This window comes from Pseudomonas sp. NIBRBAC000502773, from assembly GCF_006517195.1.
Lineage (GTDB): Bacteria > Pseudomonadota > Gammaproteobacteria > Pseudomonadales > Pseudomonadaceae > Aquipseudomonas > Aquipseudomonas marginalis.
The window spans coordinates 3175667-3233337 of the sequence record NZ_CP041189.1 but is presented as its reverse complement, the minus strand read 5'-3'; the positions used below and the strand labels follow the sequence as shown (position 1 = coordinate 3233337).

Here is a 57671-nt window from a genome sequence, read left to right as displayed (position 1 = left end):
AAGCCCAGCAGGGCTTTTTCCGCGAACTGCTGCTGACTCAGCGCCATGAACTGCAAGCGCGCATCGAGGGCGAATTCCTGGTGCTGCGCGAGCAGGAGCCCAACAGCGACCCGGCCGATGTGGGCAGCGCCGAAGAACAGCGCCAGTGGCAACTGCGCTTGCTGGAGCGGGAAAAGAAGCTGCTCGACAAAATCGACGACGCCCTCGAGCTGCTGGCCCGCGGCGAATACGGCTGGTGCCGCGAAACCGGTGAGCCCATCGGCCTGCAACGCCTGCTGCTGCGCCCCACCGCCACCCTGTGTATCGAAGCCAAAGAACGTCAAGAGCTGCGCGAACGCCATAAACGGGCGATTTGACCGGCCAACCCTGATGAGGATCACCTGATGCCCAATCGTCTCCCCGTTACCGTGTTGTCCGGCTTTCTCGGCGCCGGTAAAAGCACGCTGCTCAACTACGTCCTGCGCAACCGCGAAAACCTGCGCGTGGCGGTGATCGTCAACGACATGAGCGAAATCAACATCGACGGCAGCGAGGTGCAGCGCGACGTTACCCTCAACCGTTCCGAAGAAAAACTGGTGGAGATGAGCAACGGCTGTATCTGCTGCACCTTGCGTGAAGACTTGCTCGAAGAAGTCGGAAAACTCGCCAAGGAAGGTCGCTTCGATTACCTGTTGATCGAATCCACCGGTATCTCCGAGCCGTTGCCGGTGGCTGAAACCTTTACCTTCCGTGATGAAAACGAACAAAGCCTGGCCGATATCGCGCGCCTGGACACCATGGTCACCGTGGTCGACGGCATGAACTTCCTGCTCGACTACCAGGCCGCCGAAAGCCTCGCCTCACGGGGCGAAACCCTCGGTGAGGAAGACGAACGCTCGATCACCGACCTGTTGATCGAGCAGATCGAATTCGCCGACGTGATCCTGATCAGCAAGATCGACCTGATCAGCCGCTGTGAGCGCGAAGAACTGATGGCCATCCTTGAACGCCTCAACGCCCAGGCGGAAATCATCCCGATGGTCATGGGCGAGGTGCCGCTGCACAAGATCCTCAACACGGGCCGCTTCGACTTCGAACGTGCCGCGCAGGCGCCGGGCTGGTTGCAGGAGTTGCGGGGTGAACATGTACCGGAAACTGAAGAGTACGGCATCGCCTCCACGGCCTACCGCGCACGTCGTCCCTTCCACCCGCAACGCTTCTTCGACTTTATCGACCGGCCTTGGGTCAACGGCAAATTGCTGCGTTCCAAGGGCTTTTTCTGGCTGGCCAGCAAGCATCAGGATGCGGGCAGCTGGTCCCAGGCCGGTGGCTTGATGCGCCATGGCTTTGCCGGACGCTGGTGGCGCTTTGTGCCAAAAAGCCAATGGCCCCAGGACGAAGAAAGCGTCGCCGCCATCATGGGCAACTGGCAGCTCAGTACTGGCGACTGCCGTCAGGAACTGGTGTTTATCGGACAAAATATCGACTTCGCGCGGATGCGTGCCGAGTTGGACGCGTGCTTGCTCACCGATGAAGAACTGGCCCTGGGTGTCGAAGGTTGGCGCCTGCTGGCTGATCCGTTTGGTCCCTGGTATGAAGAGGCCGCCTGATGCTGGCACCGCTTATCCCCTTGCGCCCGATGGTTCGCCAGACCCGTGGTGAAACCCCGCTGGCGCTGTCCGATATTCTCGAAGACGGCGTGAACCTGGCGCTGTGGCAGCGCCAATTGCCGTTGCATATTGCCGAGTTCGGCGCCTTGCTGGTGGCGCTCAATGAGCCGTTGGCCGAGTCCTTGGTGATCGAACTCAACAGCGAAGACGCCGAGCCGAACCTGTGCGGTCTGGCATCCAGTTGCCGCGATCTTGAAGGCTACGAAGGTTTTATCGCCGATGTGTCGTGGCTGGTCAGCGCCTTTGCGTGCCTGCTCGGCGCCAAGCGCATTGGTGTGCGCCTGCGGCTGCTGGATAAAGCCATGTGCCCGCGTTTTCACGTTGACCATGTGCCGGTGCGGCTGATCACCACCTACGCCGGCATCGGCAGCCAGTGGTTGCGCGAAGGGAGGATGGACCGCCGCAAGCTCAGCCAACCGGAAGCCGAACCGAGCGAGCGCATCGAACAGATCCAGTGCGGTGAAGTGGCCCTGCTCAAAGGCACCAAATGGCACGGCAACGAAAACCACGGCCTCATCCATCGCTCCCCGGCGCTGAAAGCGGATGAGCGCCGATTGATTCTGACGCTGGATTGGCTCGCGTAACCGCGTAGGATCAAACCCTCTACACGGTCCGAACGATGGCACCCATGCTGCAGAACATTCCCACCCACGTGATTGCCGGGCCTTTGGGCGCCGGCAAGACCAGCCTGATCAGGCACCTGCTTGCCCAACGCCCGGCCAATGAGCGCTGGGCGGTGTTGATCAACGAGTTCGGCCAGATCGGCCTGGACGCTGCACTGCTGAGCCTGGATGACGATGGCATTGCCCTGGGTGAAGTTGCCGGTGGCTGCCTCTGTTGTGTGAATGGCGCACCGTTTCAGGTAGGCCTGGGCCGGCTGCTGCGTAAGGCCAAGCCGGATCGGTTGTTTATCGAACCCTCGGGCCTGGGCCATCCTGCACAGTTGCTCAAGCAGTTGCGCGAAGCGCCGTGGCAGCAGGTGCTGGCGGTTCAGCCCTGTGTATTGGTGCTGGACGCCCAGGCGCTGGCGGCGGGCAAACCCTTGCCGCCGGCGCAGCAGGAAGCGTTGGCCAGTGCCGGGCTGTTGGTGCTGAACAAGGATGAGAGGCTGGATGCTGCGCAACGGGAAGCCGTCGAAGGACAGCTACCCGATCGCAACATTTATTGGACGCAGCAGGCATACGTGCCACTCGGCAGCCTGCCAGGCTTGAATGCGCAGGCTGAAGCGGCTGTGGATAACTTCGTGGTGCCCAAGGGGCTGGCTCAATTGCCGGCTATCTGGAGTGATCCGAGCGTGCCGATCTGCCTGAGCCAGGCCCAGGAGGGCGGTTGGAGTATCGGTTGGCGTTGGCACCCGAGCCAGCAATTCGATTCCGAGCGTCTGCACCTGTGGCTGACAGCGCTTGAGTGGCGCCGCGCCAAACTGGTTATCCACAGCCGTGATGGGTGGATCTCGGCCAACGCTGTGGATAACAGCCCGTTCGCCTGGCAACCCAGCGAATGGCGTCGCGACTCACGTATCGAATTGATCTTCAGTGCACCCCAGGACGCAGCCGCGTTGCAGGCCGCACTGGCCGCCTGCCGTTACTGACGGTTCTTGGTGGCGTGGTCCTGGCGCCATTGGCTCAGCTCGATCACATTGGCGCTGGGCAGTGCTTCCTTGACCTCGAACGGGTAGGGCGCCAGTTCGATCTGCGCGCTGTGGGCGCCGAATTGCGTGATGGTTCCGCTGTGACGGGTCTCGCCCGTGACGGTGAACTCGAAATTGTAGATACGCGCCAGACGTCGCCGACCGTTGGCATCCTTCACAAAACCGATGCGCTTCAACGCCACGGCGCCGTCGAGCAATTCGATATCGAGCTTGGCGCAATGCTGCTTGACCCGCGCCAACGCCCGCTCTCGCAGGCCGTGGTTGTGCCATACCCAGGCGGCGCCGGTCGCCAGCAGCATCAACACGAAGATGTTTCCCAGGGTCAGCATGCGAAAAACTCCAACAAAGTGAGAGCAGCTTAACTGTGTCGTCGGTCTGTCGTACAGGCTGCGTTTAGTCGCATACTGCGCGGCCAGAATTTCAATGGCTTTACGGAAATCTCCTGCATGAAACGCACACCTCATCTGCTTGCGATCCAGTCTCATGTGGTCTTTGGCCACGCCGGAAACAGCGCCGCCGTGTTCCCCATGCAGCGGGTCGGGGTGAACGTCTGGCCGCTGAACACGGTGCAGTTCTCCAACCATACCCAGTATGGTCAGTGGGCGGGCGAAGTGCTGGCGCCGCAGCAGATTCCTGCGTTGGTGGAAGGCATTGCCGCCATCGGCGAGCTGGGCAACTGCGATGCGATCCTGTCTGGCTACCTGGGCAGTGCGGATCAGGGCCGCGCGATTCTTACCGGTGTGGCGCGCATCAAGGCCATCAACCCCAAGGCCCTGTACCTGTGCGACCCGGTGATGGGCCATCCGGAAAAGGGCTGCATCGTGCCGCAGGACGTCAGCGATTTCCTGCTGGATGAAGCGGCGGCCATGGCCGACTTCCTGTGCCCCAACCAACTGGAACTGGACAGCTTTGCCGGGCGCAAGCCGCAATCGCTGTTCGACTGCCTGGGCATGGCCAAGGCATTGCTGGCCCGTGGCCCGAAGGCGGTGCTGGTCAAGCACCTGGATTACCCGGGCAAGTTGCCGGATGGTTTCGAGATGCTGCTGGTAACTGCCGAAGGCAGCTGGCACCTGCGTCGGCCGCTGCTGGCGTTCCCGCGCCAGCCGGTGGGCGTGGGCGACCTGACGTCGGGGTTGTTCCTGGCGCGGGTGTTGTTGGGCGACAGCCTGTTGGCGGCTTTTGAGTTCACGGCCGCGGCGGTGCACGAAGTGCTGCTGGAAACCCAGGCCTGCGCCAGTTACGAGCTGGAACTGGTCCGCGCCCAGGACCGCATCGCCCATCCTCGCGTACGTTTCGAGGCGACGCCGATCAGCCTGTAAGTACACAGAACCCAATGTGGGTGGGGGGCAAACCTCCCCCATTTTTTGGTTGGACTTACAGCGCGTCAGCCTTGATTTCCTGGTAGCGCTTCTCAAGCTCCTGGCGGATCTGTCGGCGCTGCTGGGCCTGCACGAACCGGCGCTTGTCTTCACTGTTATGGGGCTGCAGCGGTGGCACGGCAGCGGGTTTACGCTGGTCGTCCACGGCCACCATGGTGAAGAAGCAGCTGTTGGTATGACGCACCGAGCGCTCGCGGATGTTCTCGGTCACCACCTTGATGCCCACTTCCATCGACGTATTGCCGGTGTAGTTGACCGATGCAAGGAATGTCACCAGCTCGCCGACATGGATCGGTTCGCGAAAAATCACCTGATCCACCGACAGCGTCACCACATAGCGACCGGCATAACGGCTCGCGCAGGCGTAGGCCACTTCGTCGAGGTACTTGAGCAAGGTGCCGCCGTGGACATTGCCTGAGAAGTTGGCCATGTCAGGGGTCATCAATACCGTCATCGACAGCTGGGCGTTTCCGGGTTCCATAGCACACTCACGGGTTGTAGGCATTGGTTGGGGGGCACCTCTGCGGGTGCTGGGATCTTTGCAGCGCCATCCCTTACGGGACGCCGGTGGGCGGCTTGCCGTCACGCGTTCACCGATCTGTTTCCATATATTGCACCGGCTTTCCGGCGGAAGTCGCGGTGTTAACCTTCAAAAGCCCATCTCAGGGCATTTCTTACGATCAAGGCAGACTTTTCCTTCCGCACTTTGCGATTTTTCAAAGGCGCGTGCGGAAGTGGGAAAAGCGCCAGTACCCTCAAGGAGCCCCTCGCCATGCACGCCATCAGCTTTATCCAGGACTTGGCCGTGATCATGCTGGTGGCAGGGGTGGTCACCGTCCTGTTTCACCGCCTCAAGCAACCCGTAGTGCTGGGGTACATCGTCGCCGGCTTCATCATTGGCCCGCACACCCCGCCGTTCGGCCTGATCCACGACGAAGACACCATCAAGACCCTCGCCGAGCTGGGGGTGATCTTCCTGATGTTCTGCCTGGGCCTGGAGTTCAGCCTGCGCAAGCTGTTCAAGGTGGGGGCCACGGCGTTTATCGCGGCCTTCCTGGAAATCATCCTGATGATCTGGATCGGCTACGAGATTGGCCGCTGGTTCGACTGGAACACCATGGACTCGCTGTTCCTCGGCGCGATCCTGGCGATTTCCTCCACCACCATCATCGTGAAGGCACTCAATGACCTGAAGATGAAAAACCAGCGCTTCGCCCAACTTATTTTTGGCGTGCTGATTGTGGAAGACATCCTCGGCATCGGCATCATCGCCTTGCTCTCGAGCATCGCCGTCAGCGGTACGGTGAGTTCCGGCGAGGTGTTCTCCACGGTCGGCAAGCTCTCGCTGTTCATGATTGTCGCGTTGGTCATCGGTATTTTGCTGGTGCCGCGCCTGTTGGCCTACGTGGCCAAATTCGAAAGCAACGAAATGCTGCTGATCACCGTACTGGGCCTGTGTTTCGGTTTCTGCCTGCTGGTGGTCAAGCTGGAGTACAGCATGGTGCTGGGGGCGTTTCTGATCGGCGCGATCATGGCCGAATCCCGGCAATTGGTTAAGATCGAGCGCCTGATCGAGCCGGTTCGCGACATGTTCAGCGCGATCTTCTTCGTGGCGATCGGCTTGATGATCGACCCGCAGATCCTCCTTCAATACGCCTGGCCGATCGCGGTGATCACCGTGGCCGTGGTGCTGGGCAAGATGCTGTCCTGCGGCCTGGGTGCCTTTATCGCCGGCAATGACGGCCGTACCTCACTGCGCGTAGGCATGGGGCTGTCACAAATTGGCGAATTTTCCTTCATTATCGCCGCGCTGGGCATGACCTTGCAGGTGACCAGCGACTTCCTGTATCCGGTAGCGGTGGCGGTTTCGGCGATTACGACGCTGCTCACGCCGTACCTGATTCGTGGCGCCGACCCCTTGTCATTGAAGATCGCTGCGGTGATGCCCAAGCGCCTGAGCCGGGTGTTCGGCATGTACGGCGAATGGTTGCGCAGTATTCAGCCGCAAGGCGAGGGAGCCATGCTGGCGTCGATGATCCGCAAGATCATCCTGCAGGTGGGCGTGAACCTGGCGCTGGTGATCGCGATTTTCTTCGCTGGAAGCTTTTTCGCGGTGCGCATTGGTGGGTATCTGGAAGGTTGGATCAGTGATCCAAGCTGGCAGAAGGCGTTGATCTGGGGTGGGGCATTGCTGTTGTCGCTGCCGTTCCTGATTGCGGCGTACCGCAAGCTCAAGGCGCTGTCGATGTTGCTGGCGGAGATGAGTGTGAAGCCGGAAATGGCCGGGCGGCATACCCAGCGTGTGCGACGGGTGATTGCGGAGCTGATCCCGATTTTGTCGCTGCTGGTGATCTTTGTGCTATTGGCAGCCTTGTCGGCCAGTATTCTGCCGACCAACAAGTTGCTGGTGCTGATTGCCGTGGTCACGGCGGCGGTGGCGGCCGTGCTCTGGCGATGGTTCATCCGTGTGCATACGCGGATGCAGGTCGCCTTGCTGGAGACGCTGGATAACCATAAGGATACGCCGGAGCACTAGTGGGGGCCGCTACGCGGCCCGGCGCGGGACAAGCCCGCTCACCACCGCAAGCCCGTTCGCCACGGGGGTCAGGTCTCAGCTTTCCAGCCAGACGTCCCGCGCCCAGTGCCATACCGACTCCCAGGTCTCTTCGGTGACGAGTTCTTCTTCGCCGGACCACAGCACCACGGTGCCGTCTTCTTCGACGCAGTAGTAATCGTCACCGTCCTGGCAGATCGGGATCATGCTGCGGTCAACACCGGCATCCCAGGCGTTGGCAGCCACGTCCGGCAGGTAGGTGTGGGATTGCGGGTCGGTGACGGTCACCGGCTCCAGGCTGCCGTACACCACATCGCTGACGGTCAGCAGGAATTCACGAAAGACAAACGGGATGTCGATGAACAGCTGTTCCTCGATTTCCACCAGTTGATCTTCGTCAGGCAACTCCAGAGGAACCGGAACCGGTTCATTGGCTTCACGCAATTGTTCGATGATTTCTTCCACGGCCGGGATCCTCTTGCTGATGGCGCGGTTTATAGGGGCGTTTTATACAGTAGCTCGCTATAAGTGCAACCGTGAAATAGAAAACCCCGGACAGGTCCGGGGTTTTGTTACGGCTTGCTCAAGCGCGTGGGTATCAGCCGTTCTGGCGGATACCGGCGACCAGCCATGGCTGGTTGTCGCCTTGGGCACGTTCCATGTTCCAGCTTTCGCTGAACACTTCACCCTGGTCGAAACGCGAAGTCTTCGACACGCCACTGAAGGTCAACGTTGCGATGGTCTTGTCGGCGCGATCATCCACACCTTCCAGTTGCACGTGCAGGTCGTCGATATAGGTCGACTGGAAGCCGTCGCCCAGGTCGGCGCGTTCGCGCTTGAGGAACTCCAGCAGTTGCGGGGTCACGAACTCGGAGATCTTGTCCATTTCGTTGGCGTCCCAGTGCTGCTGCAGGGACTGGAAGTGGCTGCGGGCCGCTTCGACGAAACGCTCTTCGTTGAACCACGCCGGTGCGTTGATCACCGGGCGGGCTGCGGCAGGCGCTGCCGAACCACCGAAGATCGAACCCATGGCTGGCTTCTGCTCGAACACCTCACGCTGCATCGGCGCGCCGGCCGGAGCCATTTGCTCCTGCTGCTTGCGGCGACGGGCGGCGATGAAACGGAAGACCAGGAAGGCGATGACCGCCATGATCAGGATGTCGAAGATCTGCATGCCCTGGAAGCCGCCGCCCATGAACATGGAAGCGAGCAGGCCACCGGCCGCGATACCGGCCAGAGGGCCCAACCAGCGCGAAGCACCGCCGGCCTTGGCAGCGGCGCCGGCAGCACCGGCTGCGCCTGCGGTAGCGGCAGCACCGCCGGCACCGGCGGATGGAGCCATTTGGCTGGTCTGGTGAGTCGGCGCCGCGCCCGAGCTTTTGCCGCCACCGAAGCGTTTGGCGTTGGCGTCGAGGCTCATCGTCAGGCCGATGCACAACGCCATGGCGATGCTAAGAAAACGTTTCATAAAGGGAATTCCCATTTGTGGATTGCACGCGCGCCATGTTGCACAGGTGTAGTGACAGTGGCTAGCGACATAATGTTTCGGGCTTTTGCGTAAGACCGAAACAGAATGGTCTGTAGGACGTATTACAGATATTGGCCCGCGCTCGTTAAAAACAAGGGCGGGCCAATAACCTTCATGTAGGCAATGTTTCAGACAGCTTCGAGCTTCGCGTAGCCCATCATCAGCCATTTGCTGCCTTCGGCGAAGTTCACCTGTACCCGTGCCTGGGCACCGGCGCCTTCGAAGTTGAGGATCACGCCTTCGCCGAAGATCGCATGCCTGACCTGCTGGCCCAGGCTGAATGGCGTTTCCGGAATCTCGGAACCGGCGAACATGCTGCTGGAGTTCTGCTGCTGGCCCCCGCCGAACGGACGGCTGACGCTGTTGGACAGGCGCACCTCCTGGATCAGTCCCTTCGGCACTTCACGTACGAAGCGCGACACCTTGTTGTAGGTTTCGCTGCCGTATAGGCGTCGGGTCTCGGCGTAGGTCATCACCAGGTTCTGCATGGCGCGGGTGATGCCCACATAGGCCAGGCGGCGTTCCTCTTCAAGGCGGCCGGGCTCTTCCAGGCTCATCTTGTGGGGGAACAGGCCTTCTTCCATGCCCACCAGGAACACATACGGAAACTCCAGGCCCTTAGCGCTGTGCAAGGTCATCAACTGGATGCTGTCTTCATGCTCATCGGCCTGGGTGTCACCGGCTTCCAGGGACGCATGGCCGAGGAAGGCGGCGAGCGGGGTCAGCTCTTCGTCTTCCTCGGTGTTTTCGAACGCGCGGGCGGCGCTGACCAGTTCCTCGAGGTTTTCTACCCGGGCCTGGCCTTTCTCGCCTTTTTCCGCTTCGTGATAAGCAATCAGCCCGGATTGCTCGATCACCGTCTGGGTCATCAGGTGCAGGGGCATTTCCGAACACTTGGCCGCGAGGTTCTCGATCAACTCGACAAACACCCCCAGCGCCCCGGCAGCACGGCCGGTCAGGCCTTTATTGGCGATCAGCAGGCGCATGGACTCCCACATCGACACATCGGCATGGCGCGCGTGGTCGCGAATCGCCTCGACGGTTTTCTCGCCGATGCCACGGGCCGGGATATTGATCACCCGCTCCAGTGCCGCGTCGTTGCCACGGCCTTCGAGCAAACGCAGGTAAGCCATGGCGTTCTTGATTTCCGCACGCTCGAAGAAGCGCTGGCCGCCATAAATGCGGTACGGGATGCGCTCGCGCAGCAAGGCTTCTTCCAGCACCCGCGATTGGGCATTGGAACGGTACAGAATCGCGATATCGCTACGGGCAAGGCCGGTTTTCAGCGCGCTTTCGATGGTTTCCACCACGTAGCGCGCTTCATCGTGCTCGTTGAACGCGGCATACAGGTTGATCGCCTCGCCTTCGCCGCCGTCGGTCCACAGCTCTTTGCCCAGGCGCCCGGTGTTGTTGGCGATCAAGGCGTTGGCGGCCTTGAGGATGCCGGCGGTGGAGCGGTAGTTCTGCTCCAGGCGGATGGTGACCGCGTCCGGGAAGTCCTCGGAATACTGGTAGATGTTCTCAATTTTCGCGCCACGCCAGCCGTAGATCGACTGGTCGTCGTCGCCCACCACCATCAGGCTGTCGCCGCCCTTGGCCAGCAGGCGCAACCAGGCGTACTGCACGGCGTTGGTGTCCTGGAACTCGTCCACCAGAATGTGACGGAAGCGTTTCTGGTAATGGGCCAGCAAACCCGGATTGTCGCGCCACAGGTCGAGGGCGCGCAGCAGCAGCTCGGAGAAGTCGATGACGCCGGCGCGGGCGCAGGCCGCCTCGTAGGCTTCATAAATGCTGCGCATGGTGGCCAGGAACAAATCGCCGCTGGCCTGGATGTGCTGCGGGCGCAGGCCTTCGTCTTTCTGGCCGTTGATAAACCACTGGGCCTGGCGTGCCGGCCAGCGCTGCTCGTCGAGACCCAGCTCGCGGATCACGCGCTTGACCAGGCGTTGCTGGTCATCGCTGTCGAGGATCTGGAAGGTCTGGGCCAGGCCCGCTTCCTGCCAGTGTGCCCGCAACAGACGGTGCGCCAGGCCGTGGAAGGTGCCCACCCACATGCCGGCCGGGCTGATGCCCATCAACTGCTCAATGCGATGGCGCATCTCGGCAGCGGCCTTGTTGGTGAAGGTCACCGACAGGATGGAATGCGGGGACGCGTTCTCGACCTGGATCAACCAGGCGATACGGTGCACCAGCACTCGGGTTTTACCGGAGCCAGCACCGGCCAGGACCAACTGACGGCCAACGGGGGCCGCTACGGCCTGGCGTTGGGCATCGTTGAGGGAGTTCAGCAAAAGAGAGAGATCATCGCGCATCGACGCATTCTATGGGCCTAAGGGGGCTCGGGCAAATCCCAATGCCGGGTGGTCGATGCAAAACCTCCCGCGTGATCTCGCAGGGGCAAACATTCCGGCAAGGCTGATGACCGGTAAGTCATGGGCCACAGCCCGCGCAGTGCCTCGCCCGAGGGGTCTGGCACCAAGGTTTGCGGCTGATCACAGGATGATTTTTATGATCTGGAGCAGTTTGGCCGAAGCGCTTGCTTGTGTATGCTCCGTCGACGTTTCGGGCTCACCATTATAAGAACACTGCCTATGACTCTCAGTACCGACCTGCTTGGCCCATCGGCGGCGCCCGCGCAGGTTATCCGTAAACATTACGCCACCGAGATGGCGGTCGAGCGCACACGCCTGCTCTATCAGGGCTCGTTGCTGCCCACCTTATTAATGCTGGTCAACGGCCTTGTCTGCGCCTGGCTGCTGTGGAACCCCAAGCAATACCTGCTCGACAGCATCTGGCTGGTGTGGCTGCTGGCCCTGGTGGCCATGCGCGTGATCCAGGTGGCGGCCTTTGATTCGGCCATGCCCAGCCGCCAGGCCCAACCGATCTGGCGGCGCATGTTCATGCTTGGCTCGGCGGTCAGTGGCCTGACCCTGGCCACCGCTGCCATTGCCCTGGTGCCGGTGGACAGCTTTATCCAACAGGCCTGGGTGTTCGGCCTGATCGGGGCCGCGACGCTGTCAGCCAGTGTCGCCTACGCCGTGAGCCTGCCGGCGTTCCTGTCTTTTGCCTTGCCGTGCCTGGTGCCGGCCATTGCCTATCTGTTCTGGAATGGGGCGCCGCAGCAACAGGGTTGGGGTGTGCTCGGCCTGATCCTGCTGGCCTCCCTGAGCGTGGTGGCGTGGCAGGTCAACCGCCTGATCCAGCGCGGGCTGTTGCGGCGCTTCCAGAACCAGGCATTGATCGAGCATCTGCAGCAGGCACAGCAGCGCAGCGAGCAACTGAATCAGGATCTGGTGCGCGAAGTCGAGCAGCGGCGTCAGGTCGAGCAGGAGTTGCGTGAGGCGCAAATCGGCCTGCAGGACCGCGTGGCGCAACGCAGCCAGGAACTGGACGCCGCCAGCCTGGCCCTGAATAAAAGCGAGGCGCGCCTGGCCATGGCCCTGCAAGCCAGTGAGCTGGGCCTGTGGGACTGGAACCTGCAAACCGATGAGGTTCACCACACCCAGCTCAAAGAGCTGTTCGGCCTCGAGCCCGAGTACGTCACGGCCATGCTCGGCCACCTCAAGCCGCGCCTGCATCCCGACGACCTGCCGCTGCTCAAGCGGGCACTGGTGGAGCACCTCAAGGGGCGCACTGAGGATTACCAGGTGGAATACCGCGTGCGCCATGGGGATGGCCACTGGGTGTGGATCGAAGACCGCGGTCGCGCCGTGGAGCGTGCACCCAGTGGGCGAGTGATTCGAATGCTCGGCACCCGCCGCGACATCAGCGCCGGCAAAGCCCTGGAAGAGCAGCAGCGGTTGGCCTCGACCGTATTCGAGGCAGCCAGCGAAGGCATCGTGATCCTTGACCCGGACTACGCGCTGATCGCGGTCAACCAGGCTTTCAGTCGCGTCACCGGCTTTGACATTGATGACATGCTCGGCCGCAACGTCGTGGAGCTGCCCAGCAGCCGCGATGCCCGGCGCCACTTCCCGGTCATCCGCCAAGCCTTGCTCAACCATGGCACCTGGCAGGGTGAGCTGGTGGAAACACGCAAGAACGGCGAGTTGTACCCGCAGTGGCTGCAACTGAATGTGGTGCGTGATGTTCGGGGAAAGATCAGCCATATCGTGGGCTTCTTCGCCGATCTGTCAGCGCGGCGCGAATCCGAGGAGCGCATGCGCTACCTCACCCACTACGATGAGTTGACCGGCCTGGCCAACCGCTCGCTGTTCCGCGAACGGCTGCGCGAGGCCCATCAGCGTGTACGCCAGGGCGGGCGAAGCCTGGCGTTGCTGCATATCAACCTCGACCGCTTCAAGTTGCTCAATGACAGCCTGGGCCATGAAGTGGCCGACCAGTTGCTGCAAAAGATGGCCCGTCGCTTGATCAATGCCTTGCCCGAGGCCGACACCATCGCGCGTTTGTCCGGCGATGAATTCGCCGTGCTGTTCGACGCCTACGGCAACCTGTCGAGCCTGGCACGGGTGGCCACGCGGCTGCTGGCCAAGCTGCGGGTGCCGGTGACGGTAGAAGGGCATGAGTTGGTGGTGAGTGCGTCGATGGGCATCAGCCTGTTGCCGGATAACGCGCGGGAAATTTCTGCGCTGGTCAGTCAATCGAACATGGCCATGCAGCACGCCAAGCACCTGGGCGGCAATAACTTCCAGTTCTACACCGACAGCCTGCAAGCCAGCACCCTGGAGCGTTTGCAGCTGGAAAACCATCTGCGCAAAGCCATCGATGAGCGCCAGCTCACGGTGTTCTACCAACCGAAACTGTGCCTGGCCACCGGCAAGCTTGACGCTGCCGAAGCGCTGATCCGCTGGGAGCACCCGCAATGGGGCATGGTGCCGCCAGGCGACTTTATCGGCCTGGCCGAAGAAACGGGCCTGATCGTACCGCTGGGCGAATTCGTGCTGCGCCAGGCGTGCTGGCAGGCCTGTGAGTGGCAGCGCCAGGGGCTGGCACCGATCCGCGTGTCGGTGAATCTCTCGGTGCACCAGTTGCGCCAGGGCAAGCTGGTCAGCCTGGTGCGCCAGGTATTGGAAGAGACCGGCCTGGACCCGCAATACCTCGAACTGGAACTGACCGAGAGCCAGTTGCTCGACAGTGTTGAACACATCATTGCGACCTTCCAGCAACTGCGCGACCTGGGCGTGAAGCTGGCGATCGACGACTTTGGCACCGGCTATTCATCCCTCAGTTACCTCAAGCGTATCCCAGTGGACTACGTGAAGATCGACCAGACCTTTATCCGCGGCCTCGGTCAGGGGCGGGAAGACGCCGCCATTACCCGAGCGATCATTGCGATGGCTCACGGTCTGGCGCTCAAGGTGGTGGCCGAAGGTGTGGAAGATCAGCAGCAGCTGGATTTCCTGCGTACAGAACGATGCGATGAGGTGCAGGGCTACCTGATCAGTCGGCCGATGGAGGCCGAAGGGCTGGCAGATTTGTTACGCAACAATGCAGATTTTCCCTGAAGACAGTCCGCACGCCCATATGGCTACAAGGCAGCTGCCCGCTGATTCAAAGGGCATCAGGGCGATTTAGTGATGCATCGGGCGGGCAAAACGGCAATTCTTGTAGTATAACTACAAGCTTGCTACATCCCTGGCCCTGCCAATAACAAGAGTCCTGCCCTTTGAACCTGTTGCAACATATCGCCCAGTCGCGCCACCTGTTACGCAAATCGGAACTCAAGGTTGCCGATCACGTGCTGCTTGACCCTGCGGCCGTGATGCACAGTTCCATGGCCGACCTTGCCCACAGCGTGGGCATCAGCGAGCCGACCATCGTGCGTTTCTGCCGCGCCATCGGTTGCTCCGGGTTCCAGGACTTGAAGCTCAAGCTGGCCCAGAGCCTGGCCGCCGGCGCGAGCTTCGGCCAGTTTGCGATCCACGAAGACGATTCCGTCGCCGACTACAGCCTGAAAATCTTCGACACCACCCTGCACACGCTGATGGAGGTGCGCGAGAAGCTTGACCCGGTGGAGTTGCAAAAGGCAGTGACCGCCATGTCCCAGGCCCAGCGCGTCGAGTTCTACGGGTTCGGTGCTTCCGGTGCCGTGGCGGCCGATGCCCAGCACAAGTTCTTCCGCCTGCTGCTCACCGCCGCGGCCTACAGCGACCCGCACATGCAGGCGATGTCGGCGGTGACCTTGAAGCCGACCGACGTGGCGATCTGCATTTCCCAGTCGGGCCGCTCCAAAGACCTGCTGATCACGGCCAACCTGGTGCGTGAAAGCGGCGCGACACTGATTACCTTGTGCCCGAGCCAGACGCCGTTGGCGGAGCTGTCCACGGTCAACCTGGCGATCGATGTGCACGAAGACACCGAGATCTACACCCCGCTGACGTCGCGTATCGCGCACCTGGTGGTGATCGACGTGCTGGCCATGGGCGTGGCCATGGCGCGGGGCCCGAGCCTGGTCAACCACCTCAAGAGCGTGAAGCGCAGCTTGCGCAGCCTGCGGTTGTCGCCCAAGTCCGTCAAAGCCCTCGACGACTGATCCAGGGCCATACACGCTCAAAATGTGGGAGGGGGCTTGCTCCCGATAGCGGTGGGTCAGTCAAAGAGAAATCGGCTGATGTACCGTAATCGGGAGCAAGCCCCTTCCCACATTTGGTTTGTCTACCTATCCGGAAGATTCATCGTCCTGTAACCCCGGCGCCGTTAAACCGTCATCGCTACAACCCATCCTGTACTCCCCGTACTCGCATTGGGAGACTCCAAATGGCCCGGCCCTACGAAGACAGCAACAGCTCCGTCAAGACCCGTCGTCAACAGGAAGACCAGCGCCGCATGGCGTTCCGTCGCGCAATCGAAGACCGCTGCGACCAGCGCCAGCTGCAGCAGAGCATCAGTGACTACCCGGAACTCCACTGGCAGGCACCCGCGGCTGCCCAGCGAAACGTTCAGCCAACGCGCTGATCTGCACCCGTTCGCTGCGGATAAAGCCCAGGAACGCATGGGCCACCGGTGACAGGCGCTTGGCCTTGGCCTGTACCAGGCACCAGCTGCGGTACAGCGGCAGTTCTTCCACCGGCAGCTCCTTGAGCCCGCCGGTGGCCAGTTCCATATTGACCGCATGGCGCGTCAGCAAGGCCACGCCCAGCCCGGCGCATACGCATTCACGTTGCGCCTCGGCCGAGGCCACTTCCACCGTCTGGGTGAAGTGCACGCGTTTCTCCTTGAAATACTCCTCGCAGGCCAGTCGCGTGCCGGAGCCCGGTTCGCGCAGCAATAGCGTGTAGGGTTCCAGGTCCTGCAAACGCAACGGCCCTTGCAGGCTCAAAGGATGATCGGGTGGCGCCACGGCCACGATCGGGTTGTTGAGGAACGGCAGGAATTCCAGGCCCATGTCCTGGGGCACCATGGACATGATCACCAGGTCGTCACGGTTGTCGGAGAGGCGGCGGATCACCTGGGCGCGGTTGACCACCGTCAAGTGCAGTTGCACCTCGGGATGCTGGCGTTTGAACGCCGCAAACAGGTGCGGCACGAAGTACTTGGCGCTGGATTCAATCGCGAGCTTCAGCTGGCCCTGCAACGAACCCTGCATGTCCGACAACTGCATATCGAGGTTTTCCAGGCGCCCGAAAATATCCCGGCTGGCCCGTTGCAGGGCTTCGGCCGCCTCCGTCATGTAGAGCTTTTTGCCGACATAATCGAACAGCGGCTGGCCGACCAGCTCTTCCAGCTGGCGAATTTGCAGGCTCACGGCCGGTTGGGTGAGAGACATTTCCTCGGCCGCGCGGCTGTAGGAACGCAAATCGCACACCTCATTGAAGATCTGCAATTGACGCAATGTCATACGCATCAATGACTTACGCATTAATCAAATCCTCTCGCTCCAGGTCGACCGGCCAACTATAAGTCTTTACTTATGAGCGACCCAATAATTATTGATTTTTGTTAATCCCTCCACGGGCTTAGTGTGTGGCTGCGACTGGCTTGAAACATTTAGTCACGCGCCGACCCGGCTCCAGCGGGTCGAAGAACGCAGCAATCGGCTCAAGGGAATTTCCAAGTGATAAAAAAGATCCTGATCGCCAACCGTGGTGAAATTGCCGTACGAATCGTGCGTGCCTGCGCCGAGATGGGCATTCGCTCGGTCGCGGTTTACTCGGACGCCGACCGCCATGCGTTGCACGTCAAGCGTGCCGACGAAGCCCACAGCATTGGTGCCGAGCCGCTGGCCGGCTACCTGAACCCGCGCAAGCTGGTGAACCTGGCGGTGGAAACCGGTTGCGATGCGCTGCACCCCGGCTACGGCTTCCTGTCGGAAAACGCCGAGTTGGCAGACATCTGCGCCGAACGTGGAATCAAATTCATCGGCCCTTCGGCTGAAGTGATTCGCCGCATGGGCGACAAGACCGAAGCCCGCCGCAGCATGATCAAGGCCGGTGTGCCGGTCACGCCCGGCACCGAAGGCAACGTCGCCGACATCACCGAGGCCCTCACCGAAGGCGACCGCATTGGTTACCCGGTGATGCTCAAGGCCACCTCCGGTGGTGGCGGTCGCGGTATCCGCCGTTGCAACAGCCGCGAAGAACTCGAACAAGCCTTCCCCCGCGTGATCTCCGAAGCTACCAAGGCGTTCGGTTCGGCGGAAGTGTTCCTGGAAAAATGCATCGTCAATCCCAAGCACATCGAGGCGCAGATCCTCGGTGACAGCTTCGGCAACGTGGTGCATCTGTTCGAGCGCGACTGTTCGATCCAGCGCCGTAACCAGAAGCTCATCGAAATCGCCCCGAGCCCGCAGCTCACCCCGGAACAGCGTGCCTACATCGGCGACCTTTCGGTGCGTGCGGCCAAGGCCGTGGGCTACGAGAACGCCGGCACCGTGGAGTTCCTGCTCGCCGAGGGCGAGGTGTACTTCATGGAGATGAACACCCGGGTGCAGGTGGAACACACCATCACCGAAGAAATCACCGGGATCGACATTGTCCGCGAGCAGATCCGCATCGCCTCGGGCCTGCCGTTGTCGGTGAAACAGGAAGACATCCAGCACCGTGGCTTTGCGTTGCAGTTCCGCATCAACGCCGAAGACCCGAAGAACAACTTCCTCCCAAGCTTCGGCAAGATCACCCGTTACTACGCGCCCGGCGGCCCCGGCGTGCGTACCGACACGGCGATCTACACCGGCTACACCATCCCGCCGTTCTACGACTCCATGTGCCTGAAGCTGGTGGTCTGGGCGTTGACCTGGGAAGAAGCCATGGACCGCGGCCTGCGTGCCCTGGACGACATGCGCCTGCAAGGCGTGAAGACCACGGCCGCCTATTACCAGGAAATCCTGCGTAACCCGGAATTCCGCAGCGGCCAGTTCAACACCAGTTTTGTGGAAAGCCACCCTGAGCTGACCAACTACTCGATCAAGCGCAAACCCGAAGAGCTGGCCCTGGCCATCGCCGCCGCCATCGCCGCCCACGCAGGCCTGTGAGGAACATTCCAATGACTAAAAAAATCTTCGTAACCGACACCATCCTGCGCGACGCCCACCAATCGTTGCTGGCGACCCGCATGCGCACCGACGACATGCTGCCGATCTGCGACAAGCTCGACAAAGTCGGCTACTGGTCCCTGGAAGTCTGGGGCGGCGCGACCTTCGACGCCTGCGTACGCTTCCTCAAGGAAGACCCGTGGGAGCGCCTGCGCAAACTGCGCGCCGCGTTGCCTAACACGCGCCTGCAAATGCTCCTGCGCGGCCAGAACCTGCTGGGCTACCGCCATTACAGCGACGATGTGGTCAAGGCCTTTGTAGCCAAGGCCGCGGTGAATGGCATCGATGTGTTCCGCATCTTCGACGCCATGAACGACGTGCGTAACCTACGTGTGGCCATCGAAGCGGTCAAAGCCGCCGGCAAGCATGCCCAGGGCACCATCGCCTACACCACCAGCCCGGTGCACACCGTCGAGGCCTTCGTGGCCCAGGCCAAGCAGCTGGAATCCATGGGGTGCGACTCGATCGCGATCAAGGACATGGCCGGTCTGCTGACGCCTTACGCCACCGGTGAACTGGTCAAGGCGCTGAAAGCCGAGCAGAGCCTGCCGATCTTTATCCACTCCCACGACACCGCCGGTTTAGCCGCGATGTGCCAACTCAAGGCGATCGAAAACGGGGCCGACCATATCGACACCGCGATCTCCAGCTTCGCCTGGGGCACCAGCCACCCGGGCACCGAGTCTATGGTCGCCGCCCTTAAAGGCAGCGAATTCGATACCGGTCTCGACCTGGAGCTGCTGCAAGAGATCGGCCTGTACTTCTATGCCGTGCGCAAGAAGTACCACCAGTTCGAAAGCGAATTCACCGCCGTCGACACCCGTGTGCAAGTCAACCAGGTGCCGGGTGGCATGATTTCCAACCTGGCCAACCAGTTGAAAGAGCAGGGCGCTCTGAACCGCATGAGCGAAGTGCTGGCTGAAATTCCACGGGTGCGTGAAGACCTCGGCTTCCCGCCGCTGGTGACCCCGACTTCGCAGATCGTCGGCACCCAGGCGTTCTTCAACGTGCTGGCCGGTGAGCGCTACAAGACCATCACCAACGAAGTGAAGTTGTACCTGCAAGGCGGCTACGGCAAGGCGCCGGGCACGGTGAACGAGAAGTTGCGTCGCCAGGCCATCGGCAGCGAAGATGTGATCGACGTGCGCCCAGCCGACCTGCTCAAGCCGGAGATGACCAAGCTGCGCGGCGAAATCGGCGCCTTGGCCAAGTCCGAAGAAGACGTGCTGACCTACGCCATGTTCCCGGACATCGGGCGCAAGTTCCTCGAAGAACGCGACGCCGGCACCCTGACACCTGAGGTACTGCTGCCTATCCCTGAAGCCGGCGGTGTGGCCCGTGCCGGTGGTGAAGGCGTGCCGACCGAGTTCGTCATCGACGTGCACGGCGAAAGCTACCGCGTGGACATCACCGGTGTCGGTGTGAAAGCCGAAGGCAAGCGCCATTTCTACCTGTCCATCGACGGCATGCCGGAAGAAGTGGTGTTCGAACCGCTCAACGAATTCGTCGGCGGTGGCAGCAGCAAGCGCAAGCAGGCCAGCGAGCCGGGGCATGTCAGCACGGCGATGCCGGGCAATATCGTCGATGTGCTGGTCAAGGAAGGCGACGTGGTCAAGGCCGGTCAGGCCGTGCTGATCACCGAAGCGATGAAAATGGAAACCGAAGTTCAGGCTGCGATTGCCGGCAAGGTGACCGCCGTTCATGTGGCCAAGGGCGACCGGGTGAACCCTGGCGAAATCCTGATTGAAATCGAAGGCTGATCCAGCCTTCGACACGACCGTTTAATCCTCGGGGGGCAGGTGCTCCCCTTTTTTTTGCCTGATGATCAGGCTACCTCATGGCTCAGAACGCTATCGCCCACTGGCCCATCACCCCTTGATTGCGGCTGTGGCTACCGAACTCGGCGGAATAGGTCAGGCCCACGCTGTGTGTGTCCGACAGCGCCATGTCCAGGCCGGTACGCAGCGCCAGGCTGTTACGGTCCAGTGAGGTGCCGCCGATGGTGAACGAGCTGTCGAAGTCCTCGCGTTTTTCCCAGGCGAAGGACTGGCGCACACGGCTGCCGACGTCGCCATACAGATGTTTCCAGCTGGTGCTCAGGTGCGGTTTGAGCGTCATTTGGTTGCCCAATGCAACGTCGCGGGTCACGCGTAGACCGAAGGTACTGCTGAGGTTTTGCTGGGTCTGTGCACCGACATCCAATGCGCTATAGCCACCTTTCTCCACAAAGCGATCGCGCTGATAACGTTGGAAACCCAGTGCGGCAAAGGGCTCGGCGCGTAAGCCACCGGTGTGGAACTGATAGCCCAGTTCGGCGAAAGCATTTTGGCTGCGCGCTGTGTACTTGCCCGTGAGGTGTTCGCGGTAATTGATGAAGTCGAAATCGACATTGCGTTGGTTTTGCCCGCTATGCCTGCTGTAGAGCGCGCCCAGGCGCAGTGCCAGCGGCCCGTCCTGGCGCACCGCATAAGCGCCCAGATGCCAGCTGTCCAGTTCGCCTTTGAAACGTTTGGCGCTCAGGTCACTGCCCGACTTTCCGCCCACTACGCCGAGCCGCCACGCGTTGTCGGCCGACCAGTCGGCGCCCAGCAGCAAGCCTTGGCTGCGTTGCTTCAAACCAACGCTTGCGTGTTGAGCATCCAGCGTGCCGGCGCCGCCCAAGGCTTGGAGCCATACACGGCTGCCCTCATCGGTGTCGTTATCCAGCTGACGTATTGCCGACAGCAGGCTGGCGTTCAATTGTTTCATGCTGTTTTGGGTGGCGCTGCCCAGGTTGGCGTTCTGGCTACCCGCCAATTGCTCCAGCACCGCACCCAATCGCCCTGGCTCCAGGCTGCCCAGGTACTCGCCGTATTGCTCAAGTCGGTATTTTTCCCACTCGTTCAGTTCGTCCGACGCCAGCAGGTCATCCACTGCGGCGTCGAGCACACGGGCGACGCTCAGGCCATTGCGGCTGGTGGCATGGTCAGCGAAGTAGAAGTCATCGGGCGCGGGCAGGGCCGGTTCATAAGGGCTTTTCTCGCTGTGCTCCGCGAGCGGATCGAACCATTCGCTGTCTGGCTCCATGTCGCCCCGTGCCTGTGCGTATTGAGCACAGGTGGCCCCCAGCGCGAGGGTGATGGCGAGTACGAGTTGTTTCTGAATGAGCGGCATGTAAACCCACCTCTTGATGTATGAGGCGGGGAATTTAGCGGGGCACTCGGGGGATAACTGTCAGGCCAGGCAGTGCTCGTTTGCGGGAGATGTCTCTAGCCTGATGTGGAAAAGAATGCCACAGGATTGGTGCACTAAGGTTGCGGTCGATTGTTACTTGACTGACCTCACCCTCGTTTTACATACCCTTTGCCAAAATGGCGTTCCATCCGCGCCTGGATCAGTTCCAGCCCGAGGGACATGACCCAATAGATGATTGCCGCGGTGCTCAGCATCTCAATGTAGCGATAGCTGGAGCGACCGTAGGATTGCGCCAGGAACATCACTTCCCACACGCCCATCACCGAGATCAGCGACGAGTCCTTGAGCATGGAGATGAACTGGTTGGTCGCCGGCGGGACGATGGTGCGCATGGCCTGGGGCAGGGTGACGTGCCAGAAGATCGCACTGTCGCGCATACCCAGAGCCAATGCGGCTTCCCGTTGCCCATGAGGGACGCCCAGGATGCCGGCGCGGAAGATCTCGCTCAGGTACGCGCCGTAGTTCAGCGACAGCGCGATGATCCCCGCGACGATGGCGCCCGGCACCAAGCCCAGCTGTGGCAGGCCCAGATAGATCAGCAGGATCTGGATCAGCAACGGCGTGCCACGGAAAAACGACGCGTAGAAGCTGGCGATACCAAAGGCCACGGCACTTTTGGACAGGCGCCCGAGCGCGGTGATAAAGCCCAGCACCGACGAGGCGGCAATCGCACACAGGCACAGGAACAGCGTCAGCGCTGCGCCTTGCAGGAAGCCATTGGGTGCCAGGTGCAGGCCGACCAGGTTGGGCAGCTTGTCGAGAATGATCGAGAACTTCAGGTCAAAGCTCAGGAAGAAACTGGCAAACAGGGCGAACAGCGCCGCCCAGGTCAGGTAAAGCCGCGTGCGAAAGCCCAGCAGGGCGCGCGCAGGTTTTGGGGGAACACTCATTGGCTGATATCGGCACCGATCCATTTTTGCGACAGTTTGCTCAGGGTGCCGTCCTGTTTCAACTGGGCAAACACCTCACGCACCTTGGCGTCCCACTGGGCGTCACCTTTTTCGATGGCCACCGAGTTGGGTTCGGCGTACAGCGCTGCGCCGGCGAGTTTGAAGCGTTTGTCCTGGTCCAGGCGCGGCTGGGCGGTGACCAGGTTGGTGAGGATTGCATCCAGGCGTACACCGGCGCCCAGGCCAAGGTCCTGGAAGGCGACGTTATCGGTGTCGTACGGGGCGATCTGCACGTTCTCGAACGGGTACTGCAACTGGGTGTCCTCGGCGCCTTCGATCACCAGGTTCTTGTTCAGGTAGCTCTCGTAGCTGGAGGCGCTGGTGAGGCCGACTTTCTTGCCGCTCAGGTCCTTGGCGCCGTGGATGCTGTCATCCTTGGCATTGACCACGATCACGGCAGGGGAGGCGTAATACTCCACCGGGAAGTCGAAGACTTCGGCGCGGGCCTTGCTCGGGGTCATGGAGCAAATGCAGATGTCATAGCGCCCGCTCCAGCGGCCGGCGGCGATCACGTCCCACGACGGCGTTTCCAGGCGCAGTTTCACACCGAGCTTTTGCGCGACAGCCTTGGCCACATCGACATCGAAGCCGTCGAGCTGGTTTTGCTCGTTGAGGAACGAGAACGGCGGGTAGCTTTCCATCAGCACGCCCACCAGTTCCTTTTTCTTCTCAACCCGGTCAAGGGTCGTGCCGCCAAAGGCTTGGGTGGAGGCAGCCAGTATCGTCAGGCCCAAGGCCAATAGCGGTTTAAGTTTCAAAATGGGCACCTGAATAAAAAAGAGTTGTTATGAACCGAATTGAACGTATTAAATAGTTATAAGAACGACTCTCATAGTGAGTTATTTTCATAAGCTTATGAGTAAAAAGCATATGGCCGCAGGGAACACAGTAATTCTGGATGGCGGCATGGGCCGTGAACTGCAACGCCGCGGTGCGCCGTTCCGGCAGCCGGAGTGGTCGGCGCTGGCATTGAGCGAAGCACCGCAAGCGGTGGAGGCGGTGCATGCGGCCTATATCGACAGTGGTGCCAATGTGATCACCAGCAACAGCTATGCGGTGGTGCCGTTCCATATCGGCGAGGCGCGCTTTGCTGCCGAAGGCCAGGCCCTGGCGGCGCTGGCGGGTGAATTGGCCAGACGGGCGGTGCAGGCTTCGGGCAAGGCCGTGCGTGTGGCCGGCTCGTTGCCGCCGCTGTTTGGTTCGTATCGGCCTGATCTTTTCGAGCCGCAGCGCGTGTCTGAGTTGCTGACGCCACTGGTGCAGGGCCTGGCACCCCATGTCGACCTGTGGCTGGCGGAGACCCAGAGCTCAATCGTTGAAGCGCGGGCGATTCATGCGGGCCTGCCGAAGGATGGCAAGCCGTTCTGGCTGTCGTTTACCTTGAAGGACGAAGACACCGACGAAGTACCGCGCCTGCGCTCCGGCGAACCGGTGGCGGACGCGGCCGAAGCCGCCGCGCAGTTGGGCGTGCAAGTGTTGCTGTTCAATTGCAGCCAGCCGGAAGTGATCGGCGCGGCGATCGATGCCGCACGCCAAACCTTCGAACGGTTGGGCGTGGCGATTCAGATCGGCGCCTATGCCAACGCCTTCCCGCCCCAGCCCAAGGAAGCCACGGCCAACGACGGCCTGGATCCCTTGCGCGAAGATCTCAACCCACCGGGCTACCTGCAGTGGGCCGCGGACTGGCAAAAGCGCGGTGCCAGCCACTTGGGCGGGTGCTGCGGGATCGGGCCGGAGCACATTGCGGTGCTGGCCCAGAAGCTGGACTAAGCCTTAAAGCGCCTGGCGGCGACACTCCGCCAGGCCCTTCAACTGCCCGGAACCTGCCTGGTTCGCCTCCGACAACCACGCCTCAAACCCCGCACCCACCGTCGGCCATTCCGAATCCAGGATCGAATACCACGCCGTATCGCGGTTCTGCCCCTTCACCACCATATGCTGGCGGAACACCCCCTCAAAACTGAACCCCAACCGCTCCGCCGCATATTTGGAGCGGGCGTTGCCGTTGTTGCACTTCCATTCCAGGCGGCGGTAACCCTGTTCGAACGCGTATTTGGCCAAGAGGTACACCGCCTCGGTGCTTTTGGGGGAGCGCTGCATCGGCGCGCCGAAGGTGACATGGCCGATTTCGATACGGCCCTGGGCCGGGACGATGGACATCAGGCTGAGGATGCCCTGCACCTGGCCGGACGCACGGTCGACCACGCTGAAGAAATACGGGTCGCTGTTCGCCGCATGGTTGTTCAACCACGCATCAAACGCGGCGCGTTCGGCGAACGGGCCGTAAGGCAGGTAATCCCATAACTTGGGGTCGGCGCCGGGGCCTTCGAGGGCTTGCCACAGCTGGTCGGCGTGGCGGGCCGGGTCGAGTTTTTCCAGGCGGATAAAGCGCCCTTCGAGCAGTTGCGCGGTAGGCGCCGGGACGCCTTTCCAGTCGGCGAGGGAAGTGGACATGCTGCGCTCCTTAAAGACCTTTGCGAAATTGAATGAAGCCAGGGCGTTCGGCGATGCGCTCGTAGAGCTGGATCGCGGTGGCATTGGTCTCGTGGGTCAGCCAGTGCACCTTGCAACAGCCGTCGGCCTTGGCAGTGGCGTAGACGAACTCGATCAGTTTACGGCCGACACCAGTGCCGCGCTGGGCCGGGTCCACCAGCAGGTCCTGCAGGTAGCAGGAGTTTTCGATGCTCCAGTTGGAGCGATGGTAGATGAAGTTGACCATGCCCACCGCCTTGCCATCCTGCCAGGCCAGCGCGGAGTGGGTCGGCTCACGGGGATCGATCAGGCGCTGCCAGGTGCTGTGGCTGACGGCGTCCGGCAGTTCGGTGTTGTAGAACGTCAAGTACGCCTGCCACAGCGGCAGCCAGGCGGCGTGGTCGGTTGCGGTGACCTGGCGGATCTCGATCTGGCTCATTCTGAAACTCCTTGGGGAATAAAGCGCGCGAGGGTCTGGTCGCGTATATCGGCGCTGGCGGCCAGGCCGTCGCGCACGCCGGCGATGTCCGCCGCGCTGCGGTTCTGGCTGAGTTTGCGTTTGCCGATCAGGCGCTCGATCGGCAGGCTGAAGCCGACAATGGCCTTGAGCATGCCGTCAATGTAATCAGCCGGGGCATCGCTGACCTTCCACGGCTGGGCGCGATTGCCCTCGTGGCGGTCAGTGAGGGCACTGACCACGCCGAGCAGGCGCTCGGCATCGGTAAACACCTCGGCCTTGCCATAGGCATGCACCGCGATGTAATTCCAGGTGGGCACCACTTTGCCGTGCTCAGCCTTGGCCGGGTAAAACCCTGGGCTGACATAGGCCTCGGCACCGGCGAAGATCACCAGGGCTTCGCTGCCGTCTTGCAGGTCCTGCCACTGCCGATTGGCCTTGGCCAGGTGCCCGTACAGCGTGCCGTTGGGGCCTTCATCCGGGTTGAGCAGCAGCGGCAAGTGGCTGGCCTGCAGGCCTTGCTCGCCAAAGGTGACCAACTGCGCCAGGCGTGTGTGCTGGATCAGTTGCTGTATTTCGGGCAAGTCGTCGAGGGCAAAGGCGCGTGGTGTGTACATGAATATTTTCCTTGGCGAATGCCTGCATCCTAGGCAGGCTAATGGTTCGTTGTAAGAGCCATCTTCGGCCAATTTCATAGGTCCAATATGATGTCGCCCATTTCGCCGCCGCTGTCCTTCAACCCTGCCGGTATCGAGCTGGATCGACGCCAAGGCCTGACGCGCCAGCTTTATGAAGCCCTGCGTCAGCGCGTGCTGGATGGACGCCTGGCCAGCGGTACGCGTCTACCCGCCAGCCGCGACTTGGCCGCTGCGTTGTTGATTTCCCGCAACAGCGTCGTGCGTGCCTACGATCAGTTGTACGCCGAGGGGTTTGTCGAAGGCCGTGTGGGTGATGGCACCTATGTCGCCCAGTTGCCCACGGCAAAAAAACTATCCACAAAAGTATCCACAGGCTTATCAACAAGCTTATCCCCAGCCTTATCCACAAAATGGCTGGATTTGCCGCACGATCTCGACGGCGAAGTTATCCACAGGCCGGCCTTGGGGCGCGTGCACAGTCACCATTTGCCACAGCCGCCGGCGGGGCCGCCCAAGGCATTTCGCGTGGGCGTGCCAGCCTTCGATCTATTCCCTTTCGAGGTCTGGGCCAAGCTCAACGGGGCGTTCTGGCGCAAGCCGGACCTGGCGCAGCTGTGCTATGGCGACCCGGCGGGTGACAGCCGCCTGCGCGGCTTGATCGCCGCTTACCTGCGCAGCTCACGGGGCATGCAATGTACGGCTGAGCAAATAGTGATCACCAGCGGTGCACAACAGGCAATCAGCCTTTGTGCACAGCTGCTGGTAGAGCCAGGTGACGGGGTGGCGGTGGAAAACCCAGGCTATCGGGCCGCCGGTCACGCGTTCGCCTTGGCCGGTGCCAACCTGCAGGGCGTGCCGGTGGACAGCGACGGCATCGATTGCCAGGTCCTGAATACCTTGGGTGATTGCCGCCTGGCCTATGTCACGCCCTCTCACCAATACCCGCTGGGCGTGGTGATGAGCCTGGCGCGGCGCCTGGAGTTGCTGGCCTGGGCCGAGCGCACCGGCGGTTGGATCGTGGAGGACGACTATGACGGCGAATACCGCTACAGCGGCGCCCCCCTGGCGCCCCTGGCCGCGCTCGACCGCAGCGGCCGCGTGCTGTACGTCGGCACCTTCGGCAAGGTCGCATTCCCGGCCTTGCGCCTGGGCTATCTGGTGTTGCCGCCAGGCCTGGTCGATGCCTTCTCACGGCGCCGTGCGGTGGATATGCGCCACTCGGAAGTCAGTACCCAGGCGGTGATGGCCGAGTTTATGGCGGCCGGGCACTTCCAGCGGCATATCCGCCGGATGCGGCGCGCGGCATTGAGCCGGCGCAATGCCTTGCTCGCCGGGTGGCCGCGCGGTCTGCCGGGGGTGGGCGAGTTGCCCGTTATCGCCGCAGGGCTGCACATGACCGTGCGCGTGGACAGCCTGGCCCGCGAGCAACAGCTGCTTGAGCAGGCCCGTGCCGTGGGTGTCGAAGTCAATGGTTTAAGCAGTTACTGGCTGGCGCACTCCACCACTCCGGCAGACCAGCGCGCCGGCCTGGTGCTGGGGTTTGCCGCCGTACCTGAGACGGCCGTTGCCGAGGCCCTGGCAACGTTGCGCAGGGCCTGGCAGCACGATTGACGGTCAGGTCTGGAAAAACAACGAGCGGGCCAGGATCGGGCTGATTTCACTGCGATAAATCGCGATCTGGTCACGGTCGCTCAAGCCCGTGCGGTGCACAGCGCCCCCCAGTTTCTGCTGGTCGCGGGTCTTGAGGTGGCCGGCGGTGTAGTGCTCCAGCGCCGCCTGGGGAGACTCATAGTGAAAGTGCGCATACCAGAGCACCGCATGGGTCTGGTGATCACGCACCTCGTATTCGTCCAGGTAGTTTTTGCCGGGGCCCTTGAGCCGCCGCCGCGTGACCACTTTGGCGATTTTCACCAGGCCTTGGCTGTGCAGCCACTCCACCCGTGCCGCCGTGGGTGGTTGTTGTTTGGTCATGCTGATGCGAGTGCTTGTGCCCAGTTCGTATAGCCGTTGTGCGGCGTCATTGAGGCGACGGTTGAGGGCGGCGGCGGGCGGGCGGTCGCTTTCCGTGAGGTTGAGCCGGGTCAGCGCCTCTTCGATCGTGGCCACTGCGTGTTCCAGGCGTGCGGCGTACTGGTGGAACATCTCTTCGATTTCCACCGGAATACGTCCGGCTTTCTTCGCGTGGTCCAGGGTGCGCAGGGTGGCGGCGGGCTCTTCATTCAGCAGGCTCTGGGCGGCGTCGATGCTGGTGCCCAGGTCGATTACCTGGTGCTCACGGGGGCTTGAGGGTGTGCTCTGGCGTTCAACCCAGACCCCAGGGGTTTTTTCGTGAAAGGTCGCGATGAGCTTGCCCGTCACCGGGGCCTTGACGTCCACCAGGCCGCTTTCGGCTTCACGGGGCTCGCCCACCACCACCCCGTTGAAGCGTGTCTTGATGACTTTGCGCTTGGGTGTCGGGGGGGCTTTTGACGGGCCAGGCTTGGGCTCCAGGGCTTTTCGTTGCCTGATCAACAGCGCCAGCTCATGCACCGCCTGTTGATTGAATTCATCGATGCGTTGGCGCAGGTGTTCCAGGGGGTCTCGCTGCACCTGTTCCGGGTGTTCGGCGTGCAGGTCCAGCAGGCGTTGGTCGACAATTGCGAACTGGTCGACCAGGCTGTTGAGCACTTCAATACGCTCGTGCAGGTCGCTGATGCTGGTTTCCACCAGGGTCTCGATCCACGTCTGCACAGTGAGATCGGCGGTATCCACGATGTCATTGAGTTGCGCACGGGCGTCGGTGAAGGCCTCCCCGCTGCCTTCGCCAATACACAGGTAGCGGCTGAGGGTGAGTTGCATGGCCTTGAGGTCGTGCAGCTTGAAGTCGGGCAGGGCCTGCATACTGGTCTGGATGACCTTGGCACCCTCTATGCCCAGGCTTTCCAACTGGCGATAGCGCGATTGCGCATACTCCATGCGGTTGATCATATCCAGGTTCAGCTTCGCCATCGTCTGTGCGATCTCGTTACGCTGCTTGATGTCCAGGGCGGTGAGGGCTTCCATGTCTTCCACCGACACCAACAACTTGTCGCGAAAGACCGGCAAGCGTTCCGCGATGGCCGAGCGGGTCAGCAGCAGTTGTTTGTTCAGGTAGTCGATCATCGAACTCTGGTAGTTGGGTACCGAATCGATGACATTCAGCGAACGTAACTGGCGAATGGGCACGTCATAGTCGGCCAGGCGGCTGTCGACCTTGTCGAGGAACGCCTGGCGCTGGCGATCGGAGGAGGGCCCGGGCACCGGGTCTATCGCGGCGTGGGCCTGGGCGACTTCAGCTTGCCCGCGCCGTTCGTCAGCATCGAATTGGTTGAGTTTCTGCCGGAGGTCGGTGATCCGCGAAGGTACTTTGCCGCGAGCCGATTGCCGGCGATTCCTGAAACCGGCACCGCGCAGGCGCAGGCGAGTGTCGACAAACCATTGCCCGGCCAGGTTGCTCACCAGCAGCGGGCCGATGTGAGTGGGGCGGCCCGGATCGACGATCATGACATTGTCGTGCTCATCCACCGCCACCTCGAACCAGCGTGCGCCCACCGGCGCGTACCATTTATCGGCAAGCGCATAGAGATGCAGGTGCGGCCCTGTTTCCTTGACGGCTTCCCCCAGCCCGTCGGGCCTGGCCACTTTGAAGCGGTCCAGTGTGGCCCCCAGGCTTGTCGGAGAACGTTGGAGTGCGCCGCTGTTGTACAGCGGGCCTTGATGGCGAGCGGGCGGTTCGGCGTCGGGCAAGTCGGGGCGGCGCATCACGGGGATCCGGTGCTCCGGCGGCAGTCTGGTTTCAGGCGCCTGGGTCGGGGTGGCTTCCTGTTTCGGCAACGTGGCCTTGGGCGTCTTTCGTACCGGCGGATGGCGCAGGGCGACGTGCAGCACCAGAGCCATGCCCAGGTTGAGCAGCAGATCCACCTGGGCTGTCCAGGACACCTGCCCGTCAGGCTCCGGCTCCGCCTGGGCGGTCGCCTGCAGGTCGTCCATGATTTGCCAGATCCAGGCCGCGATGCCCACGGTGCGGCCCATGAATGGCAACGCCGCGCTGAAAATCAGCCAGCCGGCTTCTCGATAGCTTGCCCAGCGTTTCTGAGCGTTGGACACCGATTGCCGCGTCGCCAATTCAACCATCGCGTTGGTGTTGTCCCTGAACAGCGTCGCCAGGCTGTCGTTGCCCACCACTTCGTCGCTCAAGGCCAGGGGGCCGCTCATTTGCACCACCACGTGCGGCTCCACCAACCCGCGCACCACGGTCCACGGCGAAGGTAATGCGGCAGGGAAGACATACTGCTCGTAGTTGAAGCGTACATCTTCGGCCAGCCAGGCCAGCACCGAGTCGCGCAGGGTGCGGTGATGCTTGATGGCGTACAACAGGTTTTGCCGTGACGGGTACTGGATCAGCACCGGCTCCAGCAGTGGGCGGTACAACAGGCACGGGCCCTGGGTGTGGTCGCGGGGGCCGATCACAAACATATTCGCCACCCCATCCTGCGCCTGGCTGGTGCGCAGGGTGGGAATGAACGCCAGGCGCCGGATAACGATCTCTTGCCCCTCGACCTGCCGTTCATGGGCGTGTTCCTGCACCGCCGCAGCGATATAGCGATAACCGCGATCATCGATGCCGTGCAGGCCCTGGATCTTCCACTGCAAGGCCAGCAGTGGCAGTTGCACCCGCAAGTGCGAGGTGTAGAGAGTTTGCCGGCGCCTTGACTGAACGGGGTCGTCGAGCAAGGTGTGTTTGATCAGCGTCGGGTAACGCTCACCGATGTCGAGGGTTTCGATCACGTCCTTGAGGTAGTTGTACGTCAGCCATTGCGGCCCTTCGCCGCCGTTGTAGTGCACGCTGGGCGTACCGGTGGGCAGCCCGGTGAGGTTTTCCAGGGCCAGGTCGATCAGGTTGCGCCGGGTGATGTCACTGGTTCCGGGCAGCACGAAGGTGCCCCAGACCACCGGGCTTTCGATGCTGATCTCTATCTTGTCCAGGTTCAGGCTCGCGCCATTTGCATGGGCCTTGATCCGGTTTTGCAGTTGCTGCCTGGCGTAATCGCGGATCGGCGGGATACCGTCCTGGAAAGACTGCCCGTGGTTGTGGGTATGCAGTTCCGCCAGCTCGATCACGTAACGGCTGTAGGTCGATACGTCCAGGTCCGAGGCATTGGCAAGCCAGTCGGGAAGTTGCTCGTGGATCTGGTGGATGCTCGACAATGAGTGATCGCTCAAGTCTTCAATCACCGGCAGGATGCGCGCGACGGCCTGGCCGGTGACGGCAGCCGTGGCGGGGGCTTCAAGGTCGGCGGAGCCAATTGATCCGATGGCCTGCAATTGCAGGGCGATCAGGTTGCACGCCAGGCTGTCGAAAAAATCCCCGGTGGGTTCGTACAATCGCCATTGCACGGTTACCTCCCCGTCAGCATGAGTCAGTGCCGCGGGCAAGGCTTCGCCGAGCTTTTGCAGTGACTCGAATTTCTCGTAGCCGTTGATCAGCGAATACGTCAGGACCCGCTGGCGTTGCTCATGTACCCCGATCAGCACCGCGATATCCGACAGGCCGACGTGAGTGGAGCGGTTGTTTTTCAGGCCATCTATATCGATCAGGTAAGCGTGTGTCTGGAATGTGTCGAAGTTCCGACGCTTGGCCCGGTCCGGAAAGTGGAACAACGTCCTGGCCATGGCGCAATCGTGTTCATCCCAGCCGTCCTGCGCGGTGACGTTCCAGACTTTGCGCAGGGAATGGGAGAGCGTTTGCCAGCGTGGGCCCGCCAGGCCGTTGGAAGCGTTCCAGTAATCAAGTTGCTGCTCCTGGAAGGCGGTAAAGATCAGCGCCGCCAGCTCATTGATCAGTCGCGCAATGGCATCGATCTGCACCGGTAGGTGCACGGCGGGCTTGGCCTCGGGTTCCAGGGTGAGGAAGTGTTCGCCGTCGATATAGATCACCGGCTCGGGCGCCAGGGCCTGGTTGGCCAGCACCGAGGTCAGCGATTGCGCGGTAGCGGGTGCGGATTGGATGACATCGCCAACGATGCGCCAGCGCGGCGTGATGACCATGGCCAGGTCAGGGTCGATAGCGAGTGTCGGGTATTGCTCCATGAGGGACGAACGCAACAGGTTGGCGGCGACGTCGCGGATCGACGGGCCGACGCTCAGTTGCGTCAGCAGCTCATAGCTGCTGGGCGGGCGATTGTTGCTAAGGGGGGAATCGTTGGGCATCTGCAGCTCCTTGGCCTGGGTCGGCATGAAGAGCTGCAAGGTAATTGGCGCTGCGGCCGGGCGGTCGGTAGATAAGTCATCGTGGCCGGGAAGCACTTCCCGGCCACGTTTGCTCAGGTCCCGGACTTGATCCTGGACCAGGCGCGGGTCCTGGCGCGTTCGGCGTCGCGTCCCAGGGGCTTCAAGGTATAGAGCGTGGCCATCGCGGCTTCGGTGGGGTACAGGTTGGGGTTGTTGCGGATCGCCGGGTCCACCTGCCCGTTAGCGTCTTTGTTGGGATTGGGGTAGCCGACAAAATCACTGATCGGCGCAATGACGTGCGGTTGCAGCAGGTAGTTGATGAAGGTGTAGGCGTCCTGGGGGTTCTTCGCGCCCTTGGGAATGGCGAGCATGTCGAACCAGATCGGCGCGCCCTCCTTGGGCAGGCGCATGTCGACGATTACGCCGTTCCTGGCCTCCTTGGCGCGGTTGGCGGCCTGGGAGAAGCTGCCGGAGTAGCCGACAGCGACGCAGATGTCGCCGTTGGCAATATCGGCCATGTACTTGGAGGAGTGGAAGTAGGTGATGTACGGGCGGATCTTCAGCAGCAAGGCTTCGGCTTTTTCATAGTCCTTGGGGTTGTTGCTGTTGGGGTCCAGGCCCAGGTGCTGCAAGGCCAGGGGCAGGATCTCCGAGGGTGAATCCAGCAGCGCCACGCCGCATTGCTTGAGCTTGCTGATGTTCTCCTCCTTGAAGATCAGGTCCCAGCTGTCCACCGGTGCATTGGCGCCGAGTGCGGCCTTGACCTTGTCGGGGTTGAAGCCGATCAGGATGGTGCCGTACATGTAGGGCACGGCGAATTTGTTGCCCGGATCGTTGGCCTCGATCAGCTTCATCAACTTGGGATCGAGGTGGTTCCAGTTCGGCAACTGGCTGCGATCCAGGGCCTGGAACACTCCGGCCTCGATCTGTTTGGCCAGGAACACGTTGGACGGCACCACCACGTCATAGCCGGAATTGCCGGTGAGCAGCTTGGCTTCCAGGGCTTCGTTGGTGTCGAAGATGTCGTAGACCAACTTGATCGACGGGTTTTGGGCCTTGAAGTCTTCCAGGGCCTTGGGGGTGATGTAGTCGAACCAGTTGTAGACCCGCAGGGTTTTTTCTTCAGCGTGCGCGGCGGTGCTTAATACGGCGGCGCAGAGCACAAGCGACTTGAACAGATTCATTCGACTGCCCCTTCAAAACCTTCGAGAACGTTGACGGCATTGATGCCGATTTCTTCTACCGCGTAGCCACCTTCCATCACGAACAGCGTCGGCTTGCCCAGGCGGGCGATACGCTTGCCCATGGCCAGGTAGTCGGGGCTGTCGAGCTTGAACTGCGAGATGGGGTCATCCTTGAACGTATCGACGCCCAGGGACACCACAATGACGTCGGCGCCGTAGCCCTCAATGGCCTGGCAAGCCTGTTCCAGTGCGGCGCTCCAGGTGTCCCAGCCCGAACCGGCCGGCAACGGATAGTTGAAGTTGAAACCCTCTCCGGTCCCGTCGCCGAGCTCATCGGCATAGCCGAGAAAAAACGGAAACTCGGCTTCCGGGTGCCCGTGGATCGAGGTGAACAGCACATCGCTACGCTCATAGAAAATCGATTGGGTGCCGTTACCGTGGTGGTAATCCACATCGAGGATCGCAACCTTCCTGTGGCCCTGATCGAGAAATGCCTGGGCGGCGATGGCGGCGTTATTGAGGTAGCAGTAACCGCCCATCAAGTCGCTGGCGGCGTGGTGTCCCGGTGGTCGGCACAGCGCGAAGGCACTGTGGGCGCCTTGCTGGATCGCCTGTTGCGCAGTCAGCGCCACCTGCGCCGCACTGTAGGCCGCCTGCCAGGTGCCGGCGGTAATCGGCGCGCCGCCGTCGAAGCTGTAGTAACCCAACTGGCCGTGCAGGCTGGTGGGCAAGACGGCGCGCAGGGTGCGGGCGGGCCAGGTATAGGGCAGCAGGTCGCCGTCCTGGCCGAACTCAACCCAACGGGTCCAGGCACCTTTGAAAAAATCCAGGTACTCGCGGCTGTGGATGCGTTGCAAGGGGGCCAGGCCAAAGTCCTGCGGGGCTTGCACCGGGCCGAGTTGGCGGTCCTTGACCCGCTGCAGCACATGGTCGGCGCGGGCGGGCATTTCGAAGCAGGGCATCAATTGCCCGTCCATCAATTCACAACGGCCGTGGTGCAGATGATGATCGTCCGAATAGATCGTCAGCATTGTTGTTCTCCGCAGGCTGCTTGGGATGCCTTGCAGTGTTGCGGCGTGGGCAGGTTTGGAGAACGGCAGGAGCGGCCAAAAGGGGATAAATATGGCCAAAGCCTGTGTCCGTTATTCGCCCCATGTGGGGGCATGCGACTCAAGCGCGGAACTGACTCGGTGCCACGCCGCTCCAGCGTACGAAGGCGTGCCTGAAACTTGCGGTTTCACTGAAGCCCAACTGTTCGGCGATGCGATAGATCGGCAGTTGGTCCTCGCCCAGCAACTGCTTGGCCCGCTCGAAGCGTAACTCGTCCAGCAGTTCCTGATAGCTGCAACCCAGGTCATGCAGATGCCGGCGCAAGGTGCGCGGCGAACAGTTCATCTGCCCGGCCAGGCCGTCGATGCCGGGGGCGGCGTTCAATTGGGCGGCCAGCAATTGGCGTACCCGGCCGAGCCAGGCTTGGCGCCCGGTGAATTCGGTGTTCTGTTTGCGGCAGCGCTCGGCCATGGCGCGGTGGGTGATGGGGTCGGCCAGCGGCAACGGCTGGTCGAGCCAGTGCCGGTCGAAAGCGAAGGCATTGGCGCTGGCGGCAAAGGCAAGAGGGCAATCGAAGTGCTCGGCATAGCGTGCGCGATAGTCGGGGGCGCAGTGTTCGAAACGCGCACTGAGCAACGGCAGGGCATGGCCCAGCAGATCGTCACAGATGACCTTCAACGACACCAGGCAGAACTCGACATTGAAGGTGGCCAGCGCCGGGTTTTCCCGATACCCGTCGGCGGTGAACCAGATGCGCTGGCCGTCGTCTTCCAGGCTCAGCTCGAAAAGTGTTCCCAACAGCGCCGGATAGCGCAGGGCCAGGCGCAAAGCGTCACCGAAGGTGGCACTGGTCAGCAGCGCGTAGCCGAGCATGCCGTAGGATGACACGTGCATGCGCCGGCCCAACTCCAGGCCGATATCGCGGCGCAGGGCCACGGCATTGGCACACACGCGCATCTCCTGGTTGGTGGTGATGCGCGTGTCGGCGCGGTTCAGGTCGGCGCCGCAGATACCGCTGCCGGCCAGCAGCACGTCGCGGCTCACGCCCTCGGCCCTGAAGGTGTCGAGTACCAGGGAGACGGCGTTGAGCGTAGTCAGGTGCGAGTGCAGCATGGGGAAGTCCTGCCTGGGTTTGCCCAGAGGCAGCAAGGAGTGTGCCGCCTACTTGTGGTCAAAAAATAGCCGTTTGGCCGCCTCCAGGCTGATCTCGCTGCGGTAATAGTCGATTTGCTGCTGCTCGTTCAGGCCTTTGACCGAGTCGGCCGCCGAGCCTTGTCGATATTCATGGGTGGTCTTCAATCGTGCGCTCAGGTAGGCCCTGGCAGGTGTCCAGTCGGTCGAATAGTGAAAGTGCGCGTACCAGAGCACTTGATGGGTCGCGCGCTCGGTGATGATGTATTCGTCCAGGTAATCCGGAGTGCTGCTTTTGAGCCGGCGACGCCTTACGGCTTTCTTGATGACGATCTCGTCGCGCTGGCTCAGCCATTCGACGCCTTTGGTGGTTGGGGGGTGCTGCTTGATCATGCGCGTCATGCTTTCGGATGCGCGCAGGTACAGGTCCTGTGCCGCGTCGTTGAGCTGCTTGCCAAGGGCGGTTGCCGATTGGGTTTGATCCGCTGTGATGGTGCTGTCGGCCAGGGCCTGCTCGATGTGCCGGCTGGTTTCTTCCAGCAACAACGCGTGACGGTGGTACAGGTATTCGATACCGACGGCGGTGCGCCCGGCTTGGCGTGTTTGCTCGATGGCCCGTTGCCTGAACGCGGGCAAACCGTCCAGCAGCGTGCGGCCCTGTCCGAGGCTGGACTGAAGGTCGGGCACCGCCTGCTCGGTGTGTGCAGGGCTCAGCCGTTGCACCCAGACGTTGGGGCTTTTCTCATGGAAGGTGGCAATGACCTGCCGGGTCAGCGGTGACTTGATATCCACCAGGTCGGTTTCAAGGCCGACCGCCGTCAGGCGTGGCTCGCCGATCATCACGCCGTTGTAACGGGTATGGATGAATTTCTTCAAGGGCTTGGGGGGCGTCGGTGGAGGGGTAGGCCGGTTGCGCAGGATGTCCCGCTCAGCGTGCAGCTGGGACAGATGGGTCAAGGCCTGCCTGGAGAAATCCTTGACCTGTTTGCGCAGGCGTTCCAGCGGGGAGAGGTGGGTCAGGCTGGAAAACTCCTGGGAGAAGTCCTCCAGGCGTTCGTCAAGGACCTTGAACTGTTCGATCAGGCTGCTCAGGGATTCGATGCGTTCGTCCAGCCGCGCCTCACTGCGTTCGTTGAGGGTGTCGCGCAGGGCCTGGACCGACAGATCGGCGTTGTCGACAATCTCATTGAGGTTGGCCCAGGCCTGGGGTGCACGGGTCGCGCTGTCCTCCGGCAGGCACAACCTGCGCGCCAGGGTTATCTGCAGGGCCTTGAGGTCGATGCTGGTGTAGGCCGGCAGTTTTTTCCTGGCGCTCTGGATCAACTGCACGCCCTCCTTGGCCAGGGCCTTGAGTTGAGTGAAGCGCGCATGGGTGTAGTCCAGGCGCGTGATCATGTCTTCACTCATCTCGGTCATTTGTCGCGCGTCTTCGACGTACCGCGCCGGGTAATGGGTGTCGGGGTGTTCGAGCTGGTCAAGCACGACCCTGAGCTGGGGGGTGAAGGTGGTCTGGGCCTCCCTGATCGCGGCTTCGGTAAGCTCCAGTTGCGCTCTTATATAACCCAGGGCTTTTTGCTGATAGTCGGGGACCGGGGTGAACACACTCAGGGTCTTGAGGTGTTGCAGCGCCGCTTCGTAATCCGCGCTCTGCTGGTCGAGGGTGTCCATGTAGTGCTGGCGTTTGACTTCTGCAGCGTTACCGGAGACGTCGGTCATGGCCTGGCGGGCCTGTTGCAGTGCTCTTTGTGCGGTCTTCTTGGCGTTTTCGAAGGCCTCGAGCTTGGCCCGTACTTCGGCGGCCTTGAGGGTCGCTTCCGCTTCGGCTCTGTTGAGCATGCGCTTGGGGCCGCCGCCGCGCAGGCGCAGGCGGGTGTCGACGAACCATTGGCCGGCGGCGTTGTGAATCAGCGCTGGTCCGGTTCGATCCGGCTGCCGAGGGTCGATGATGACCACGTTGCCCTCGTCGTCCGCGCTCACTTCAAACCAGCGCTCGCCGACCTGTGCGTAGAAACGCTCGGCGACGCGGGTCAGGTGGCGGGTGGGCCCCGGGCGGGTGTCGACGCTGCTCGCTGCGCCAGGCTGGCTGACTTTGAAACGGTCCAGCACCCGCCCCAGGGTGGCGGGCGACCGATTGAGCGCGCCGCTGGTATGCAGCAGTGGAGTGTGACCCGGTGGGCTTTCATTACCGTCGATGGCGCCCAGCTGTTTGATCTCGACCCGCCGCCCTGCCGAGGGCTCGGTCGGCCTGGATTCCCGCTCGGGCCGAGCGCCGCGGGGACGCAGTCGCGTGCTGATATGCAGGGTAATCGCCATCGACAGGTTCAGCAGTACGTCGGTGAAGGCGGTCCATTGGGCGGCGGTGTCGTCCTGCTCCGTGGCCCCGACAAACTGTTGCAACTGGTCGACGACCTGCCAGATCCATAGGCCTGTCGCCACGCTGGGGCTGGTAAAGGGCAGCGCGGCATTGAGGAGCGTCCAGCCTGTTTGCTTGAGGGTCGCCCAGCGGTTTTCGGTATTGGAGGTCGACTGGCGGTCGGCCAGCTTGACCAGGGCCTGGGCGTTGGCTTCAAACAGGCCGGCGAGCAGGTCACCCTTGAGTGGGTCTTTGCCCAGGCCGATGGGGCCGCTCATGGTTTCCAGTGTCGAGGCGTCCACCAGAAAATCGGCGACGGCCCAGGGGGAAGGCAATTCTCCCGGGAACACATAGTTGGCGTAAGCATCGCGCGCGCTGTCCGGCAACCAAGCCAGCACCGAATGGCGCAGGTCGGGGGACTGGGCAATGGCGTACATCAGGTTGGTCGGGGACGGATATTGCACCAGGGCCGGCGTGAACAGCGGTCGATAGAGCAGGCAGGGGCCGGCGGCGGGATCTTGCGGGCCGATGACGTACATGTTTTCGACCTCATCGGCAGTGGCGTCGTCCCGCCGTTGCGGGATGAACGCCAGAGGCCGCATGACGATGGTCTGCCCGTCTACCGTGTGATCCGAGGCCTCGGCTTGCATCAGGGCGGCGACGTATCGATAGCCGCGGTCATCGATGCCATCCCGTTGCTGAATCTTGCCTTGCAGGGCCAGCAACGGCAGCTGGATGCGCAGGTGCTGGATGTAGCGGTTCTTTCGCGATGAGGCCTCGCGAGGGATTTCCAGCAGCTTGCTTTTGATCAGCGCCGGGTAGTTCCGGCCGATGTCCACCCGGGAAATGAGGCTCTCGATGTACTCGACGGTCAGCCAGTCCGGCAGATTTTGGCCGTTATGCAGCTGCAAGGTCTTGTTGCCGACCGGGAGGGCGATCAGGTTGTGCAGCGCCAGTTCGGCGAGGCCGAAGGTGGTGGTCTCGGTCATGCCGGGCACCGTGAAAGTTCCCCAGACCACCGGCTGCTGGACTTTCAGGGTGAGTGCGTCCAAAGCCAGGGCACCGGCTTGTGGATGGTCCTTGAGGATTTCCGCCTTGAGGCGATTGAGCGCGTACTGCTCGATGGGCGGGATATCGTCCTGATACGACTTGCCGCCGGTGCTGCTGTTCAGGGACGCGAGGTCCTTGAGATGCCGCGCATAGAAGTTCAGGTCGGACGTCGACGCCTCTTGCAGCCAGCCCGGCAGCGCCTGCTGGTACCACTCGCGGCCGGGGCCGGGGCCGGTGGCCAACTCGGTGGCACCGGGTGGCGGCGCCGTGTCCGGGTGGCGCACCTCGGAGAAGTCCAGGCTGCCGATAGCCTCGACCTGCAAGGCAATCAGGCTGCAGGCCTGGTGATCGAAAAAATTGCCGTCAGGTTCGAACAGGCGCCATTGCAACTGTGTGCGGGGCGCCGAGGTGTCCAGGCGGGCGGGCAGGCTCTGGCCCAGCTGTGCCAGGGACGCGAACTTCTCATAGCCCTTGAGCAGCGAGTGGGTGAGGATAACGTCTCGCCCGGCCTGCTTGCCGATCAGGACCGACAGCGCGAGCCGGTTGAGGTGGGTCACCTGCGCGCCGTCGACCTGATCGATGTCGAGCAGGTAGGCGTGGCTGGTGTATGGGTCGTCGAGCCGTCGCACATCGTAGGTGGGCGCGTGAAACAACTGGCGCGCCATGGCGCAGTCGCTTTCGTTCCAGCCCGGTGCCTGCCGGACATTCCACACCGCGCGCAATGAGTTGGACAGCTGATGCCAATGGGGGCCGCTGCCGTTGCTTTTGTTCCAGAACGCCAGCTGTTGCTCCTGCCAGGCCGCCAGCATGACGGGGGCCAGGGTATTGAGCAGATGGGCGATGTCACCGATGCGCACCGGCAAATGGGTCGGCGGCTCGGTGAGCGGTTGCTGGGTCAGGAAATGTTCGCCTTCGATGTACAGGGTCGGCTCGCCGAGCACGGCCTGATCGGTCAGGCTGTCGCTCAGTGTGCGGTAGGCGGTGGTAGTGGCGCGGGCCTGTTCGTCGATGATCTCCCAGCCGGGGGTGCCGATCAGGCAGATATCGGGGTCGATTGCCAGTGTGGGGTAGCGGGCCTGCAGCGCCTGGCGCAACAACACCGCCGCCACCTCCCTGAATGACGGGCCTGTTAGCAGTTGGGTGAGCAATTCCAGTGGCTGTTGTGAAGCGATTGAGATGGGCGTGGTCATGGGGCATCCCTGTCTTGCCGGTTGATGGGAACGGCCCGAGGTGTTCGCTCGGGTGTTCCATCCTAGGGGCCGGCCAGCCAGGGAAGGGGGTGACTATCTACAGTGCGGCGGTGGGGTCAGCTCAGTTCGCCGCACAGGTCCAGCTCTACCAGTCGCCGGACTTCGGCGATGGATAGCCCGGCCCCGAGCAACGCGTTGAGCTTGCCGAATACCGCTTCACGGGTCATGCCGCCACCTGACAACACGCCCACGCTGCGCAGGCGGCTGCCGGCTTCATACACATCCAGTTCCACGCCGCCTTCATGGCATTGGGTGATTGCCACGACCACGATGCCGTTTTCTTCGGCGCGCTGGAGGCTGGCAAGAAACTCAGGGTTGTCGCTGGGCCCGGTGCCGCTGCCGAAGCATTCCAGCACCAGTGCCTGGATGCCGCTGCCGAGCAATGCGTCCAATGGTGCTGCGGCGATGCCCGGTACCAACGGCAATACACCGACATTGGCCAGGGCCTTCGGTTGGCGGTAATCCAGCGCGGCGGGCAGCGCTTCGGCCTGGGCCACACCGCCGTTGCGCTGCAGCGCGGCGAACGGATGGCGACCAAAGCTGCGGATCTTCGCGCAGCGAGTCGGGGCCATCAGCGCGCCGTGGAAGTACAGGTGCACGCCGGGTGCCAGGCCCTTGCCCAACGCCAGCAGGGCTCCGCTGACGTTTTCCCAGGCATCGCTGTCGGGTACGCCGGCAGGCAACATCGAGCCGGTAAACACCACCGGCGTCGGCAAGCCCAACAGCTGGAAGCTCATCGCCGCCGCGCTGTAGGCCAGGGTGTCGGTGCCGTGCAGGATCAGCACGGCATCGCAACCGTCATCCACGGCCTCGATCACGGCGGTGCGCAGGCGCTGCCAGTAGGCGGGGGTCATGTTGGCGCTGTCGATGAGCGGGGACATTTCCCGGAAGCGCCAGGCGGGTACCGACACGTTGGCGAGCTGTTCGCGCATGCGCGCTTCAAAACCGGATGCGGGCGCCAGGCCATTGGCGCTGGCCTGCATGCCGATGGTGCCACCGGTGTAGAGCACCATGAGGTTATTGGCTGGGGACATCGAAGATTCTCCTGAACGAAAAACGCCGCCGGGCCCAGAGCATGCCCAAGGCCGGGCGGCGTGTCATCTGTCTACGCTCAGCGTTGCACTTGAGCGTTCAGTTCTGCCGATGCGGCAACGTCCGGTTTTGCCGGGTTGGCCGGCCAGGCCTTGCGGTCCAGGTCCAGGTCAGGGAACTGGCTGGAGTCGAACACCGGGGTCTTGATGCCTGCCGCGCGCTGGTTGTCGTAGTCGTTCAGGATGCGCATGGCGATCTTGAACAGGAACGCCAGGGCGAACAGGTTCACGAAGGCCAGCATGGTCATGGTGATGTCGGCGAAGGCGAACACGGTGCTCAGGTTCTCGATCGAACCCCAGAAAATCAGCACCAGCACCAGCGCGCGATACCCCATCAGTACCTTGCGGTTGTTGCCCACCAGGAAGCGCAGGTTGCTCTCGCCAAGGTAGTAGTTGTACATGATCGAGGTAAACACGAACAACGCCAGGGCCACCGAGATAAACATGCGGCCCCAGTCACCCACTACAGCGGCCAGGGAGTTCTGGGTCAGGGCAATGCCGTCGCCTTCGAAGCCCGGGGTGTAGAAACCGGAGAGCAGGATCAGCAACGCGGTGCAGGTGCAGATCACGAAGGTGTCGAGGAACACGCTGAACGCCTGGACCACGCCCTGGGCGATCGGGTGTTCTACCGAAGCGACCGCGGCCACGTTAGGCGCACTGCCCAAGCCGGCTTCGTTGGCGAACACGCCGCGTTTCACACCCATGATGATTGCACTGCCCACCAGGCCGCCGAAGGCTTGGTCGAGGCCGAAGGCGCTTTTGACGATGGTCGCGAGCATGGCCGGTACGTGGTCGAATTGCAGCACGATCACGTACAGGGTCACGGCGATGTAGACCAGGGTCTTGACCGGTACCAGCAGGTCGGCGATCGAGGCGATGCGCTTGATCCCGCCGATGAACACCAGGCCCAGCAATACCGCCAGGGCCAGGCCGGTGTAGGTGGTGTCCAGGCCAAACGCGTTATTCAGCGAGTGGGTCACGGCGTGGGCTTGCAGGCCGTTGAAGGCAAAGCCGAAGGTCACCAGCAGCAGGAACGCCATGACCATCCCCAGCCAGCGCTTGTGCAGGCCGTGCTGGATGTAATAGGCCGGGCCGCCACGGTAGGTGCCTTCCGCGTCAGTGCGCTTGTACAACTGGCCGAGGGAGCACTCGATAAAGCTCGAAGACATGCCCACCAGCGCGGTAACCCACATCCAGAACACGGCACCCGGGCCGCCCAGGGTCACGGCAATGCCGACACCCGCGATGTTACCGGCACCGACACGCCCGGCCAGGCTGAGCATCAGCGCCTGGAACGAGCTGAGTTGGTCGGAGCTGTTTTTCAGGCTGTCGCGAAACACCGAAAACATGTGGAAAAAGTGACGCAATTGAACGAAACGCGAGCGGATCGTGAAATAACCGCCGAGCCCGACAATGAGCACGATCAGTACTTTCCCTGAGAGGAAGTCGTTGATGACTTCGAGCATGGAGTGTTCCTCGCTGATTTTTCTAATGGCAAACGCAGGACGGTCCTACCCCTCGCATAGCACCAGGCAGTGCGCGACGGTTCGACCCCAATCCTTTTGCGGGTGTTGTTATTCATGCGCTATCGCGTGTATCCGGGCTTGTTACCGACGGCCGCAGACGCGAAGAGGGGCGGCACTATACCTAGGCGAACGTGATCCGTCTGCTCGGGCTGATTAAAGGTTTCAGCCAAGCTGTTACAGGCAAGGAGGGTTTGCAGGGCGATATTGGATTTTTTATGGGCGTCATTTCACAACCTTGAGGCAAAAAAAAGGGCCTGAAGAACGAGCCTTCAGGCCCTCAAAAGGTGAGAGGTGTCTAGTCCCTCAACCTGGTGAGCGGTGCAACAAACGCTTAGGCCTTCAACGGGACCAGGCGTGGGGCAATCATGTTTTCGGGGCGCAGGATGTCGTCGAGCATGGCGTCGTCGAGCAAGCCTTCTTCGCGCACCAGTTCCAGCACGCCGCGGCCGCTTTCGAGGGCGATACGCGCAATGCGGGTGGCGTTTTCATAGCCGATGTACGGGTTCAGCGCGGTGACCAGGCCGATGGAATGTTCCACCAGTTCGCGGCAGCGGGCTTCGTTGGCGGTGATGCCGACGATGCAGTGCTCGCGCAGCATGTCCATGGCGCGTTGCAGCAGGCGGATCGAGTCGAAGATCTTGAAAGCGATCAGCGGCTCCATCACGTTCAGTTGCAGCTGGCCGCCTTCGGCCGCCATGGTCAGGGCCAGGTCGTTGCCGATGACTTGGAACGCGACTTGGTTGACCGCTTCCGGGATCACCGGGTTGACCTTGCCGGGCATGATCGAGCTGCCTGGCTGGCGCGCCGGCAGGTTGATCTCGTTGATGCCGGTGCGTGGGCCGCTGGACAGCAGGCGCAGGTCGTTGCAGATCTTCGACAGTTTCACCGCGGTACGCTTGAGCATCCCGGAGAACAGTACGAAGGCGCCCATGTCGGAGGTGGCTTCGATCAGGTCGGCAGCCGGGACCACTGGCTGGCCGCTGATAACGGCCAGGCGTTGTACGGCCAGGGCCTGGTAGCGCGGGTCGGCGTTGATGCCGGTACCGATGGCGGTGCCGCCCAGGTTCACTTCGGTGAGCAGCTCTGGCGCCAGGGTTTTCAGGCGGGCCAGGTCTTCACCGAGTGTGGTGGCGAAGGCGCGGAATTCCTGGCCGAGGGTCATCGGCACGGCGTCCTGCAATTGGGTGCGGCCCATTTTCAGCACGTGGCTGAATTCGACGCCCTTGGCGGCGAATGCCTGGATCAGGCTGTCGAGACTGGCCAGCAGCGCGTCGTGGCCCAACAGCAGGCCCAGGCGGATCGCGGTCGGGTAGGCGTCGTTGGTCGACTGCGCCATGTTCACGTCGTTGTTGGGGTGCAGGTACTGGTATTCGCCCTTGTTGTGGCCCATGGCCTCCAACGCGATGTTGGCGATGACTTCGTTGGCATTCATGTTGGTTGAAGTGCCGGCGCCGCCTTGAATCATGTCCACCACGAACTCTTCGTGGAAATCGCCGCGGATCAGGCGGGCACAGGCTTCGCTGATGGCAGCGTGCTTGGCTTCGCTGAGCTGGCCCAACTCGCGGTTGGCGTCAGCCGCCGCTTGCTTGACCATTGCCAGGCCGACCACCAATTTCGGGTAATGCGAAATCGGAACGCCCGAGAGGCGGAAGTTATTCACCGCTCGCAGGGTCTGGATGCCGTAATACGCTTGGGCAGGTACTTCGAGTACGCCAAGCAGGTCTTTTTCTGTGCGGAATGATGCAGCGGAGGACATGACGGAAATCATCTCGATATGGACCCGGAACAGGCCGGAACGCTGCGAATGCTAGGCCTGTAGGAAATTTTGGGCCAATGCTGTTAAACACTGGCCTATGCATAAACGGCATAATGTGAGTGTGACCCGGCTATCATGGCGGGCGTGTGTGCCAAAATGGTGCGTACCCGTGGGAGGCAGTGATGAACCTTGAGAGCAAATGGCTGGAAGACTTCAGCGCCCTGGCGGCGACTCGCAGCTTTTCCCAGGCGGCGGAGCGGCGCTTTGTCACCCAGCCGGCGTTCAGCCGACGTATCCGCAGCCTTGAGGCCGCATTGGGCCTGACCCTGGTCAACCGCTCGCGCACGCCGGTTGAGCTGACGGCGGCGGGGCAGTTGTTCCTGGTCACCGCACGTACCGTGGTCGAGCAGCTCGGCGAAGTGCTGCGCCATTTGCATCACCTGGAAGGCGGGCAGGGCGAAGTCATGCAAGTGGCCGCTGCCCACTCCCTGGCGTTGGGTTTCTTTCCGCGCTGGATCGCGCAACTGCGCAACGAAGGCTTGAACATCGCCACGCGGCTGGTGGCCACCAACGTCGGCGATGCGGTGCATGCCCTGCGTGAAGGCGGCTGCGACCTGATGCTGGCGTTCTACGACCCGGATGCGGCGATGCAAATGGACGCCGAAATCTTCCCCTCACTGCACCTGGGCAACACCGAAATGCTCCCGGTATGCGCGGCCGACGCCGACGGCAAACCACTGTTCGACCTTGAAGGCGAGGGCAGTGTGCCATTGCTGGCCTACAGCGCCGGCGCGTTCCTCGGCCGTTCGGTGCACCTGTTGCTGCGCCAGCGCGCACTGCGTTTTACCACGGTGTACGAAACCGCCATGGCCGACAGTCTCAAAAGCATGGCCCTGGAAGGCCTGGGCATCGCCTGGGTGCCGCAACTGAGCGTGCGTGCCGAACTGGCCCGCGGTGAATTGGTGGTCTGCGGCGGGCCGCAATGGCATGTGCCGCTGGAAATTCGTCTGTATCGCTGCGCGCTGGTGCGAAAGGCGAATGTGCGGTTGTTGTGGCGCAAGTTGGAAGGTGGCGCGGCGCAGAATGCCTGAGCCAATCTCGGGCCGAATGCAGGGCAAATGGGGGAGGGGGCTTGTGGTGATTTCGCTGACTTGAAAGTCAATAAAACCGCCACTTTGCCCCGCTAGACAGATGGTCATCCCAGGGGCTGTTTATCTGGATTATTACGGTATACTGCGCGGCCTTCGGCCGGTCCAACCGGCCACATTTCGTACAACAAGCCACGCCGGATTTCCCGCGTGGCTTGTTGTTTTTTGACGCGCCTGCGGGCGCCCAGAGAGAAGAGGCACGACGATGAGTGCATTGGTTGGCGTGATCATGGGCTCCAAGTCCGATTGGTCCACCCTTAGCCACACCGCCGATATGCTGGAAAAACTCGGCATTCCGTATGAAGTGAAAGTGGTCTCTGCCCACCGCACCCCGGATTTGCTGTTCCAGTATGCCGATGAAGCAGAATCCCGTGGCATCGAGGTGATCATCGCCGGTGCCGGCGGTGCCGCACACCTGCCGGGCATGTGTGCGGCCAAGACCCACCTGCCGGTGCTTGGCGTACCGGTGCAGTCGGCAATGCTCTCAGGCGTGGATTCGCTGTTGTCCATCGTGCAGATGCCGGCCGGTATCCCGGTGGCCACCCTGGCGATCGGCAAGGCCGGTGCGATCAACGCCGCCCTGCTGTCCGCCAGTATCCTGGGCGCCAAGCACCCGCAGTTCCACGCGGTGCTGAAGAAATTCCGTGCCGAGCAGACAGACAGCGTGCTGGACAATCCAGACCCACGTATCGCCTGAGGGTGTTGACGATGAAAATCGGTGTAATCGGTGGCGGCCAACTGGGCCGTATGCTGGCCTTGGCGGGCACCCCGCTGGGGATGAACTTCGCTTTCCTGGACCCGGCGCCGGACGCCTGTGCGGCAGCCTTGGGTGAACACCTGCGCGCTGACTACAGCGACCCGGACCACCTGCGCCAACTGGCCGACGAAGTCGACCTGGTGACGTTCGAGTTTGAAAGCGTCCCGGCCGAAACCGTGGCCTTCCTGTCACAGTTCGTACCGGTGTACCCGAGCGCCGAAGCCTTGCGCATTGCCCGTGACCGCTGGTTCGAGAAAAGCATGTTCAAGGACCTGGGCATTCCGACCCCAGCCTTCGCCGATATCCAGTCCCAGGCGGACCTGGACGCTGCCGTCGCCAGCATCGGCCTGCCGGCCGTGCTGAAAACCCGCACCCTTGGCTACGACGGCAAGGGCCAGAAAGTCCTGCGTACCGCCGCCGATGTGGTCGGCACCTTCGCCGAACTGGGCAGCGTGGCCTGCCTGCTGGAAGGCTTCGTGCCGTTCACCGGCGAAGTCTCGTTGATCGCCGTACGCGCCCGGGATGGTGAGACCCGCTTCTACCCGTTGGTGCACAACACCCACGACAGCGGCATCCTCAAGCTGTCCGTGGCCAGCACCGATCACCCGTTGCAGGCCCTGGCCGAAGACTATTCCAGCCGCGTGCTCAAGCAGCTGGATTACGTCGGTGTGATGGCGTTCGAGTTCTTTGAAGTCGACGGCGGCCTCAAGGCCAACGAAATCGCCCCGCGTGTGCATAACTCCGGGCACTGGACAACCGAAGGCGCCGAGTGCAGCCAGTTCGAAAACCACCTGCGGGCGGTGGCGGGCTTGCCATTGGGCTCCACGGCCAAGGTCGGTGAGAGCGCGATGCTCAACTTTATCGGCGTGGTACCGCCGGTGGAGCGCGTGATCGCCATCGAAGACTGCCATCTGCATCACTACGGCAAGGCCTTCAAGGCCGGGCGCAAGGTCGGCCACGCCAACCTGCGCTGCAAGGACCGCGCAACGCTGCAAGCGCAGATCCTCAAGGTCGAAGCGCTGATCGCCGAGCAATAACCCGGGGATCGGCGGGAACCATTCGGTTATCGCCGTCCTCTGATTGCAGGATGCCAAAGCCTGTCTAGGCTTTGGCATAGCTCACTTCATTCAGAGGGAAATGCCATGGGTATCATCGGAACCATCTTTATCGGCTTGATCGTCGGCCTGCTGGCGCGTTTCCTCAAGCCCGGCGACGACAGCATGGGCTGGATCATGACCATCCTGCTGGGTATCGCTGGCTCCCTGGCCGCGACCTACGGTGGCCAGGCGCTGGGCATCTACCAGGCGGGCCAAGGCGCAGGCTTTATCGGCGCACTGGTCGGCGCCATTGTGTTGCTGGTGATCTACGGCCTGATCAAAAAGAAGTAATCAGCCGACAAAGTCCTCTGCGCTGCGCAGGCGCAGAGGGCTAGAATGCTCGCCACTTGTACTTGCCGAGCCTCTCCATGCGCCGTCTCCTGTTGACTCTCCTTCTGCTGGGCTCTGGCCTGGCCCATGCCGGTGAATTGCCGGAAACCGACTGGCTCGACCTGATGCCGCTGTCGGACCAGAAGGCCCTCGAGGCCATGCCCGAGATCGATCACAACTCCCCCGAAGCCCAAGGCACGTTCACCGACAAAGGTGGCCTGAAGCAGAGCAAAGGCTTGCCGGCGGTGATGTATTCGACCAAGACCGTGGCCGCCATGAACGGCAAGAACATCCGGATCGGCGGCTACCCGGTGCCTCTGGAAACCGACGCCAAGGGGCGCAGCACCCTGTTCTTCCTGGTGCCATACCCGGGCGCCTGCATCCACGTGCCGCCACCGCCGCCTAACCAGTTGGTGCTGGTGCGTTATCCCAAGGGTTTGAAGCTGGATGATATCTACACGCCGCTGTGGGTGACCGGCACGTTGAAGGTGGAGACGGTGAATAACGATTTGGCCGACGCCGCCTATGCGCTGGATGCGGGCAAGGTGCGGGTCGTAAAGGAATCCGATCTATAAGCTTCCGCTGAACCCAATGTGGGAGGGGGCAAGCCCCCTCCCACATTTGGAACTCCATCTACCGGGTAACACCGGTGATGCTCACACCCAGCGTGTGGCTTTCACCCGGCGCCAGCGTCACCACATCATCCAGCACATTCGCCGTCTCGATGCACAGCATGCCCTGCCAGCCATCATCGGCCATGTCGTCGAAAGCCTTGGCGCGTTCGGTCCAGGGATTCCAGATCACGGTGGATTTCGAGCCTTGGCTGGTGAGCTGGATGCGACGCTGCCAGTCCTGATCGAGGATGCTCAGCGACGGGGGCGTATCGAGGTAGATGCGGTCGGTCTCGGCAGTGAAGTGCAGCAGGCCGGACTGGGTTTTCTCGCTCCAGCCATCGGCGGTATCGATGTATACCGAGCCGTCCAGGCCTTCGATCTGCACGTTGCGTACGTCGCTCACGGCGAAGTAGGTGTGCAGCGCCTGGCTGAGCGTGACAGTGCCGTCGCCACGGTTGTGGCTGGTCAGGCGGATGTGCAGTTGATCGTCCAGCAGCAGGCTCAGGCTCAGGTCGACCTGATGGGGCCAGCCGGGGAAGCCGCCTGCAGGAACCGGTAGTTGCAGGTCCACCCGTAGCGTTTCACCTTCAAGGGAGGTGCCGGCCAATGCCCAGGTCGCGGTACGCACGAAACCGTGAGCGCCCGCAGGCTGATCACTTCGGCGCATCGCCTTTACGCTGGACGGGTTGCGGTCGAACACCCCAAACCAGGGCCAGCACACCGGTACGCCGGTACGAATGCCCTTGCCCTTCTTGAACACCGCTTCAGGATTCGGCCAGATCAGCGGCTGCTCGCCTTCGCGGCCGTAACTGAAGAGATGCGCGCCCTGCTGGGCAATCATCAGTTCGGCGCCGTTGTGGCGGATGCGCCAGCAGTCCAGTTCGTCGACTTTCACGGTCTCAACGTGGGGCGTAGGCATAGCAGGCACTCTCAATGGCAGGCAATGGGGCAATTGACCGTCAAAACCCCGCGAGGTTTAACGCGCGCGCGATGGCACCGAGCGTGTGCGGCCGCTGCCATCGATAGCGACAAATACAAACACCGCCTCGGTGACCTTGCGCCATTCGCTGGACAGCGGGTCGTCGCTCCACACTTCGACCATCATCTGGATCGAGCTGCGGCCGATTTCCAGGGCCTGGGTATAGAAGGACAGTTGCGCGCCCACGGCCACCGGCACCAGGAACGCCATGCGGTCAATGGCCACGGTGGCCACACGCCCGCCTGCGACCTTGCTGGCCATGGCGGTACCGGCGAGGTCCATCTGCGCGACCAGCCAGCCGCCGAAAATATCGCCAAAACCGTTGGTTTCACGCGGGAGCGCGGTGATTTGCAGGGCGAGATCGCCTTGCGGGATAGGATCTTCTTGTTCGAGTTCGATCATGCCGGGGGGCCTCTGACCCGTGACGCTTTTATAGGTGGAGCAAGGTGGATAGCCGACTGTTAGAAAAACGTTTCAGCACAAACATACTCCGTTCGATACGTTTCTCGTAAGGCGTACTAAAGGGAAACTCTGCCAAATCGGCTGGATGGCACCCAACGACGTTTTGGCGCAGCAGCCCCTCAAGCCTGGGGTTCTTGCGCTTGCAAGGGCCGAGTATATCGAGACCCTGGCGCCACGACGACCTCCCGGCGCTCATTTGGTCGGTAAATAGCTGCTGTATCGCGGCTTTTGCGCGCAACTGTTCTCCTGGCGCTGTGCTTTTACAAGCGATTTGCTATCTTGCCAGACCGCCGCCGGTCCCGGGCGTGTCGTCCTTACCAAGCTGACTACTATAAGAGAAGCCTTGCCATGTCCTCCGTGCCTGCAAGCAGTGCGCAACCGTCGCGCCCGCTGACCCGCAACGACTACAAAACCCTGTCGCTGTCTGCCTTGGGCGGGGCGCTGGAGTTTTATGACTTCATCATTTTCGTGTTTTTCGCCACCGTGGTCGGAAAACTGTTCTTCCCTGTCGATATGCCCGAATGGCTGCGCATGATGCAGACCTTCGGCATCTTTGCCGCCGGTTACCTGGCACGCCCGCTGGGTGGCATCATCATGGCGCACTTCGGTGACCTGCTGGGCCGCAAGAAAATGTTCACCCTGAGCATCTTCATGATGGCCGTGCCGACCCTGATCATGGGCCTGCTGCCGACCTACGCGCAGATCGGCCTGTGGGCACCGGTCCTGTTGCTGTTGATGCGCATCATCCAGGGCGCAGCGATTGGCGGTGAAGTCCCCGGCGCCTGGGTGTTCGTCTCCGAGCACGTACCGCCGCGCCATATCGGCTACGCCTGCGGCACCCTGACCAGCGGCCTGACCGCCGGGATCCTGCTGGGCTCGCTGGTGGCCACTGCCATCAACACTATTTACAGCCCTGAGCAGGTCTCGGATTACGCCTGGCGCATTCCGTTCCTGCTCGGTGGCGTGTTCGGCCTGCTGTCGGTGTACCTGCGCCGCTGGCTGCATGAAACGCCGATCTTCGCCGAGATGCAGCAACGCAAGACCCTGGCCGCCGAGCTGCCATTGCGTGCCGTATTACGTGACCACCGCGGCGCCATCGTGTTGTCGATGCTGCTGACCTGGCTACTGTCGGCCGGCGTCGTGGTGGTCATCCTGATGACCCCGACCGTGCTGCAGACCATCTACCACTTCAGCCCGACCGTTGCACTGCAAGCCAATAGCCTGGCCATCGTGACGTTGAGCCTTGGCTGCATTGCCTCCGGCGCCCTGGCTGACCGTTTTGGTGCCGGGCGTGTACTGGTAAGCGGTTGCGCCTTGCTGCTGGCGACCTCCTGGACGCTGTACCACAGCCTCATGACCCACCCGGACTGGCTGTTCCCGCTGTACGCCTTGACCGGCCTGTTCGTCGGCACCATTGGCGTGGTGCCTTACGTGATGGTGAAAGCCTTCCCGCCCGTGGTGCGCTTCAGTGGCCTGTCGTTTTCCTACAACGTGGCCTACGCCGTGTTCGGCGGGCTGACGCCGCTGGCGGTGTCGCTGCTGATGAAGGAAAGCCCGATGGGCCCGGCTTACTACGTGGCTGTCCTGTGCGTGATGGGGATGGTGGTGGGTGGGTATCTGTGGAAGCGCGGGCGGTAACCCCGTTTAGCGCTTTTACCGGTAACCATGTGGCGAGGGAGTAAGCTCCCTCGCCACATGTCTTGCGTTTTATAACAATTACAGCTTGTTTCCAAGAAGTCGCTTAGTCGCTCTAACCTCCTCGTACGTCCCGACCTTCTCTCCTTTTGTTGTGTGATCTCCAATGCTGGCCTTTCATCCAATTGTCATATTTCAGACATAGAGTGTTCACACGGCCTCTCGATACTTGGCCCCGATCCAACTATCCCTATCTGCTAGGAGCAAGGCATGAAACTGAAACGTTTGATGGCGGCAATGACTTTTGTCGCTGCTGGCGTTGCGACCGCCAACGCGGTGGCCGCAGGTGTTGATCCGGCAATCCCGGCTTACGTCAAGACCACTGGTGTGTCGGGCAACTTGTCCAGCGTCGGTTCCGATACCCTGGCCAACCTGATGACCCTGTGGGCCGAGGGTTACAAAAAGGAATACCCGAACGTCAACATCCAGATTCAAGCTGCCGGCTCCGCCACCGCGCCACCTGCGCTGACTGAAGGCACCTCCAACTTGGGCCCGATGAGCCGCAAGATGAAGGACACCGAACTGGCGGCCTTCGAGCAGAAGTACGGCTACAAGCCAACCGCGATCCCGGTTGCCGTGGATGCCCTGGCCGTGTTCGTGCACAAGGACAACCCGATCCAGCACCTGACCATGGAACAAGTCGACGCGATCTTCTCCTCGACTCGCCTGTGCGGTGGCAAAGCCGATGTGAAAACCTGGGGTGACCTGGGTGTGACCGGCGACCTGGCCAACAAGCCAGTGCAACTGTTCGGCCGTAACTCGGTATCCGGCACCTACGGCTACTTCAAGGAAGAAGCCCTGTGCAAAGGCGACTACAAGCCTAACGTGAACGAACAACCCGGCTCGGCTTCGGTCGTGCAGTCGATCAGCTCTTCGCTGAACGGCATCGGTTACTCGGGCATCGGCTACAAGACCGCCAGTGTGAAGACCGTGGCCCTGGCCAAGAAAGGCAGCACTGACTTCATCGAAGACAGCGAAGAAAACGCCCTGAACGGCAAATACCCGCTGTCGCGTTTCCTCTACGTTTACGTCAACAAAGCCCCGAACAAGCCTCTGGCCCCGCTGGAAGCCGAGTTCGTGAAACTGGTTCTGTCCAAACAGGGCCAGGAAGTTGTCGTCAAGGACGGCTACATCCCACTGCCAGCCAAGGTTGCCGCCAAGGCCCTGGCTGACCTGGGTCTGAAAGAAGGCAACTGATTGCCTCTGCGGGGCCGGGATACCGGCCCCGCATCCGAATTTTCTAGTCCGCTGCCAGCCCTGCTTCGCGGCGGATTTGTTGCGTCACTGCACTGTCATCTTTCTGTCATACAGGATCGCTAGGGTGTGCGCATGAATGATCTGGCCAATTCCACCATGACGACAACTTCTCCCCCCAAGCGCATTGATTTCAATACGCCTGAGCTGCAACGCAAGCGCCGTATTCGCGCGCTCAAGGATCGCCTGACCCGTTGGTACGTGCTGGTGGGCGGCCTCGCCGTTCTGGGGGCGATCACCCTGATCTTCTTTTTCCTCGCCTACGTGGTCGCGCCACTGTTCCAAGGCGCCTCGCTGACCAAGGAAGACGCACTGACGCCCGCCTGGATGCAGGACGCCGGCAAGCCATTGTTGATCTCCCTGGAAGAGCAGAACCAGGTCGCCATGCGGGTTTCCGACAAGGGCCAGGCGCTGTTCTTTGACGTCACGAGCGGTGCCGAACTCAAGCGTGTCGACCTGCCGCTTGCGCCCGGCGTGAGCGTGGCTTCCATCGGTGAAGACCAGCCGGGCAGCCCGCTGGTGATCCTCGGTTTGTCCAATGGCCAGTCCCTGGTATTCCGTCACACCTATAAGGTGTCGTACCCGGACGGCAAGAAAACCATCACGCCTGCGATTGAATACCCCTACGGTGAAACGCCGATCGTGCTCGACGATGCCGGCCGCCCGTTGGAGCATGTTGCCCTCAACGCCACCGATTCGTCGCTGGTGGTGGCAGGCTCGGCCGGTTCGCACTTGAACGTGCTGACCCTGAGCCGCGAAGAAAACATGATGACCGGTGAAGTCACCAGCGAGCAGAAGCGTGTCGAACTGCCGCAAATGACCGAGCCGGTGAAGGCGATCTTCATCGATCCGCGCCAGCAGTGGCTGTACGTGATCAACGGGCGTGCCCTGGCGGATGTGTTCAGCCTGCGCGACAAGAGCCTCAACGGTCGCTACAAATTACTGGAAGATGGCACTGCCGAAGTCACCGCCAGCACCCAGTTGGTGGGCGGCATCTCGCTGATCGTCGGTAACTCCAAAGGCGGCCTGGCCCAGTGGTTCATGGCCCGAGACCCGGATGGCGAGCAGCGCTTCAAGCAGATCCGTACCTTCCAGATGGGCACCGCGCCCATTGTGGAAATCACCGCCGAAGAGCGGCGCAAAGGCTTCACCGCCCTCGACGCTTCCGGCAAGTTCGGCGTGTTCCACAGTACCGCCCACCGCACCCTGCTGGTGGATCCGGTGGTCGACGGCCAGGGCGTGTTTGGTATGTCGCCGCGCGCCAACCGAGTGATCGTCGAAGCCGGCGGCAAGCTGCAGCCGCTGCTGCTGGATAACCCGCACCCGGAAGTGTCCTGGAGTGCGTTGTGGAGCAAGGTCTGGTACGAAAACTACGACGAACCTAAGTACGTCTGGCAATCGACCGCCGCCAACACCGACTTCGAACCCAAGATGAGCCTGGCGCCATTGACCTTCGGTACCCTGAAGGCGGCGTTCTACGCCATGCTGCTGGCGGCGCCATTGGCGGTTGCCGCGGCGATCTACACCGCTTACTTCATGGCCCCGAGCCTGCGCCGCAAGGTCAAGCCGGTGATCGAACTGATGGAAGCCATGCCGACGGTGATCCTCGGCTTCTTCGCCGGCCTGTTCCTGGCGCCGTATGTCGAAGGGCATCTACCGGGGATCTTCAGCCTGCTGATGCTGCTGCCGATTGGCATCCTGGTGGCCGGGTTTGTCTTCAGCCGCCTGCCTGAATCCATCCGCCTGCGGGTTCCCGATGGTTGGGAAAGCGCGATCCTCATCCCGGTGATCCTGTTCGTGGGCTGGCTCTCGCTGTACATGAGCCCATACCTGGAAACCTGGTTCTTCGGCGGCGACATGCGCATGTGGATCTCCCACGACCTGGGCATTACCTACGACCAGCGCAACGCCCTGGTGGTCGGCCTGGCCATGGGTTTTGCGGTGATCCCGAACATCTACTCCATCGCCGAAGACGCCGTGTTCAGCGTACCGCGCGGCCTGACCCTGGGCTCCCTGGCCCTGGGCGCCACGCCGTGGCAGACCATGACCCGCGTGGTGATCCTGACCGCCAGCCCGGGCATCTTCTCGGCGCTGATGATCGGCATGGGCCGCGCCGTGGGCGAGACCATGATCGTGCTGATGGCCACCGGTAACACGCCGGTGATGGAGATGAACCTGTTCGAAGGCCTGCGTACCCTGGCGGCCAACGTCGCGGTGGAAATGCCCGAGTCGGAAGTCGGCGGCAGTCACTACCGCGTGCTGTTCCTCTCGGCGCTGGTGCTGCTGCTGTTCACCTTCATCATGAACACCCTCGCCGAGCTGATTCGTCAGCGTCTGCGCAAGAAATACTCGTCGCTTTAAGAAAGGTAGAAGTCTGTGAAACAGAACTCCCTGAATGGATGGTTCAAGAGCGGCGCTCCCGGCGTCTGGATCAGCGGTGGCGCGGTGTCCATCGCGGTCATCATGACCATTGGTTTGCTGGCCGTGATTGCCGTGCGTGGCCTGGGCCACTTCTGGCCGGCCGACCTGATCCAGGCCAACTACAACGTGCCGGGCCAGGAAAACCATATCGTCATCGGCGAAGTGGTGCAGAAAGAAGAAGTGCCGCGCGAGCGCCTGAAAAGCGCGGGCCTGCCGGTGCCCGATGCGGGCCCTGAATTCATGACCCGCGAGCTGATCAAGGTCGGCAACCGCGACCTGAACGGCAACGACTTCACCTGGATCGTCGGCGAGTGGTTGAAGGACCAGAGCACGCCGAAGAACCTGATGACCATCGAGCGTCGTGAGTGGGGCAACTTCTACGGCACCCTGGTCAACGTCAAGCAGGATGGCAAGGTCATCGCTGAAGGCGAGGCCGCGTGGCCGGAGCTGCAAGCCCGCGTGGACCGCGTGAACAAGCTGGCGGCCCAGCTCAAGACCCTGGAGAAGTCCGACATCGGCGCGATCAACGCCGGCCTCGAGCGCATCCGCCTGCATGGCCGCAAACTGGAGCTGGAAGGCAAGCTCGACGCGGCCGCCCAGGCCGACATGGATGCCGACCGCGCCGAGCTGAACGCTCGCTACCAGGACATCGAAGCGCGCCTGGCCGACCTGCACGCCCAGTTCAACCGTGACGCCTTGACCGCTCGCGATGGCAACGGCAAGGAAATTGAAATCGGCATCGGCAAGGTGGTGCACGCCTACCAGCCGAACGCCATGGGGACCGTGACCAAGATCGGTTTCTATGTCAGCAAGGTGTGGGAATTCCTCAGTGATGACCCTCGGGAAGCCAACACCGAAGGCGGGATCTTCCCGGCGATCTTCGGCACCGTGATGATGACCCTGATCATGGCGATGATCGTGACCCCGTTCGGCGTGCTGGCGGCGGTGTACCTGCGTGAATACGCCAAGCAGAACACCCTGACCCGCATCATCCGCATCGCCGTGAACAACCTGGCGGGTGTACCGGCCATCGTCTACGGCGTGTTCGGCCTGGGTTTCTTCGTGTATGTATTGGGTGGCTCGGTCGACCGTCTGTTCTTCGCCGAAGCGCTGCCGGCACCGACCTTCGGTACACCGGGCCTGCTCTGGGCCTCGCTGACCCTGGCGCTGCTGGCGGTACCGGTGGTGATCGTGGCCACCGAAGAAGGCCTGGCACGGATTCCGCGTACGGTGCGTGAAGGCTCCCTGGCGCTGGGCGCGACCAAGGCGGAGACGCTGTGGAAGATCGTGCTGCCGATGGCCAGCCCGGCGATGATGACCGGCATGATCCTCGCCGTGGCCCGCGCCGCCGGTGAAGTGGCGCCGCTGATGCTGGTCGGCGTGGTGAAACTCGCCCCTTCGCTGCCGCTGGACGGCAACTACCCGTACCTGCACCTGGACCAGAAGATCATGCACCTGGGCTTCCATATTTATGACGTCGGTTTCCAGAGCCCTAACGTCGAGGCCGCACGGCCGCTGGTGTACGCCACCGCCTTGCTGCTGGTGCTGGTGATCGCCACGCTCAACCTGTCGGCGGTGTGGATTCGTAACCACCTGCGCGAGAAGTACAAGGCGTTGGACAGCTGATCTGAATTGAACGCGGACTTATTTGTGGGAGGGGGCTTGCTCCCGATTGCGGTGTGCCAGCCAGCACACATGTTCCTGATGCACCGCTATCGGGGGCAAGCCCCCTCCCACACAACAGCACAGGGAGCATCCCATGCAACACGACACCCATTCCCACGGCATCAACATGTCTGCCCTGGGTCGCGACAAACAGAGCCTGAGCCTGGCCCAGGAAACCGTGGCCATCGAAGTACCGGGCCTGAGCCTGTACTACGGTGACAAGCAGGCACTGTTCGACGTCAGCATGAACATCCCCAAGCAGCGCGTGACCGCCTTTATCGGCCCGTCGGGCTGTGGCAAGTCCACGCTGCTGCGTACCTTCAACCGCATGAACGATCTGGTGGACGGTTGCCGCGTAGACGGGGCCATCAACCTCTACGGCACCAACATCTACCGCAAGGGCGAAGACGTGGCCGAACTGCGTCGCCGTGTGGGCATGGTGTTCCAGAAGCCTAACCCGTTCCCCAAGACCATCTACGAAAACGTGGTCTACGGCCTGCGCATCCAGGGCATCAACAAGAAGCGCATCCTCGACGAAGCGGTTGAGTGGGCCCTTAAAGGCGCGGCGCTGTGGGACGAGGTCAAGGACCGCCTGCATGAGTCGGCA

Annotated in this window: 45 protein-coding genes (2 of these 45 running past the window's edge); 23 read left to right on the top strand and 22 right to left on the bottom strand. The window is 62.0% G+C overall.

Features of this window, described 5'->3' with window-relative positions; all coding sequences use genetic code 11:
• The 4 genes in view from dksA to NIBR502773_RS15020 are tightly spaced (at most 44 nt apart) and all read left to right on the top strand, a layout consistent with a single transcriptional unit that may run on beyond the window.
• Positions 1-356, top strand: the 3' portion of a protein-coding gene (gene dksA, locus NIBR502773_RS15035; protein WP_065937939.1) for an RNA polymerase-binding protein DksA. The gene continues 49 nt to the left of window position 1, outside the view; 356 of the gene's 405 nt are visible here — the last part of the coding sequence; its start codon lies beyond the left edge, outside the window; it ends in the stop codon at positions 354-356.
• Positions 357-383: 27 nt separating this feature from the next.
• Complete coding sequence (gene zigA / locus NIBR502773_RS15030) at positions 384-1589, top strand: zinc metallochaperone GTPase ZigA (protein WP_115485427.1); 1206 nt, start codon at positions 384-386, stop codon at positions 1587-1589.
• A complete protein-coding gene (locus NIBR502773_RS15025) occupies positions 1589-2233 on the top strand; it encodes a DUF1826 domain-containing protein (RefSeq protein ID WP_141156339.1) in 645 nt (214 codons plus the stop codon). Before zigA ends, NIBR502773_RS15025 begins: the two co-directional genes overlap by 1 nt.
• A gap of 44 nt (positions 2234-2277) precedes the next feature.
• On the top strand, positions 2278-3240 hold the full coding sequence (locus NIBR502773_RS15020) for a GTP-binding protein (protein WP_141156338.1): 963 nt from the start codon (positions 2278-2280) through the stop codon (positions 3238-3240).
• On the opposite strand, the gene NIBR502773_RS15015 is transcribed toward NIBR502773_RS15020, so the two are convergent.
• Positions 3234-3629 (bottom strand): DUF3301 domain-containing protein, encoded by a 396-nt coding sequence (locus NIBR502773_RS15015; RefSeq protein ID WP_065926772.1) that lies wholly within the window; start codon positions 3627-3629, stop codon positions 3234-3236. The two genes, NIBR502773_RS15020 and NIBR502773_RS15015, sit on opposite strands and share 7 nt — an antisense overlap.
• Positions 3630-3746: 117 nt before the next feature.
• On the opposite strand from NIBR502773_RS15015, the gene pdxY reads away from it, so the two are divergent.
• Positions 3747-4619 carry a pyridoxal kinase PdxY gene (pdxY, locus tag NIBR502773_RS15010; protein WP_065926771.1) on the top strand — a complete coding sequence of 291 codons (873 nt, stop codon included), beginning with the start codon at positions 3747-3749 and terminating at the stop codon, positions 4617-4619.
• Between the two features lie 55 nt (positions 4620-4674).
• Here the strand turns inward: pdxY and NIBR502773_RS15005 are convergent, their stop codons facing one another.
• Entirely contained in the window at positions 4675-5160 is a 486-nt protein-coding gene (locus NIBR502773_RS15005; protein ID WP_003177014.1) for an acyl-CoA thioesterase, read from the bottom strand.
• Between the two features lie 291 nt (positions 5161-5451).
• Between NIBR502773_RS15005 and NIBR502773_RS15000 the strand changes: the two genes are divergently transcribed.
• Positions 5452-7215 (top strand): cation:proton antiporter, encoded by a 1764-nt coding sequence (locus tag NIBR502773_RS15000; RefSeq protein WP_027608216.1) that lies wholly within the window; start codon positions 5452-5454, stop codon positions 7213-7215.
• Positions 7216-7290: 75 nt separating this feature from the next.
• On the opposite strand, the gene NIBR502773_RS14995 is transcribed toward NIBR502773_RS15000, so the two are convergent.
• The 3 genes from NIBR502773_RS14995 to uvrD all read right to left on the bottom strand — a co-directional run bounded on the left by NIBR502773_RS14995 (position 7291) and on the right by uvrD (position 11073).
• Complete coding sequence (locus tag NIBR502773_RS14995) at positions 7291-7698, bottom strand: SMI1/KNR4 family protein (protein ID WP_017739032.1); 408 nt, start codon at positions 7696-7698, stop codon at positions 7291-7293.
• 133 nt (positions 7699-7831) lie between these two features.
• Positions 7832-8701 (bottom strand): Tim44 domain-containing protein, encoded by an 870-nt coding sequence (locus NIBR502773_RS14990; RefSeq protein ID WP_074848015.1) that lies wholly within the window; start codon positions 8699-8701, stop codon positions 7832-7834.
• A 188-nt stretch (positions 8702-8889) separates the two neighbouring features.
• A complete protein-coding gene (gene uvrD, locus NIBR502773_RS14985) occupies positions 8890-11073 on the bottom strand; it encodes a DNA helicase II (RefSeq protein ID WP_027608218.1) in 2184 nt (727 codons plus the stop codon).
• 279 nt (positions 11074-11352) lie between these two features.
• Between uvrD and NIBR502773_RS14980 the strand changes: the two genes are divergently transcribed.
• The 3 genes from NIBR502773_RS14980 to NIBR502773_RS30950 all read left to right on the top strand — a co-directional run bounded on the left by NIBR502773_RS14980 (position 11353) and on the right by NIBR502773_RS30950 (position 15676).
• Positions 11353-14226, top strand: a complete 2874-nt coding sequence (locus tag NIBR502773_RS14980) for an EAL domain-containing protein (RefSeq protein ID WP_141156337.1) — start codon at positions 11353-11355, stop codon at positions 14224-14226.
• A 161-nt stretch (positions 14227-14387) separates the two neighbouring features.
• Entirely contained in the window at positions 14388-15254 is an 867-nt protein-coding gene (gene hexR / locus NIBR502773_RS14975) for a transcriptional regulator HexR (protein ID WP_010168370.1), read from the top strand.
• 224 nt (positions 15255-15478) lie between these two features.
• Complete coding sequence (locus NIBR502773_RS30950) at positions 15479-15676, top strand: PA3496 family putative envelope integrity protein (RefSeq protein ID WP_074848013.1); 198 nt, start codon at positions 15479-15481, stop codon at positions 15674-15676.
• Here the strand turns inward: NIBR502773_RS30950 and NIBR502773_RS14965 are convergent.
• A complete protein-coding gene (locus NIBR502773_RS14965; RefSeq protein ID WP_027608220.1) occupies positions 15606-16580 on the bottom strand; it encodes a LysR family transcriptional regulator in 975 nt (324 codons plus the stop codon). The two genes, NIBR502773_RS30950 and NIBR502773_RS14965, sit on opposite strands and share 71 nt — an antisense overlap.
• 195 nt (positions 16581-16775) lie before the next feature.
• On the opposite strand from NIBR502773_RS14965, the gene NIBR502773_RS14960 reads away from it, so the two are divergent.
• Positions 16776-18191: an acetyl-CoA carboxylase biotin carboxylase subunit gene (locus NIBR502773_RS14960; protein ID WP_027608221.1), complete on the top strand. Its 1416-nt coding sequence runs from the start codon at positions 16776-16778 to the stop codon at positions 18189-18191.
• A gap of 11 nt (positions 18192-18202) precedes the next feature.
• Entirely contained in the window at positions 18203-20011 is a 1809-nt protein-coding gene (gene oadA / locus NIBR502773_RS14955) for a sodium-extruding oxaloacetate decarboxylase subunit alpha (RefSeq protein ID WP_115485432.1), read from the top strand.
• Between the two features lie 82 nt (positions 20012-20093).
• Here oadA and NIBR502773_RS14950 read toward each other — a convergent pair whose 3' ends face one another.
• The 3 genes from NIBR502773_RS14950 to NIBR502773_RS14940 all read right to left on the bottom strand — a co-directional run bounded on the left by NIBR502773_RS14950 (position 20094) and on the right by NIBR502773_RS14940 (position 23193).
• The gene (locus NIBR502773_RS14950; protein ID WP_141156336.1) at positions 20094-21404 is read right to left on the bottom strand and encodes an autotransporter domain-containing protein; all 1311 of its coding nucleotides are present in this window, start codon (positions 21402-21404) and stop codon (positions 20094-20096) included.
• A 167-nt stretch (positions 21405-21571) separates the two neighbouring features.
• Positions 21572-22375 (bottom strand): amino acid ABC transporter permease, encoded by an 804-nt coding sequence (locus NIBR502773_RS14945; RefSeq protein WP_373682383.1) that lies wholly within the window; start codon positions 22373-22375, stop codon positions 21572-21574.
• Entirely contained in the window at positions 22372-23193 is an 822-nt protein-coding gene (locus tag NIBR502773_RS14940) for an ABC transporter substrate-binding protein (RefSeq protein WP_141156335.1), read from the bottom strand. Before NIBR502773_RS14940 ends, NIBR502773_RS14945 begins: the two co-directional genes overlap by 4 nt.
• 112 nt (positions 23194-23305) lie before the next feature.
• Here NIBR502773_RS14940 and NIBR502773_RS14935 point away from each other — a divergent pair, with 112 nt between their 5' ends.
• On the top strand, positions 23306-24205 hold the full coding sequence (locus NIBR502773_RS14935) for a homocysteine S-methyltransferase family protein (RefSeq protein WP_141156334.1): 900 nt from the start codon (positions 23306-23308) through the stop codon (positions 24203-24205).
• 3 nt (positions 24206-24208) lie between these two features.
• Here the strand turns inward: NIBR502773_RS14935 and NIBR502773_RS14930 are convergent, their stop codons facing one another.
• The 3 genes from NIBR502773_RS14930 to NIBR502773_RS14920 are packed head-to-tail and all read right to left on the bottom strand — an operon-like array spanning position 24209 to position 25981.
• On the bottom strand, positions 24209-24889 hold the full coding sequence (locus tag NIBR502773_RS14930) for a GNAT family N-acetyltransferase (RefSeq protein WP_115485436.1): 681 nt from the start codon (positions 24887-24889) through the stop codon (positions 24209-24211).
• Positions 24890-24899: 10 nt separating this feature from the next.
• Positions 24900-25346 carry a GNAT family N-acetyltransferase gene (locus NIBR502773_RS14925; RefSeq protein ID WP_115485437.1) on the bottom strand — a complete coding sequence of 149 codons (447 nt, stop codon included), beginning with the start codon at positions 25344-25346 and terminating at the stop codon, positions 24900-24902.
• Positions 25343-25981 carry an FMN-binding negative transcriptional regulator gene (locus NIBR502773_RS14920; protein ID WP_141156333.1) on the bottom strand — a complete coding sequence of 213 codons (639 nt, stop codon included), beginning with the start codon at positions 25979-25981 and terminating at the stop codon, positions 25343-25345. Before NIBR502773_RS14920 ends, NIBR502773_RS14925 begins: the two co-directional genes overlap by 4 nt.
• 90 nt (positions 25982-26071) lie before the next feature.
• Between NIBR502773_RS14920 and NIBR502773_RS14915 the strand changes: the two genes are divergently transcribed.
• Positions 26072-27613, top strand: a complete 1542-nt coding sequence (locus tag NIBR502773_RS14915) for a PLP-dependent aminotransferase family protein (protein WP_065938055.1) — start codon at positions 26072-26074, stop codon at positions 27611-27613.
• Between the two features lie 3 nt (positions 27614-27616).
• On the opposite strand, the gene NIBR502773_RS14910 is transcribed toward NIBR502773_RS14915, so the two are convergent.
• From NIBR502773_RS14910 to aspA, 8 genes are all read right to left on the bottom strand, one after another.
• Positions 27617-32230: a dermonecrotic toxin domain-containing protein gene (locus NIBR502773_RS14910; RefSeq protein WP_141156332.1), complete on the bottom strand. Its 4614-nt coding sequence runs from the start codon at positions 32228-32230 to the stop codon at positions 27617-27619.
• Between the two features lie 113 nt (positions 32231-32343).
• Positions 32344-33435: a polyamine ABC transporter substrate-binding protein gene (locus tag NIBR502773_RS14905; protein WP_141156331.1), complete on the bottom strand. Its 1092-nt coding sequence runs from the start codon at positions 33433-33435 to the stop codon at positions 32344-32346.
• Positions 33432-34466, bottom strand: coding sequence for a histone deacetylase family protein (locus NIBR502773_RS14900; RefSeq protein WP_141156330.1), 1035 nt, complete (start codon positions 34464-34466; stop codon positions 33432-33434). Before NIBR502773_RS14900 ends, NIBR502773_RS14905 begins: the two co-directional genes overlap by 4 nt.
• Positions 34467-34605: 139 nt before the next feature.
• Positions 34606-35598: an AraC family transcriptional regulator gene (locus NIBR502773_RS14895; protein WP_141156329.1), complete on the bottom strand. Its 993-nt coding sequence runs from the start codon at positions 35596-35598 to the stop codon at positions 34606-34608.
• Between the two features lie 48 nt (positions 35599-35646).
• Positions 35647-40209, bottom strand: a complete 4563-nt coding sequence (locus NIBR502773_RS14890; protein ID WP_141156328.1) for a hypothetical protein — start codon at positions 40207-40209, stop codon at positions 35647-35649.
• A gap of 116 nt (positions 40210-40325) precedes the next feature.
• A complete protein-coding gene (locus tag NIBR502773_RS14885; RefSeq protein ID WP_141156327.1) occupies positions 40326-41303 on the bottom strand; it encodes an asparaginase in 978 nt (325 codons plus the stop codon).
• A 77-nt stretch (positions 41304-41380) separates the two neighbouring features.
• Positions 41381-42826 carry a sodium:alanine symporter family protein gene (locus NIBR502773_RS14880; protein WP_065937955.1) on the bottom strand — a complete coding sequence of 482 codons (1446 nt, stop codon included), beginning with the start codon at positions 42824-42826 and terminating at the stop codon, positions 41381-41383.
• Between the two features lie 391 nt (positions 42827-43217).
• Positions 43218-44642 (bottom strand): aspartate ammonia-lyase, encoded by a 1425-nt coding sequence (gene aspA / locus NIBR502773_RS14875; RefSeq protein WP_025854459.1) that lies wholly within the window; start codon positions 44640-44642, stop codon positions 43218-43220.
• A gap of 182 nt (positions 44643-44824) precedes the next feature.
• Here aspA and NIBR502773_RS14870 point away from each other — a divergent pair, with 182 nt between their 5' ends.
• The 5 genes from NIBR502773_RS14870 (at position 44825) to NIBR502773_RS14850 (ending at position 48549) form a co-directional block, all read left to right on the top strand.
• The gene (locus tag NIBR502773_RS14870) at positions 44825-45733 is read left to right on the top strand and encodes a LysR substrate-binding domain-containing protein (protein WP_115485444.1); all 909 of its coding nucleotides are present in this window, start codon (positions 44825-44827) and stop codon (positions 45731-45733) included.
• A gap of 262 nt (positions 45734-45995) precedes the next feature.
• On the top strand, positions 45996-46487 hold the full coding sequence (purE, locus tag NIBR502773_RS14865; RefSeq protein WP_003176980.1) for a 5-(carboxyamino)imidazole ribonucleotide mutase: 492 nt from the start codon (positions 45996-45998) through the stop codon (positions 46485-46487).
• An 11-nt stretch (positions 46488-46498) separates the two neighbouring features.
• Positions 46499-47584 carry a 5-(carboxyamino)imidazole ribonucleotide synthase gene (locus NIBR502773_RS14860; RefSeq protein ID WP_027608240.1) on the top strand — a complete coding sequence of 362 codons (1086 nt, stop codon included), beginning with the start codon at positions 46499-46501 and terminating at the stop codon, positions 47582-47584.
• 105 nt (positions 47585-47689) lie between these two features.
• Positions 47690-47935, top strand: coding sequence for a GlsB/YeaQ/YmgE family stress response membrane protein (locus NIBR502773_RS14855; protein ID WP_005792540.1), 246 nt, complete (start codon positions 47690-47692; stop codon positions 47933-47935).
• Between the two features lie 77 nt (positions 47936-48012).
• Entirely contained in the window at positions 48013-48549 is a 537-nt protein-coding gene (locus tag NIBR502773_RS14850) for a DUF3299 domain-containing protein (RefSeq protein WP_065937956.1), read from the top strand.
• A 58-nt stretch (positions 48550-48607) separates the two neighbouring features.
• On the opposite strand, the gene NIBR502773_RS14845 is transcribed toward NIBR502773_RS14850, so the two are convergent.
• On the bottom strand, positions 48608-49507 hold the full coding sequence (locus tag NIBR502773_RS14845) for a D-hexose-6-phosphate mutarotase (RefSeq protein WP_141156326.1): 900 nt from the start codon (positions 49505-49507) through the stop codon (positions 48608-48610).
• Between the two features lie 57 nt (positions 49508-49564).
• Positions 49565-49969, bottom strand: coding sequence for an acyl-CoA thioesterase (locus tag NIBR502773_RS14840; protein ID WP_003176975.1), 405 nt, complete (start codon positions 49967-49969; stop codon positions 49565-49567).
• Between the two features lie 408 nt (positions 49970-50377).
• On the opposite strand from NIBR502773_RS14840, the gene NIBR502773_RS14835 reads away from it, so the two are divergent.
• The 5 genes from NIBR502773_RS14835 to pstB all read left to right on the top strand — a co-directional run.
• On the top strand, positions 50378-51667 hold the full coding sequence (locus NIBR502773_RS14835; protein WP_027608244.1) for an MFS transporter: 1290 nt from the start codon (positions 50378-50380) through the stop codon (positions 51665-51667).
• A 267-nt stretch (positions 51668-51934) separates the two neighbouring features.
• Positions 51935-52921 (top strand): phosphate ABC transporter substrate-binding protein PstS, encoded by a 987-nt coding sequence (locus NIBR502773_RS14830; protein ID WP_016978637.1) that lies wholly within the window; start codon positions 51935-51937, stop codon positions 52919-52921.
• Positions 52922-53305: 384 nt separating this feature from the next.
• Positions 53306-55339, top strand: coding sequence for an ABC transporter permease subunit (locus NIBR502773_RS14825; RefSeq protein ID WP_174562752.1), 2034 nt, complete (start codon positions 53306-53308; stop codon positions 55337-55339).
• A gap of 15 nt (positions 55340-55354) precedes the next feature.
• Positions 55355-57025, top strand: a complete 1671-nt coding sequence (pstA, locus tag NIBR502773_RS14820; protein WP_065926747.1) for a phosphate ABC transporter permease PstA — start codon at positions 55355-55357, stop codon at positions 57023-57025.
• Between the two features lie 133 nt (positions 57026-57158).
• Positions 57159-57671 carry the 5' portion of a phosphate ABC transporter ATP-binding protein PstB gene (pstB, locus tag NIBR502773_RS14815; protein WP_027608247.1) on the top strand. 321 nt of this gene lie beyond the right edge of the window, so the window shows 513 of its 834 coding nt (coding positions 1-513); its start codon is at positions 57159-57161; the stop codon falls past the right edge of the window.

What these genes read in the sequence shown, in the direction of transcription:
- uvrD (WP_027608218.1), bottom strand. Translation starts at nt 11,073, where the DNA reads ATGCGCGATGATCTCTCTCTTTTGCTGAACTCCCTCAACGATGCCCAA.
- NIBR502773_RS14895 (WP_141156329.1), bottom strand. Translation starts at nt 35,598, where the DNA reads ATGCTGCACTCGCACCTGACTACGCTCAACGCCGTCTCCCTGGTACTC.
- NIBR502773_RS14915 (WP_065938055.1), top strand. Translation starts at nt 26,072, where the DNA reads ATGTCGCCCATTTCGCCGCCGCTGTCCTTCAACCCTGCCGGTATCGAG.
- NIBR502773_RS14880 (WP_065937955.1), bottom strand. Translation starts at nt 42,826, where the DNA reads ATGCTCGAAGTCATCAACGACTTCCTCTCAGGGAAAGTACTGATCGTG.
- NIBR502773_RS14835 (WP_027608244.1), top strand. Translation starts at nt 50,378, where the DNA reads ATGTCCTCCGTGCCTGCAAGCAGTGCGCAACCGTCGCGCCCGCTGACC.
- pdxY (WP_065926771.1), top strand. Translation starts at nt 3,747, where the DNA reads ATGAAACGCACACCTCATCTGCTTGCGATCCAGTCTCATGTGGTCTTT.
- purE (WP_003176980.1), top strand. Translation starts at nt 45,996, where the DNA reads ATGAGTGCATTGGTTGGCGTGATCATGGGCTCCAAGTCCGATTGGTCC.
- NIBR502773_RS14870 (WP_115485444.1), top strand. Translation starts at nt 44,825, where the DNA reads ATGAACCTTGAGAGCAAATGGCTGGAAGACTTCAGCGCCCTGGCGGCG.
- NIBR502773_RS14905 (WP_141156331.1), bottom strand. Translation starts at nt 33,435, where the DNA reads ATGAATCTGTTCAAGTCGCTTGTGCTCTGCGCCGCCGTATTAAGCACC.
- NIBR502773_RS14845 (WP_141156326.1), bottom strand. Translation starts at nt 49,507, where the DNA reads ATGCCTACGCCCCACGTTGAGACCGTGAAAGTCGACGAACTGGACTGC.
- NIBR502773_RS14920 (WP_141156333.1), bottom strand. Translation starts at nt 25,981, where the DNA reads ATGTACACACCACGCGCCTTTGCCCTCGACGACTTGCCCGAAATACAG.
- NIBR502773_RS14830 (WP_016978637.1), top strand. Translation starts at nt 51,935, where the DNA reads ATGAAACTGAAACGTTTGATGGCGGCAATGACTTTTGTCGCTGCTGGC.
- NIBR502773_RS14825 (WP_174562752.1), top strand. Translation starts at nt 53,306, where the DNA reads ATGCAGGACGCCGGCAAGCCATTGTTGATCTCCCTGGAAGAGCAGAAC.
- NIBR502773_RS15005 (WP_003177014.1), bottom strand. Translation starts at nt 5,160, where the DNA reads ATGGAACCCGGAAACGCCCAGCTGTCGATGACGGTATTGATGACCCCT.
- NIBR502773_RS14990 (WP_074848015.1), bottom strand. Translation starts at nt 8,701, where the DNA reads ATGAAACGTTTTCTTAGCATCGCCATGGCGTTGTGCATCGGCCTGACG.
- NIBR502773_RS14890 (WP_141156328.1), bottom strand. Translation starts at nt 40,209, where the DNA reads ATGACCACGCCCATCTCAATCGCTTCACAACAGCCACTGGAATTGCTC.
- NIBR502773_RS15015 (WP_065926772.1), bottom strand. Translation starts at nt 3,629, where the DNA reads ATGCTGACCCTGGGAAACATCTTCGTGTTGATGCTGCTGGCGACCGGC.
- NIBR502773_RS14935 (WP_141156334.1), top strand. Translation starts at nt 23,306, where the DNA reads ATGGCCGCAGGGAACACAGTAATTCTGGATGGCGGCATGGGCCGTGAA.
- NIBR502773_RS14840 (WP_003176975.1), bottom strand. Translation starts at nt 49,969, where the DNA reads ATGATCGAACTCGAACAAGAAGATCCTATCCCGCAAGGCGATCTCGCC.
- NIBR502773_RS14930 (WP_115485436.1), bottom strand. Translation starts at nt 24,889, where the DNA reads ATGTCCACTTCCCTCGCCGACTGGAAAGGCGTCCCGGCGCCTACCGCG.
- NIBR502773_RS14950 (WP_141156336.1), bottom strand. Translation starts at nt 21,404, where the DNA reads ATGCCGCTCATTCAGAAACAACTCGTACTCGCCATCACCCTCGCGCTG.
- NIBR502773_RS15020 (WP_141156338.1), top strand. Translation starts at nt 2,278, where the DNA reads ATGCTGCAGAACATTCCCACCCACGTGATTGCCGGGCCTTTGGGCGCC.
- NIBR502773_RS30950 (WP_074848013.1), top strand. Translation starts at nt 15,479, where the DNA reads ATGGCCCGGCCCTACGAAGACAGCAACAGCTCCGTCAAGACCCGTCGT.
- NIBR502773_RS14965 (WP_027608220.1), bottom strand. Translation starts at nt 16,580, where the DNA reads ATGCGTAAGTCATTGATGCGTATGACATTGCGTCAATTGCAGATCTTC.
- NIBR502773_RS14925 (WP_115485437.1), bottom strand. Translation starts at nt 25,346, where the DNA reads ATGAGCCAGATCGAGATCCGCCAGGTCACCGCAACCGACCACGCCGCC.
- NIBR502773_RS14855 (WP_005792540.1), top strand. Translation starts at nt 47,690, where the DNA reads ATGGGTATCATCGGAACCATCTTTATCGGCTTGATCGTCGGCCTGCTG.
- NIBR502773_RS14860 (WP_027608240.1), top strand. Translation starts at nt 46,499, where the DNA reads ATGAAAATCGGTGTAATCGGTGGCGGCCAACTGGGCCGTATGCTGGCC.
- NIBR502773_RS14885 (WP_141156327.1), bottom strand. Translation starts at nt 41,303, where the DNA reads ATGTCCCCAGCCAATAACCTCATGGTGCTCTACACCGGTGGCACCATC.
- NIBR502773_RS14945 (WP_373682383.1), bottom strand. Translation starts at nt 22,375, where the DNA reads ATGAGTGTTCCCCCAAAACCTGCGCGCGCCCTGCTGGGCTTTCGCACG.
- oadA (WP_115485432.1), top strand. Translation starts at nt 18,203, where the DNA reads ATGACTAAAAAAATCTTCGTAACCGACACCATCCTGCGCGACGCCCAC.
- NIBR502773_RS14910 (WP_141156332.1), bottom strand. Translation starts at nt 32,230, where the DNA reads ATGCCCAACGATTCCCCCCTTAGCAACAATCGCCCGCCCAGCAGCTAT.
- aspA (WP_025854459.1), bottom strand. Translation starts at nt 44,642, where the DNA reads ATGTCCTCCGCTGCATCATTCCGCACAGAAAAAGACCTGCTTGGCGTA.
- NIBR502773_RS14980 (WP_141156337.1), top strand. Translation starts at nt 11,353, where the DNA reads ATGACTCTCAGTACCGACCTGCTTGGCCCATCGGCGGCGCCCGCGCAG.
- NIBR502773_RS15000 (WP_027608216.1), top strand. Translation starts at nt 5,452, where the DNA reads ATGCACGCCATCAGCTTTATCCAGGACTTGGCCGTGATCATGCTGGTG.
- NIBR502773_RS15025 (WP_141156339.1), top strand. Translation starts at nt 1,589, where the DNA reads ATGCTGGCACCGCTTATCCCCTTGCGCCCGATGGTTCGCCAGACCCGT.
- NIBR502773_RS14900 (WP_141156330.1), bottom strand. Translation starts at nt 34,466, where the DNA reads ATGCTGACGATCTATTCGGACGATCATCATCTGCACCACGGCCGTTGT.
- zigA (WP_115485427.1), top strand. Translation starts at nt 384, where the DNA reads ATGCCCAATCGTCTCCCCGTTACCGTGTTGTCCGGCTTTCTCGGCGCC.
- NIBR502773_RS14850 (WP_065937956.1), top strand. Translation starts at nt 48,013, where the DNA reads ATGCGCCGTCTCCTGTTGACTCTCCTTCTGCTGGGCTCTGGCCTGGCC.